The sequence below is a fragment of the Pseudomonas sp. GW821-FHT02C04 genome (genome assembly GCF_059421845.1).
Map to the genome: position 1 here is coordinate 113,671 of NZ_JBWKVT010000005.1, position 53,451 is coordinate 167,121.

Annotated in this window: 64 protein-coding genes and 2 pseudogenes (2 of these 66 cut by a window edge); 40 read left to right on the forward strand and 26 right to left on the reverse strand. The window is 58.6% G+C overall.

What is annotated here, in order from left to right; translation table 11 throughout:
• Together AC07VV_RS19140 and AC07VV_RS19145 are read left to right on the forward strand one after the other, a co-directional pair.
• Positions 1-126: the 3' end of a helix-turn-helix domain-containing protein gene (locus tag AC07VV_RS19140; RefSeq protein ID WP_178076205.1), read on the forward strand. Its footprint begins 222 nt before the window's first position; only the last 126 of its 348 coding nucleotides appear in the window; its start codon lies off the left edge, out of view; it ends in the stop codon at positions 124-126.
• A 101-nt stretch (positions 127-227) separates the two neighbouring features.
• Entirely contained in the window at positions 228-413 is a 186-nt protein-coding gene (locus AC07VV_RS19145; protein WP_495037119.1) for a hypothetical protein, read from the forward strand.
• 55 nt (positions 414-468) lie between these two features.
• On the opposite strand, the gene AC07VV_RS19150 is transcribed toward AC07VV_RS19145, so the two are convergent.
• The 3 genes from AC07VV_RS19150 to AC07VV_RS19160 form a co-directional block, all read right to left on the reverse strand.
• The gene (locus AC07VV_RS19150; protein ID WP_047293252.1) at positions 469-726 is read right to left on the reverse strand and encodes an ogr/Delta-like zinc finger family protein; all 258 of its coding nucleotides are present in this window, start codon (positions 724-726) and stop codon (positions 469-471) included.
• A gap of 75 nt (positions 727-801) precedes the next feature.
• Positions 802-1,671, reverse strand: coding sequence for a phage portal protein (locus AC07VV_RS19155; protein WP_495037335.1), 870 nt, complete (start codon positions 1,669-1,671; stop codon positions 802-804).
• Entirely contained in the window at positions 1,583-3,625 is a 2,043-nt protein-coding gene (locus AC07VV_RS19160) for a terminase large subunit domain-containing protein (RefSeq protein ID WP_495037120.1), read from the reverse strand. Before AC07VV_RS19160 ends, AC07VV_RS19155 begins: the two co-directional genes overlap by 89 nt.
• Before the next feature lie 162 nt (positions 3,626-3,787).
• Here AC07VV_RS19160 and AC07VV_RS19165 point away from each other — a divergent pair, with 162 nt between their 5' ends.
• The 24 genes from AC07VV_RS19165 to AC07VV_RS19280 all read left to right on the forward strand — a co-directional run bounded on the left by AC07VV_RS19165 (position 3,788) and on the right by AC07VV_RS19280 (position 21,201).
• The gene (locus AC07VV_RS19165; protein WP_495037121.1) at positions 3,788-4,711 is read left to right on the forward strand and encodes a GPO family capsid scaffolding protein; all 924 of its coding nucleotides are present in this window, start codon (positions 3,788-3,790) and stop codon (positions 4,709-4,711) included.
• 2 nt (positions 4,712-4,713) lie between these two features.
• Positions 4,714-5,733 carry a phage major capsid protein, P2 family gene (locus AC07VV_RS19170; protein WP_495037122.1) on the forward strand — a complete coding sequence of 340 codons (1,020 nt, stop codon included), beginning with the start codon at positions 4,714-4,716 and terminating at the stop codon, positions 5,731-5,733.
• Complete coding sequence (gene gpM / locus AC07VV_RS19175; protein WP_047293126.1) at positions 5,730-6,449, forward strand: phage terminase small subunit; 720 nt, start codon at positions 5,730-5,732, stop codon at positions 6,447-6,449. The genes AC07VV_RS19170 and gpM overlap by 4 nt, the downstream gene beginning before the upstream one ends.
• 98 nt (positions 6,450-6,547) lie before the next feature.
• Positions 6,548-7,009 carry a head completion/stabilization protein gene (locus AC07VV_RS19180; protein ID WP_495037123.1) on the forward strand — a complete coding sequence of 154 codons (462 nt, stop codon included), beginning with the start codon at positions 6,548-6,550 and terminating at the stop codon, positions 7,007-7,009.
• Positions 7,006-7,458: a phage tail protein gene (locus tag AC07VV_RS19185; RefSeq protein WP_495037124.1), complete on the forward strand. Its 453-nt coding sequence runs from the start codon at positions 7,006-7,008 to the stop codon at positions 7,456-7,458. The genes AC07VV_RS19180 and AC07VV_RS19185 overlap by 4 nt, the downstream gene beginning before the upstream one ends.
• The gene (locus AC07VV_RS19190; protein ID WP_495037125.1) at positions 7,445-8,128 is read left to right on the forward strand and encodes a virion morphogenesis protein; all 684 of its coding nucleotides are present in this window, start codon (positions 7,445-7,447) and stop codon (positions 8,126-8,128) included. Before AC07VV_RS19185 ends, AC07VV_RS19190 begins: the two co-directional genes overlap by 14 nt.
• Positions 8,129-8,139: 11 nt before the next feature.
• The gene (locus tag AC07VV_RS19195; RefSeq protein WP_495037126.1) at positions 8,140-9,255 is read left to right on the forward strand and encodes a DUF2586 domain-containing protein; all 1,116 of its coding nucleotides are present in this window, start codon (positions 8,140-8,142) and stop codon (positions 9,253-9,255) included.
• 6 nt (positions 9,256-9,261) lie between these two features.
• Positions 9,262-9,714, forward strand: coding sequence for a phage protein (locus AC07VV_RS19200; RefSeq protein ID WP_025111123.1), 453 nt, complete (start codon positions 9,262-9,264; stop codon positions 9,712-9,714).
• A complete protein-coding gene (locus AC07VV_RS19205; RefSeq protein WP_102685930.1) occupies positions 9,714-9,926 on the forward strand; it encodes a TraR/DksA C4-type zinc finger protein in 213 nt (70 codons plus the stop codon). The genes AC07VV_RS19200 and AC07VV_RS19205 overlap by 1 nt, the downstream gene beginning before the upstream one ends.
• Complete coding sequence (locus AC07VV_RS19210; protein ID WP_025111125.1) at positions 9,923-10,219, forward strand: hypothetical protein; 297 nt, start codon at positions 9,923-9,925, stop codon at positions 10,217-10,219. Before AC07VV_RS19205 ends, AC07VV_RS19210 begins: the two co-directional genes overlap by 4 nt.
• A complete protein-coding gene (locus AC07VV_RS19215) occupies positions 10,216-10,749 on the forward strand; it encodes a lysozyme (protein WP_495037127.1) in 534 nt (177 codons plus the stop codon). Before AC07VV_RS19210 ends, AC07VV_RS19215 begins: the two co-directional genes overlap by 4 nt.
• A complete protein-coding gene (locus tag AC07VV_RS19220) occupies positions 10,749-11,252 on the forward strand; it encodes a lysis system i-spanin subunit Rz (RefSeq protein ID WP_495037128.1) in 504 nt (167 codons plus the stop codon). The genes AC07VV_RS19215 and AC07VV_RS19220 overlap by 1 nt, the downstream gene beginning before the upstream one ends.
• Before the next feature lie 8 nt (positions 11,253-11,260).
• Positions 11,261-11,551: a putative phage tail assembly chaperone gene (locus AC07VV_RS19225; protein ID WP_495037129.1), complete on the forward strand. Its 291-nt coding sequence runs from the start codon at positions 11,261-11,263 to the stop codon at positions 11,549-11,551.
• A gap of 23 nt (positions 11,552-11,574) precedes the next feature.
• Positions 11,575-11,715 (forward strand): DUF6890 family protein, encoded by a 141-nt coding sequence (locus tag AC07VV_RS19230; RefSeq protein ID WP_039013052.1) that lies wholly within the window; start codon positions 11,575-11,577, stop codon positions 11,713-11,715.
• A 5-nt stretch (positions 11,716-11,720) separates the two neighbouring features.
• Positions 11,721-13,706 carry a phage tail tape measure protein gene (locus tag AC07VV_RS19235; protein WP_495037130.1) on the forward strand — a complete coding sequence of 662 codons (1,986 nt, stop codon included), beginning with the start codon at positions 11,721-11,723 and terminating at the stop codon, positions 13,704-13,706.
• Positions 13,703-14,020 carry a DUF2590 family protein gene (locus AC07VV_RS19240; protein ID WP_443522578.1) on the forward strand — a complete coding sequence of 106 codons (318 nt, stop codon included), beginning with the start codon at positions 13,703-13,705 and terminating at the stop codon, positions 14,018-14,020. The genes AC07VV_RS19235 and AC07VV_RS19240 overlap by 4 nt, the downstream gene beginning before the upstream one ends.
• Positions 14,017-15,189 (forward strand): baseplate J/gp47 family protein, encoded by a 1,173-nt coding sequence (locus tag AC07VV_RS19245; RefSeq protein WP_495037131.1) that lies wholly within the window; start codon positions 14,017-14,019, stop codon positions 15,187-15,189. Before AC07VV_RS19240 ends, AC07VV_RS19245 begins: the two co-directional genes overlap by 4 nt.
• Positions 15,186-15,710 carry a phage tail protein gene (locus AC07VV_RS19250; protein ID WP_495037132.1) on the forward strand — a complete coding sequence of 175 codons (525 nt, stop codon included), beginning with the start codon at positions 15,186-15,188 and terminating at the stop codon, positions 15,708-15,710. Before AC07VV_RS19245 ends, AC07VV_RS19250 begins: the two co-directional genes overlap by 4 nt.
• Positions 15,711-15,719: 9 nt before the next feature.
• On the forward strand, positions 15,720-17,378 hold the full coding sequence (locus tag AC07VV_RS19255) for a phage tail-collar fiber domain-containing protein (protein WP_495037133.1): 1,659 nt from the start codon (positions 15,720-15,722) through the stop codon (positions 17,376-17,378).
• Between the two features lie 8 nt (positions 17,379-17,386).
• Entirely contained in the window at positions 17,387-18,094 is a 708-nt protein-coding gene (locus tag AC07VV_RS19260) for a hypothetical protein (RefSeq protein ID WP_495037134.1), read from the forward strand.
• On the forward strand, positions 18,091-19,014 hold the full coding sequence (locus AC07VV_RS19265; RefSeq protein WP_495037135.1) for a hypothetical protein: 924 nt from the start codon (positions 18,091-18,093) through the stop codon (positions 19,012-19,014). The genes AC07VV_RS19260 and AC07VV_RS19265 overlap by 4 nt, the downstream gene beginning before the upstream one ends.
• Positions 19,011-19,556 carry a baseplate complex protein gene (locus tag AC07VV_RS19270; protein WP_236181515.1) on the forward strand — a complete coding sequence of 182 codons (546 nt, stop codon included), beginning with the start codon at positions 19,011-19,013 and terminating at the stop codon, positions 19,554-19,556. The genes AC07VV_RS19265 and AC07VV_RS19270 overlap by 4 nt, the downstream gene beginning before the upstream one ends.
• Positions 19,553-20,257, forward strand: a complete 705-nt coding sequence (locus AC07VV_RS19275) for a hypothetical protein (protein WP_273898034.1) — start codon at positions 19,553-19,555, stop codon at positions 20,255-20,257. Before AC07VV_RS19270 ends, AC07VV_RS19275 begins: the two co-directional genes overlap by 4 nt.
• Positions 20,230-21,201, forward strand: coding sequence for a hypothetical protein (locus tag AC07VV_RS19280; RefSeq protein ID WP_495037136.1), 972 nt, complete (start codon positions 20,230-20,232; stop codon positions 21,199-21,201). Before AC07VV_RS19275 ends, AC07VV_RS19280 begins: the two co-directional genes overlap by 28 nt.
• On the opposite strand, the gene AC07VV_RS19285 is transcribed toward AC07VV_RS19280, so the two are convergent.
• Complete coding sequence (locus AC07VV_RS19285; protein WP_495037137.1) at positions 21,191-21,856, reverse strand: hypothetical protein; 666 nt, start codon at positions 21,854-21,856, stop codon at positions 21,191-21,193. The two genes, AC07VV_RS19280 and AC07VV_RS19285, sit on opposite strands and share 11 nt — an antisense overlap.
• 796 nt (positions 21,857-22,652) lie before the next feature.
• Between AC07VV_RS19285 and AC07VV_RS19290 the strand changes: the two genes are divergently transcribed.
• Complete coding sequence (locus AC07VV_RS19290) at positions 22,653-22,952, forward strand: hypothetical protein (RefSeq protein ID WP_495037138.1); 300 nt, start codon at positions 22,653-22,655, stop codon at positions 22,950-22,952.
• Between the two features lie 5 nt (positions 22,953-22,957).
• Here the strand turns inward: AC07VV_RS19290 and AC07VV_RS19295 are convergent, their stop codons facing one another.
• From AC07VV_RS19295 to AC07VV_RS19310, 4 genes are all read right to left on the reverse strand, one after another.
• On the reverse strand, positions 22,958-23,890 hold the full coding sequence (locus AC07VV_RS19295; RefSeq protein ID WP_495037139.1) for a DUF4435 domain-containing protein: 933 nt from the start codon (positions 23,888-23,890) through the stop codon (positions 22,958-22,960).
• On the reverse strand, positions 23,887-25,311 hold the full coding sequence (locus AC07VV_RS19300) for an AAA family ATPase (protein ID WP_495037140.1): 1,425 nt from the start codon (positions 25,309-25,311) through the stop codon (positions 23,887-23,889). The genes AC07VV_RS19295 and AC07VV_RS19300 overlap by 4 nt, the downstream gene beginning before the upstream one ends.
• A 202-nt stretch (positions 25,312-25,513) precedes the next feature.
• Positions 25,514-25,864 (reverse strand): hypothetical protein, encoded by a 351-nt coding sequence (locus tag AC07VV_RS19305; RefSeq protein WP_495037141.1) that lies wholly within the window; start codon positions 25,862-25,864, stop codon positions 25,514-25,516.
• A gap of 80 nt (positions 25,865-25,944) precedes the next feature.
• Complete coding sequence (locus AC07VV_RS19310) at positions 25,945-26,160, reverse strand: hypothetical protein (RefSeq protein ID WP_495037142.1); 216 nt, start codon at positions 26,158-26,160, stop codon at positions 25,945-25,947.
• Between the two features lie 929 nt (positions 26,161-27,089).
• Here AC07VV_RS19310 and AC07VV_RS19315 point away from each other — a divergent pair.
• From AC07VV_RS19315 to AC07VV_RS19335, 5 genes and pseudogenes are all read left to right on the forward strand, one after another.
• A complete protein-coding gene (locus AC07VV_RS19315) occupies positions 27,090-27,935 on the forward strand; it encodes a hypothetical protein (protein WP_495037143.1) in 846 nt (281 codons plus the stop codon).
• Between the two features lie 186 nt (positions 27,936-28,121).
• A complete protein-coding gene (locus AC07VV_RS19320) occupies positions 28,122-29,021 on the forward strand; it encodes a DUF4238 domain-containing protein (RefSeq protein WP_495037144.1) in 900 nt (299 codons plus the stop codon).
• A gap of 89 nt (positions 29,022-29,110) precedes the next feature.
• Positions 29,111-29,789, forward strand: a pseudogene (locus tag AC07VV_RS19325) (tyrosine-type recombinase/integrase).
• Positions 29,790-29,848: 59 nt separating this feature from the next.
• Positions 29,849-30,073 carry a hypothetical protein gene (locus AC07VV_RS19330; protein WP_495037145.1) on the forward strand — a complete coding sequence of 75 codons (225 nt, stop codon included), beginning with the start codon at positions 29,849-29,851 and terminating at the stop codon, positions 30,071-30,073.
• A gap of 107 nt (positions 30,074-30,180) precedes the next feature.
• Entirely contained in the window at positions 30,181-30,390 is a 210-nt protein-coding gene (locus tag AC07VV_RS19335) for a hypothetical protein (protein ID WP_305834727.1), read from the forward strand.
• Positions 30,391-30,429: 39 nt separating this feature from the next.
• Here the strand turns inward: AC07VV_RS19335 and AC07VV_RS19340 are convergent, their stop codons facing one another.
• Positions 30,430-30,672 (reverse strand): hypothetical protein, encoded by a 243-nt coding sequence (locus AC07VV_RS19340; protein ID WP_495037146.1) that lies wholly within the window; start codon positions 30,670-30,672, stop codon positions 30,430-30,432.
• A 159-nt stretch (positions 30,673-30,831) separates the two neighbouring features.
• Between AC07VV_RS19340 and AC07VV_RS19345 the strand changes: the two genes are divergently transcribed.
• Both AC07VV_RS19345 and AC07VV_RS19350 read left to right on the forward strand, forming a co-directional pair.
• Positions 30,832-31,191 carry a Rap1a/Tai family immunity protein gene (locus AC07VV_RS19345; protein ID WP_495037147.1) on the forward strand — a complete coding sequence of 120 codons (360 nt, stop codon included), beginning with the start codon at positions 30,832-30,834 and terminating at the stop codon, positions 31,189-31,191.
• Positions 31,192-31,726: 535 nt separating this feature from the next.
• Complete coding sequence (locus AC07VV_RS19350; protein ID WP_495037148.1) at positions 31,727-32,329, forward strand: hypothetical protein; 603 nt, start codon at positions 31,727-31,729, stop codon at positions 32,327-32,329.
• 105 nt (positions 32,330-32,434) lie between these two features.
• Here AC07VV_RS19350 and AC07VV_RS19355 read toward each other — a convergent pair whose 3' ends face one another.
• On the reverse strand, positions 32,435-33,100 hold the full coding sequence (locus AC07VV_RS19355; RefSeq protein ID WP_495037149.1) for a TIGR02466 family protein: 666 nt from the start codon (positions 33,098-33,100) through the stop codon (positions 32,435-32,437).
• A 268-nt stretch (positions 33,101-33,368) separates the two neighbouring features.
• Between AC07VV_RS19355 and AC07VV_RS19360 the strand changes: the two genes are divergently transcribed.
• Positions 33,369-33,584 carry a hypothetical protein gene (locus AC07VV_RS19360; protein WP_096822039.1) on the forward strand — a complete coding sequence of 72 codons (216 nt, stop codon included), beginning with the start codon at positions 33,369-33,371 and terminating at the stop codon, positions 33,582-33,584.
• 42 nt (positions 33,585-33,626) lie between these two features.
• On the opposite strand, the gene pseH is transcribed toward AC07VV_RS19360, so the two are convergent.
• From pseH to AC07VV_RS19395, 7 genes are all read right to left on the reverse strand, one after another.
• Complete coding sequence (gene pseH / locus AC07VV_RS19365; RefSeq protein WP_495037150.1) at positions 33,627-34,178, reverse strand: UDP-4-amino-4,6-dideoxy-N-acetyl-beta-L-altrosamine N-acetyltransferase; 552 nt, start codon at positions 34,176-34,178, stop codon at positions 33,627-33,629.
• 244 nt (positions 34,179-34,422) lie between these two features.
• A complete protein-coding gene (locus AC07VV_RS19370; protein WP_495037151.1) occupies positions 34,423-35,208 on the reverse strand; it encodes a transporter substrate-binding domain-containing protein in 786 nt (261 codons plus the stop codon).
• A gap of 59 nt (positions 35,209-35,267) precedes the next feature.
• Positions 35,268-36,131, reverse strand: a complete 864-nt coding sequence (copD, locus tag AC07VV_RS19375; protein WP_495037152.1) for a copper homeostasis membrane protein CopD — start codon at positions 36,129-36,131, stop codon at positions 35,268-35,270.
• 3 nt (positions 36,132-36,134) lie between these two features.
• Positions 36,135-36,509: a copper homeostasis periplasmic binding protein CopC gene (gene copC / locus AC07VV_RS19380; protein ID WP_495037153.1), complete on the reverse strand. Its 375-nt coding sequence runs from the start codon at positions 36,507-36,509 to the stop codon at positions 36,135-36,137.
• Positions 36,510-36,564: 55 nt separating this feature from the next.
• Positions 36,565-37,422, reverse strand: coding sequence for a copper resistance protein B (locus AC07VV_RS19385; protein ID WP_495037154.1), 858 nt, complete (start codon positions 37,420-37,422; stop codon positions 36,565-36,567).
• An 11-nt stretch (positions 37,423-37,433) separates the two neighbouring features.
• Positions 37,434-39,137: a copper resistance system multicopper oxidase gene (locus AC07VV_RS19390; protein ID WP_495037155.1), complete on the reverse strand. Its 1,704-nt coding sequence runs from the start codon at positions 39,135-39,137 to the stop codon at positions 37,434-37,436.
• Between the two features lie 84 nt (positions 39,138-39,221).
• Positions 39,222-39,869, reverse strand: coding sequence for an FMN-dependent NADH-azoreductase (locus AC07VV_RS19395; RefSeq protein ID WP_495037156.1), 648 nt, complete (start codon positions 39,867-39,869; stop codon positions 39,222-39,224).
• 101 nt (positions 39,870-39,970) lie between these two features.
• On the opposite strand from AC07VV_RS19395, the gene AC07VV_RS19400 reads away from it, so the two are divergent.
• Entirely contained in the window at positions 39,971-40,825 is an 855-nt protein-coding gene (locus AC07VV_RS19400; protein WP_495037157.1) for a LysR family transcriptional regulator, read from the forward strand.
• 6 nt (positions 40,826-40,831) lie between these two features.
• Here AC07VV_RS19400 and AC07VV_RS19405 read toward each other — a convergent pair whose 3' ends face one another.
• On the reverse strand, positions 40,832-41,314 hold the full coding sequence (locus tag AC07VV_RS19405) for a hypothetical protein (protein WP_495037158.1): 483 nt from the start codon (positions 41,312-41,314) through the stop codon (positions 40,832-40,834).
• Between the two features lie 169 nt (positions 41,315-41,483).
• On the opposite strand from AC07VV_RS19405, the gene AC07VV_RS19410 reads away from it, so the two are divergent.
• Positions 41,484-42,149 carry a ribonuclease T2 gene (locus tag AC07VV_RS19410; RefSeq protein WP_096822029.1) on the forward strand — a complete coding sequence of 222 codons (666 nt, stop codon included), beginning with the start codon at positions 41,484-41,486 and terminating at the stop codon, positions 42,147-42,149.
• Between the two features lie 152 nt (positions 42,150-42,301).
• Positions 42,302-42,751, forward strand: coding sequence for a hypothetical protein (locus tag AC07VV_RS19415; RefSeq protein WP_495037159.1), 450 nt, complete (start codon positions 42,302-42,304; stop codon positions 42,749-42,751).
• 123 nt (positions 42,752-42,874) lie between these two features.
• On the opposite strand, the gene AC07VV_RS19420 is transcribed toward AC07VV_RS19415, so the two are convergent.
• Both AC07VV_RS19420 and AC07VV_RS19425 read right to left on the reverse strand, forming a co-directional pair.
• Entirely contained in the window at positions 42,875-43,165 is a 291-nt protein-coding gene (locus AC07VV_RS19420; protein ID WP_495037160.1) for a hypothetical protein, read from the reverse strand.
• Between the two features lie 20 nt (positions 43,166-43,185).
• Positions 43,186-43,335, reverse strand: a pseudogene (locus tag AC07VV_RS19425) (PAAR domain-containing protein); the annotation flags it as partial.
• Between the two features lie 213 nt (positions 43,336-43,548).
• Between AC07VV_RS19425 and AC07VV_RS19430 the strand changes: the two are divergent.
• Positions 43,549-45,120, forward strand: coding sequence for a sensor domain-containing diguanylate cyclase (locus AC07VV_RS19430; protein WP_495037161.1), 1,572 nt, complete (start codon positions 43,549-43,551; stop codon positions 45,118-45,120).
• A 70-nt stretch (positions 45,121-45,190) separates the two neighbouring features.
• Here the strand turns inward: AC07VV_RS19430 and AC07VV_RS19435 are convergent, their stop codons facing one another.
• From AC07VV_RS19435 to AC07VV_RS19445, 3 genes are all read right to left on the reverse strand, one after another.
• The gene (locus AC07VV_RS19435; protein ID WP_495037162.1) at positions 45,191-47,620 is read right to left on the reverse strand and encodes a TonB-dependent siderophore receptor; all 2,430 of its coding nucleotides are present in this window, start codon (positions 47,618-47,620) and stop codon (positions 45,191-45,193) included.
• Between the two features lie 99 nt (positions 47,621-47,719).
• A complete protein-coding gene (locus AC07VV_RS19440) occupies positions 47,720-48,679 on the reverse strand; it encodes a FecR domain-containing protein (RefSeq protein WP_495037163.1) in 960 nt (319 codons plus the stop codon).
• Positions 48,679-49,185 carry a sigma-70 family RNA polymerase sigma factor gene (locus AC07VV_RS19445; protein ID WP_495037164.1) on the reverse strand — a complete coding sequence of 169 codons (507 nt, stop codon included), beginning with the start codon at positions 49,183-49,185 and terminating at the stop codon, positions 48,679-48,681. The genes AC07VV_RS19440 and AC07VV_RS19445 overlap by 1 nt, the downstream gene beginning before the upstream one ends.
• 252 nt (positions 49,186-49,437) lie before the next feature.
• Here AC07VV_RS19445 and AC07VV_RS19450 point away from each other — a divergent pair, with 252 nt between their 5' ends.
• A complete protein-coding gene (locus AC07VV_RS19450; RefSeq protein WP_096822023.1) occupies positions 49,438-49,878 on the forward strand; it encodes a carboxymuconolactone decarboxylase family protein in 441 nt (146 codons plus the stop codon).
• Between the two features lie 4 nt (positions 49,879-49,882).
• On the opposite strand, the gene AC07VV_RS19455 is transcribed toward AC07VV_RS19450, so the two are convergent.
• The 3 genes from AC07VV_RS19455 to AC07VV_RS19465 all read right to left on the reverse strand — a co-directional run.
• Positions 49,883-51,475, reverse strand: coding sequence for a DHA2 family efflux MFS transporter permease subunit (locus AC07VV_RS19455; protein WP_096822022.1), 1,593 nt, complete (start codon positions 51,473-51,475; stop codon positions 49,883-49,885).
• Positions 51,472-52,593 carry an HlyD family secretion protein gene (locus AC07VV_RS19460; protein ID WP_495037165.1) on the reverse strand — a complete coding sequence of 374 codons (1,122 nt, stop codon included), beginning with the start codon at positions 52,591-52,593 and terminating at the stop codon, positions 51,472-51,474. The genes AC07VV_RS19455 and AC07VV_RS19460 overlap by 4 nt, the downstream gene beginning before the upstream one ends.
• Positions 52,594-52,702: 109 nt before the next feature.
• Positions 52,703-53,451, reverse strand: the 3' portion of a protein-coding gene (locus tag AC07VV_RS19465; RefSeq protein ID WP_495037166.1) for an AraC family transcriptional regulator. The gene runs 16 nt beyond the window's last position; the window shows 749 of its 765 coding nt (coding positions 17-765); the start codon falls outside the window, past its right edge; the stop codon is at positions 52,703-52,705.

The window sequence follows — 53,451 nt, forward strand, 5'->3', positions numbered from 1 at the left end:
CAACTTTTTAGCGCTGCGGAAGAAGAATTGATTCACCAATTCAGGAGCATCTCTGACGAGGATCAAAAAGCAATTCGTCGCTTTCTCGAAGCCATGGCAGACGACGCTGCTCGGCAGCGGAAGTAACTCGCAACAATGCACCTGACTCATTAGTCACGCCTTTGTTTCAATGCGGTTTGCCGCCCCGATAACGTCGATTCAGCAATGCACTTTATGGAGTAGTTAGCATGTTGGATCGCAAGAAGAACGGTCAAATCAACCTCGAACACGTCGGGTCGGAAACTACCGTCCTCACGGACATCGAGCGTCGACTGATCGATCTGTATCGTCGGCTGAGTCGCGTTGAACAGCAGCAGGTCCGTCGCGTGGCCGAGATACTGGCAATCAACCCAAAGGAGAAGGTAGGGGGCTGAACGTCATTCTTTGAATGATCCCGATCGCCAACGCTGTAGCGTTGGCGGTTTGTACCTACGCTACCGCCTGCGATCCCAACTGCTCGAAAAGCTCCCGCTGCTTCGCCCTGGGCAACTCGCGAAACCGATCGATCAACATGCGTTCGAAGGTCTGCGAAGATGGACTGAGCGTGTGTGAGAACGTCAGGTTCGACACCCACGTATGCCCGCACCTTGCGTCCAGGCATTGGCAATACAGCTTCACGAACTCCGTTGTTACCTCTTCCCGTGAAGCAATTCGGCCCTTGTGGCCGCACTTGCATACAACTCTCATTGTGTCCCTCCCCAGGGGCAACTGATCGCCACCATATTGCCACATTTTGTAATGGCATTCGCTTCGAAAGGTGTTTCATGCAGTGGTATCCACTGCATTTTGCGCAGGTTTCCAGCTAAAGCGCCTGTCTTCGCGTAACCGGTCATTGAGCTGATCGAACAGCTGGCAAATCGGTCGAATCTCGTTACTGGTGTACACGCGATCGATCTTTTCAATGTCGCCAAACCCGCCGGTGTTCTCCGGGATGATGCCGGCTAGCGCGGGGTTCATCCGCCAGGCCGCGATGACATCGTTTCGGGTTATGTTCTTCACTTTCTCCAGCTCGTCTTTCGCCTGGAAGTCTCCCACGGGGATGATCTGAATCGCGTTCTCTTTGCCATTGGGGATGTTGACGAACATTGAGCGGAAGTTGCCCACACCTTTGCTGGCGCTGATTTGGGCGCGCAACTCGTCTTCGTCCTCTTCGGTCAAGTCGGGATCGTTGGTGTAGAAGATGTAGCCGGCGTGCGCGCCGTTGCTGTAGTAGCGCCGGCGGAAGAGGGTCGCAGCCTCATTCAGCAGCAACGCCTGCAGGCCGCCCAGGTAATCCGGAATCCCGTAAATGTTCTGTTCCACGTCGTAGTCCAGGACGTGGGAAATTTCGTGCTGTTCGAACTCCATTTCCTTGTTGTCCGGCAGCAGCATCACGTAGCCGCCGCCCACCTTCACGCGCATGTTGATCGCCGGCAGGTGCTGCAGCTCCAGCACCTGACCGAATGCGTTGGTGTCGTTGTAGAAGTACGCCTCACCAAACACCATGTAGTCCAGTCCGGCGCGTCCCATCGTCTCCGTGCTGCAGCCCGCCGAGGCGATGAACTCACGCAGCAACAGGTTGCGCTTGAATTTGGGAATGGCGCCGTGGTGCGCGTTGGCGCGCAAAAGCTTGGCCAGGCCAGCCCGTGACACCGGCGGTTTGTAGATCTTGCCGTCGTCGCTGGGAAACACACCCACGTACTCGCCGATGTTGCCGGACAGAACCTGCTCCGGCTCTCCGAACGTAAACGAGCGCATTGGCTGTTGCTGTGGTTGGGCTACGTGGTGCTTTCTGCGTTTGCGGTTGGCCATGGCTGCTCTGGTTACTCGTGACGTAGCGGCTACGGCGCCGCTTGTTGGTGTTCAAAGGTTCGTTGGACAGGGCGTGCATCACCGCCCAGGCAATGTCGGCGTGACCGGTGGCTTCGGTACGGGATGCGCTGTAGGTGATCTGGCCGCTGTTGGTGGCGCCGCGCTTGATGGTCAGGAACGCCTGGGCTATGTCCGTCCAACCGGCGTCCCACTCGATGCGGCTACCTTGGATCGTGTCCTGAGCCTTGAGGACGAGCGCGTTTTTCGCCTCCAGGCTGTAGTGAATCGGCGTTGCCTTGGCATAGAAGTCGCGCACCAGGTCGAATACGCCGTAACCCACGCCGGTGACATCGATTCCGATGTGCTGCACGTTGAAGCGCTCGGTCAGCTTCTTGACCTGCGCGGCCTGGTAGGTGAACGAGTGGCCCCGCCAGCTGTGCTTTTCCAGAATCCGGAACTTCGCCCCGGGTTCGAGCGGCGGCGCGATGACCACGCAGGTGGCATCGTCGCGTGTCCGGCTCGGGTCGTAGCCCAGCCAGACCGGGCTGTTGCCAAACGGACGATCCAGATCCGGGTTGTAGTCCTCCCACAACGACAGATCCGAATAGCAGCGCTCCAGATCCTTGAGGCTGAATGCGCTTTGGGTGCTGTCGATGAACTTGCAGTAGAACAGCTGCTGGAATTTGTCCTCGTCGTACTCCAGCTGCAGCTGCTCAAGGTCGAACAAGTCGCAGCCGCCGGCGATCGCATCGTCCAGGGTGATCGTCTTGCGCCACTGACCGTCCGGACACAGCGCGCCCTGCGTGTAAGCCGCCTCGCTCGGCCATTCGCCGCCGGCCTTTTTGCCGCGCTTGCTGTTGCGGAATTCGTCGCCCGACCAGAACGGATACGCCTGGTGCGACACGGCGCTGGGCGTCGAGAAATAGGTTTTGCGCCATTTCTTGTGAGTGCCCATGGCGCTGGCGACGGTGCTGAGCTTTTCGAAGTCGCGAATCCAGAAGTATTCGTCGACGTAGACGTGCCCGTGGTAGCCCTGGGCGGTGCTGCTGTTGGTGCTGAGGAAACGCAGCTCGGCGCCGTTGCTCAAGGTGATCGGGTTGCCGGTCAGCTCGATGCCGAACCACTGCTGGGCAAACTGGATGATGTAGCTGCGGAAAATCTCGGATTGTGATCGGCTGGCCGACAGGAACACCTGGTTGTCACCGCTCAACACGGCATCCATGAACGCTTCGCCGGCGAAGTAGTAGGTCAGACCGACCTGACGGCTCTTTAGGATGTTCCGGACACGGCGGGTAAGCGGGTTCTGTTTCGCCTCGAACAGCTCTTTCTGGTAGCCGTACATTTTCGAGATGAACTTTTCCAGGAAGTCCACTTCGGTAAGGCCGCTGATATCGTTCTTCGCTTTTTTCTCGCGCTTCTTGCCGCCGCCCTCGCCACGTTCACGGCGTTGACCTTGTGGACGCTCGCGAGGCCCGTCCGGACGATCTGACGGCCCAGTCGGCGCGGGTTTCGCTGCCAGTTTTTTTAAACGCTCCAGCAGGCTTGTCAGCCGCTCCAGCTCTTTCAGCTCGGCATCAGTCAGCGGATCGATCTTTTCCAGAATCAGGGTGATTCGTCGGTTGACGGCGCTCAACGGTTCTTCGTCCGTCAGCATCTCGTCCCAGCCGCCTTGGCGAATCCAGTAGTAGACGATGCGGATGTTAGGCAGCTTCAAATGCGCTTGGATTTCCTTCACCGAACAGCGGCGCAGGTATAGGCGTTTTGCGGCTTCTTTGACTTCGGTCGGGTAGTTCATGGGCCGCAGTCTATGCGGCGAAAACGCTGGAAACGCGGGGTTAAATCCCGGCATTCGCCTATATCCAGAAAATAGGAGAACGCCGAAAACCAACCGTTTGTTTGGGGCAAATCGGCTCCCTATCGTGGCGGCTCATTCAACGATTGAGCGCAGTTACCGACCATGCCCCGTTCCCTTGTCTCCTACTGGAAACGTGTTGCCACCAGCGGCCCGACCGTCGATGGCCGCGAGATCCTGCCCCAGGAACTGCGCGACATCGCCGAGACCTACACGCCTGCCAAATACACGGCGGTGATCTGGTGCGACCACGAACGCTGGCCGGGTTCCCACGGCACCGTTTTTGCCGTGCGCTTGGTTGAAGAGGGCGAGGATCTGGAGCCTGGCCAGATCGCGCTGGAAGCTCAGTTGAAACCGAACGATCGCCTTCTGTACCTCAACGACCAAGGCCAGAAACTGTTCAGCAGCATCGAAATCACCCCGAATTTCGCCGGCAGCGGCAAGGCCTATCTGACTGGCCTGGCGGTTACTGACTCGCCGGCAAGTCTCGGCACGCAAGAGTTGTATTTCTCCAATCGCACCAGTCGCGCCGCGTACTACGCCGCCTCGCAAGAACTCGGCCCGTTACGCGAAACCGAGCCGCAGGGCGAGATCGGGCGCCTTGCCGCCATGTTTACCCGCCTGTTCAAGCGTTTCGGAATTGAAGACACGCCCACCGAAAACACTCCGCAAACCCCAACCGAGAGCAAACCCCCAATGGATGAAGCTACCGCAACGGCCTTGAAAGCCCTGCTGGCCCAGCTGCTAGTCGTCGCTGCCGGCATTCAGGCCGTGATCGAGCCTGCGGCCGAAGATGCGCCGGAACCCGATCAAGCCCCGATCGATGACGTCAGCGCGGCCGTTGACGAGATCGTCACCACTGCTGAAGAGGACCGCGAATTCAAGCGCAATGGCGCCGGCAACAAAGCTGTGCTGGCCGCGCTGACCAGTCTGCAGAAGCAATTCACTGCGCTGCAGAACACATCGACCGGGCGCCAACTTCCGCGTGTAAACGGCGCGGCCGACAAATCCAAAGCGCGGGTGCTCTGAACATGGCCCGTTCCCTGAGCGCCTACGGCGCCAAGATGTACGCCGAAATGCAGCTGGCGATCGCCGAGACTTACGGTGTCGAGCTGTCCAGCAAGATGTTCTCCGTTGAACCGTCGATCGCCCAGGAGCTGAACGACGCCATTACCGCCAAATCGGACTTCTTGCAGCGCATCAACGTCATTCCGGTGACCGAGATCAAGGGTGAGAAGGTGTTTATTGGCGTGTCCGGTCCGGTGACTGGCCGCACCAACACCAAGACCACCGATCGCGTGGCGAAAGATGCTTCGGCGCTGGATAACAGCACCTATGAGCTGTCGTCGACCGAGTCGGACGTCGGGCTGCCCTACGCGAAGATTGATGCCTGGGCCAAGTTCCCGGACTTCCATCAACGCTACTCGGCTGCCGTGCAGAAACAGATCGCCCTGGATCGCATCATGGTCGGCTTCCATGGTGAGAAAGCGGCTGCGCAGACCGACATTGAAGCCTATCCAATGCTGCAGGACGTGAACAAAGGCTGGCTGCAGCAGCTGCGCGAGCAGGCGCCGCAGCAGGTACTCAAGGAAGGCAAGACACCCGGCAAGGTCACCATGGGGCCGGGCGGTGACTACGAGAACCTGGACGCCCTGGTGCATGACACCAAGCAAATGGTGGACGAGCGTTTGCGCGACGGCGGCGACCTGGTGGCAATCATCGGCACCGACCTGCTGGCCGCTGACAAGGCCAAGCTGTATGCCAAGCAGGGCGACACCCCGACCGAGAAAGAGCGCATCGAGGACGCCCAGGTGATCGCCACCTACGGCGGTCTGCCGAGCTTTAGCGTTCCGTTCTTCCCGGTCAACGGTGTGCTGGTCACCAGTTGGGACAACCTGTCGATTTACTTCCAGGACTCCAGCTGGCGCAAGCAAACCGTGGACAACCCGAAACGTTCGCGCGTTGAGGATTACAACAGCCGCAACGAGGGCTACGTGATCGAGCAGCTGGAAAAGATCGCGCTGACCGAAAACGTGGAGCTGGTGAAGTGAGCCTGGCCCTTGCCCACAAGCGCCGCATTTTGGCTCAGGGAACTGCTGCAGTGATCGCTGCTGCAGCGGCACCGCTGGCGTATTCGCCGGCGGAAGCCCTGAGCAGCCCAGCCAACGCGAAAAAACACCTGCTGCTGATGCAAGCCTCGCTGGATGAAGACCTGAAGCGCTTGAGCGATTTAAAGAACTTGGCGAGCAAACAAACGCTCAAGCGAACTGAGTTGCTGCCCAAGTATCAGGACTTCATCCAGCGCTACATGGATTCGGGCCTGGTGATGCAGAACCCCGTCCTGGTGCAGGTGATGGTCTGGCTATTCGACACCGAGCAGTTCGAAGACGGTCTGGAACTGGCGGACTTCGCGATCGAGCAGGGTCAGGAAATGCCGGAGCGCTTCAAGCGCAACGTGCAGACGTTCGTAGCGGACGCGGTGATCGAATGGGCTTTCCGTGAATACAACGCCCAGCGCAGCCCGGAACCGTACCTGTCCGACCTGCTGCCGCGTGTCGACGGCGAATGGGATCTGCCCGAACAGATCCCGAGCAAGTACCACAAGTTGATCGGCATGCGCGCCATGGAGGCCGAGCAGTGGGAAACAGCGCTCAAGCACCTGGAGCGATCGACCGAGTTGCACGCCAAGGCCGGCAACGAGACACGCATTGCGAAGTGCCGTAAGGCGATCGCCAAACAAACACCCGCCGTCACCGGCGCCCAATAACCGACTACCCCCCCAGCGGGGAACTGTGGACGTGTGTCTGCCATTTATGGACAGCCCCACGAAAAACAGTCTCCCCGCCCTAATTCGAGCGGTCAGCAATGAGCTTTTCCGGGAAACCCACCACCATTGTGGAACAGGCGATCGAGAACGACGGCTTCTGGCCGAACCTCTCCGTTGCCGAGTTTCAGAAGGGCTACCGCCTGCCGGCGGAGTTTCTGGGCGACCTGCTGACCGACGCTTTGTTTATTGCGATGGCCGAGGTCAATACCGACCTGGCCAAGCTCAAAACCGGCTGGCTGGCAGCGGGCATCGTGACCGTGGAAACAGCCGATCCGATGCTGCTGCCTGAGCGTGCATTCAAAGCCAAGTTGTACAAGCGCGCTGTTTACTGCCGCGCCAAGGCCAGCGCCCTGCAGCAGTTCGCCACCGTGACACGTCGCGAGAGCGCCGAGAACACCGGCAAGGAAGCGCCGGAGCGTGAAGACACGTTTCTGGCATTCAGTCAGCAGGCTGTGCGCGCCCTGCAGGGCCGTGGCCGCATCACGGCGAAGTTGCTATGACCAAGCTGCAGGCGTTGACCGCCTACCTGCTGGAACGCCGCCTGGTCGAGCCTGAACAGCTCGACAGCTGGACGGAGCAGGTAAAGCTGTCGCTGATCTGGAAACCCGACGTCGACGGCATGCACTTTGCCGACATGCACTATCGCGCCGTCATTGTCCTGGAGCGTTTCGCCGCCAATCCGGCCCGCATGATCGCATTGGTGGGCAGTTGGCTGGAGACCCACGACGCCGACCGCGACCGCCACGAACTGCCGGCGCCGGAATTCGCCGTGGAGCCCCTGGACAGCGATCTGTTCGACGTGGAAGTCACGCTGGAATTCGTTGAACCGCAGTACCTCTCCGAAGATCCGGACGGCGAAGTCGAGGCCTTCGGCAAGACCTGGGCGTTCATCCCATTTGACCTGTGGGTCGCTGAGCGCGGCGAGGTGGCCACCAGTGGCGGGGCGTAGCACGTTCGAACTCGATGTGCGCGGACGTCTGGGAGTGCGTGAGCAACTGGCCTTGCTGGCTTTGCCGCCACAGTTGCGCCGGCGTTTGCTGAACCAGGTGACCAAGCGCGTGCGGACGATGAGCCGCAAGCGTCAGCGCGCCCAGCAGAACGTGGACGGTTCGGCATTCGCCCCGCGCCAGGGCGAGAGCAAGGGCAAAAAGAAGATGGAAGCCGGCCTGGCCAAGCTGATGGTGGTCACCCGCGTGACCGCTGATGAAGCGGAACTGGGCTGGAAAAACGCCCTGACCCGATGGGTCGCCGCCCAGCAGCACTACGGCGTCAGCGAGCGTCGCACCGCCGCGCAGATGCGCCGCTGGAACAAAACCCCGCCTGGCCTGGCTGCCACCGAGAAACAGGCAAAGCGCCTGCGCCGGTTGGGCTTTCGCGTGCGTCAGGCCGGCAAAAAGACACTGACCAGGCCGTCAGTGGCGTGGATTCAAGAGCATGTGAACTACGCCAAGGCCGGCCTGCTGATTCGCATCCTGGACGTCCAGCGCAGCGAGTCATCGGGCGCGCAGAGCTGGGAAATCACGCTGCCCAAACGCCAGTTCATCGGCGCCGAAACCGAACGCGACACCAACCTGCTGATTAACCAGGTGTTGCAACAAATCCTAACTTCACCCCGCTAACGAGGCACTGCATGGCACTCGGTCAAGTCACCGTCGACAATCTCAACCTGGGCCAGGGGCCTGTGAGCGAGATTGAGCGTTACTTTCTTTTCATCGGCCCTGCCGGCAAGAACGTCGGGCAGATCCTGCCGCTGAACATGGACAGCGACCTGGACGTCCAACTGGGCGTCCCGGCAAGCGACCTGAAAACCCAAATCACCGCCGCCCAGCTCAATGGTGGCCAACGCTGGGCGTGCGTGGCGGCTCCGATCGGCGCCGAGGGCGATTGGGCCAGCGCATTGGAAAAGGCCCAGCAACAGGGCTACTCCGTCGAAGCCGTGGTGATTACCAACCCGGTCACCACTGCCGCTGAATTGTCGGCCATGCATGACGCGGCGATCGCCCTGAACAACACCTACGGGCGCCGCGTGTTCGTTATGGTGTCCGTGCCTGGCATCACCGCCGAACAGACCTGGGCGCAGTACGTCAGCGAGCGCAAAGGGCTGCTGGTCAATCTGGCGGCGCCGCGTGTGCTGGTCGTGCCGCAACTGCATGGCAATGACCTGGGCGTGCTGGCCGGGCGCTTGGCCAACGCTTCTGTGAGCATCGCTGACAGCCCCATGCGTGTGGCCACCGGTGCCGTGCTGGGCCTCGGTCCTGTCCCGATCGATGGCGACAAAGTCCCGCTGACCTCGGCTGTGCGCAGTGAACTGGATCGAGCGCGCTACTCGGTTTCGCAGACTTATCCCGATTACCCGGGCGTGTACTGGGGCGACGGCAACATGCTGGACACCGCCGGTAGTGACTTTCAGGTCGTGGAATACCTGCGCATCACCGACAAGGCCGCTCGCCAGATCCGCCCGCTGCTGATTCGCCGCGTGGCCGATCGCCGCCTGAACAACACCCCCAACAGCATGGCCGTCAACACCAACCAGTTGATGGCGCCGCTGCGTGCCATGGCCAAGTCCACCACGTTCGCGGGTCAGGTGTTCCCCGGTGACATCGAGCCGCCGAAAGATGGCGACCTGGTGCTGACCTGGGAGACGAAAACCAAGGTCGCGGCCTACATCAAGCTCAAGCCCCACAACTGCCCGAAAGACCTGACCGCAAACATCGCGTTGGATCTTTCCACCGACAAACAGGAGTAACGCCCCATGGCGAAGATTGGCGGCAAGAACTTTGACGTGAGCCTGGGCGATATCGCGCTGCACGTCGAAAGCTGCACTTTGGATATCACCGACAACTCTGCAGTGGCCCAAACCCGGGGCGTGCCAGATGGCACCGTGGACGGTGACGTGGCCGCTGCCGGCGAATTCGAGCTGGACACCACCAACTTCAATCTGCTGATCGACGCGGCGCGCTCGGCGGGCAGCTTCCGAGGCCTCAAACCGTTCGATGCGGTGTTCTTCGCCAAGGCCGGCGAAGACGAGGAACTGCGGGTGGAAGCCTTCGGCTGCAAGGTGAAGCTGTCCAGCTTGCTGGCGATCGATCCGAAGGGCGGCGAGAAGTCCAAACACAAGGTGCCGTTCGACGTGACCAGCCCGGATTTCATCCACATCAACGGCGTGCCGTACCTGGCTGCGACCGAGATCGAGGGGCTGCGCTGATGGTGGACTGGTTCGACCGTGCCCAGGAGCTGGAGCAACGCCAACGTGACCAGGCGATCAAGGCCCAGCTGAGCAAGCCCGTGCCGGTCGGGCCGAGCCTGACCCATTGCCAGGACTGCGACAAACCAATCCCGCCTGCGCGCCAAGCGCACGGTGGCATAACCCGGTGCGTCCCGTGCCAGACGGACGTCGAGAAGAGTAAACGCCGATGACCACTGAAACTTCGCGTCTGGGGACGCTGGAGCGGCAACTTGCCGTGATCGAGCACCGCATGAACGAGTTTGAAGGTCGTCACGACACTGTGCCGACTCGCGTCACCAAGCTTGAACAGCAATTCGAGAACATGACTGGCCAGCTCAAGGAACTGAACAAGGGACAGCAGGCGTTGACCCTGGCGGTCAACGTGATCGGCTCCAAGGTCGGGCGCTTGCTGACCATCCTGACGCTGGTTGGCGCCGTGCTGCAGATGGTCGTGCCGGCACTGTTGCGCGTGTGGTTCCCATGAGCCTGCGCGGCAGGATCATGGCCGGCGTGATCGCGCTGGCCAGCACGCCGCTGGTGATCTTCCTCGGCACCTGGGAAGGCAACGGCCAGAACACCGTTTACGCGGACAAGCTCGCCGGCGGACTGCCCACGGTTTGCAAAGGCATCACCCGGTTTACCAGCCCTTACCCGGTCGTGGTCGGCGACTACTGGTCGCCCGCCAAGTGCGCCGAGGTGGAGCAACTGGTGATCCGCAAAACGCAGCTGCAGCTGGCCGAGTGCATCACGAACCCGAACGTGGGCCAGAACACGTTCGACGCACTCACCAGTCATGGCCACAACTTCGGCGTCACCAGCACCTGCGCCAGTCGAGCGGTCGCGCTTATCAACGCCGGTCGCATCGCCGAGGGCTGCAAAGCCCTGGCCTGGGCGCCGGACGGCAAAACGCCGGTGTGGGCCTTTGTGACGGACGCCAAGGGCCAGAAACGCTTCATTCCCGGCCTGCACAACCGCCGGCTGGCCGAATCCCGGCTGTGCGCGGAGGGCTTGTGATGCTGCGCGAAGCCTTGTTCCTGGTCGTGCTGTGTCTGGTTGCCTGGATCGGTTTCGACGCGCTCGAAGGCCAGCGCGACGAAGCCAGGCGCGAGCGCGACAGCGCGAAGTGGGAGGCCAGCGGCCTGCGGGAAGCTGCACGCATCAGCGGCGAAATGCTCGCTGAGCGGGACGCGATCGACCAACGAAACACCAAGGAATTGACCGATGCACGCACTGAAAACGAACGTCTGCGCCGCGCTGTTGGCGATGGCACTGGCCGGCTGTACGTCCGCGCCAGCTGTCCCTCCGCCGGATCTGTGTCCGCCACCGCCGGCACCGCCCGCGTGGCTGATGCAGGACGCGCCGAACTCGCTGCAGACGCTCGACCGGATTATTTCACCCTTCGAGATCAACTCGCCAAAAGCCGGCAAATGATCGTCGGACTGCAGCAATACGCCCTGGGCGTTTGCCGGCGATCGCCGGCGCCCTCAGCCAATCCTTTATCCAACCTCAACAAGTGAGTCATCCAATGAACGAACAGAACAAAGAAATCACCCTGGAAGTCGGCGAAAACGAATTCACCTTCAGCCTGACCCCGGCTGACGTGACCAAATACTTCAACGCGCTGACCCAAACCAACAAGGTCGCCCCGGGCCACAACCTGCTGATGAACACCGTTAAGCAAGAGGAAAAGGCCACGCTGAAACCGCTGCTGGCCAACCCGGTGATGGTGATGCAACTCGCCGGCGCGCTGCTGGAGGAATACGCACCCAACGTTGAGGTGATCGTAAAAAAGCGCTCGAGCACGCTGAGCGCCTAAGCGAAAACGGCCTGGGCCAGCTGATGGCCCTGACGAACCGCTGGCTACCTGGTGCCGAACCCACGCCCGAGGCGATGGGTACGGCCAAGTGGCTGGAGGACGAACACTGGAGACGCATGGAGTTTGCCGTGGCTAACGGCATCGCCCTTGCGCTGAACGGGTAACGACATTGGCAGACCGTAGCGCCAGCCTGGCTTTCATCCTGAGCCTGACCGATAAGGTCACCGCGCCCCTGGGCAAGGTGAAAATGGGCTTTTCCGAGCTTGCCGATCAAAGCGAAAAGCACATCAAGACGATCGGCCTGGGCTTGGGTGGTCTGACGGCGGGCGTGGTCGCCATTCGCGAATCCATGGAACCGGCTCTGGAGGTCAACCGTGCCTTGGGCGACGTGCGATCGCTGGGCGTGGCCGAGGATGCGCTGTCGGCGCTCAATGCCAAGTCGCTGGAGTTCGCCGTGAACTACGGGGAAAACGCCAAGGATTTCGTGGCGTCCGCGTATCTGATCGAAGGCGCTATCAAGGGGCTTGCCGGCAACCAGCTGGCTACGTTTACCAACACCAGCAACCTGTTGGCCAAGGCCACCAAATCCGACGCCGAAACGATGGGCGAGTACGTCGGCACGCTCTACAACCTGCAGAAGTCCCAAGCCGATGCGATGGGGAAGGGCGCGTGGGTGGAAAAACTCGGCGGCCAGACGGCGCTGGCGGTGCAACTGTTCCGCACCAGCGGCGCGGCCATGAAAGACGCCTTCAAGGAAGCCGGGGCGATCGCCACGACGTCCGGCGTCGACCTGGCTGAACAGATGGCAGTGATAGGCACCCTCAGCAGCACCATGGAAGGTGGCGACGCCGGCGGACGCTACAAGGCGTTTTTCGAGAACATCGGCGCCGCCTCGGAAAAGCTGGGCATGAAGTTCACCGACCAGCAGGGAAAGATGCTGCCGATGATGACTATCCTGGACAAGCTCCAGGGCAAGTTCGGCGATCTGACCAGTGCGTCGGCGGGAGCCAAGCTGATGGAGGCTTTCGGCGGCGAAGGCGCCCAGGTAATCGGCGCGCTGGCCAAGGATACCGATCGACTGCGCAACGGCATCGAGCAGTTGGGCAAGGTGCGAGGACTGGAGAACGCCGAGCAGATGGCCCGGGCCATGGTCGATCCTTGGCAGCAGTGGGCGTCCCTGGTCGAAGTCATGCGCGTGGTGTTCGGTCAGGTACTGATCCCGGTGCTGTCGCCGTTCATGGCCAAGATGGTCGACATTGGCAAAACCCTGGTGCGCTGGTCGCAGCTGTTCCCGAACATCACCCGCGTAATCGGCATCACTGCGCTGTCGATCATGGGCATCGTCGCCGCCATGTCAGCCTTGACCATGGTGGTGGGCATCGCGCGGATGACGTGGCTGGGCATGCTCACCGTCTGGAAACTGTTCCAGGCCATGGGCCTGCGTACGGTCGCGATGTTCATCCTGCAGAAACTGGCGATCCTCGCTTACGTCGTGGTGATTCACACGCTGAGCGCTGTTCTGGCGGTCATTCGTGGCGCCATGCTGCTGTGGCAAGGAGCGATTTGGCTCGTCAACGCGGCGCTTTTGGCCAACCCGGTGGTGTGGATCGTGGTCGGCATCGTTGCCTTGGTCGCGATGATCGCTGCAGCCGTCTACTACTGGGACGAATGGACGACGGCCCTGATGAACACCGCCGCGTTCCGGATCGTCGCCGAGACGTTCCAGAAACTGTCCGACTGGTTTGATTCGATGGGCGGCTGGTCAGGCATGGCCAAGGCCGCGTGGGACAGCATCGTCGGCATTTTCACCAAGGCCGTAAACGGCGTGATCGAGCTGCTGAACAGCATCCCGGGCGTGAACATCGAGGCGCGCTTCGGCGGTATGCCCGAGGTGCCAGGCGTCGACGCGGCCACCAGCGCTTCCGACACCGCCAACGCCGCGCAGAAAGCCCAACAGACAATCAATGCGGCCATTCCAAGCCTGTCGCCGGCGCGCCCGTCGGCGGTGCCGCCTGGTGGCCTGCTGACCAGCATCCAGAACAACAGCAGCAGCCAGAACAAGGGCACGCATGTGGAAAACGTGAACATCCACACCGGCAAGCAGATGACGCCGCTGGAGATGGAAAACATGGTCGCGATGGCGGTGGGCGGATGAGCGAATACGTGGATTTGCTGATCGCCGACAACGACCTGGCGCTTGATCCATCGAACCAGCCCAAGCTGGTCGATGACCGCGCCTGCATCGCCCAGGACATTGCCCACATGATCCGCGACAGCGGCCTGCTAGTGACTCTGGTGGCCGAGCGTGACCGCCTGCGTCAGCGTGATTGCATCCAGCAGATGGAACTGCTGGTGGAGGACGACGTGCGTCTGGTGCCGGGTACAGCACGCATCACCGAGCAGGCGCCAGGCGTGTACCTGGTGACCGCCAAAACCATTAAATTCGGATCGATCGAGGTAAGTCTGTGAGCGTCGATTTCAAAAAGGTGATTGCCGATACTGGCATCCCGACCACCGAAGCAGGCTTGAAGGCTGCGTGGGAAAAAGAGGTGGAAGCCCAGGGCGCGAAAGTCGCCAACACCAGCAGTTATTCCCCGTTCTGGCGGGTGATGACCGCACTGGTGACCAAGCCGGTGCTGTGGTTACTGGACTTCCTGTGCCTGACCGTGTTGCCCAACTTCTTTGTGAAAACGGCGGTCGACGCCTGGCTGGATACCTTGGCATGGGCGGTCAACGTCGAGCGCAAAGGTGCGACCAAGGCGAAAGGCAAATTGCTGTTCACCCGGGCCATTCCGGAAGGCGTGCTGGAGTTGGAAAAGGGCATCGTGGTGCAGTCGGCCGCAATCAATGGCAACGTCTACAAACTGGTTACGACGGCGCCGGCGACGTTCCAGCAGGGCCAGCTGCAGCTGGACGTTCCCGTGGAGGCAGTCGAGGCCGGCAGCGGCTTCAATCTGGCGCCGGGGTACTACGCGATCCTGCCGGTTCCGATTCCCGGCATTGTCCAGGTGGTGAATAAAGACGGCTGGCTGGAATCCCCAGGGGCCGATCCCGAACCGAACGACCAGTTGCGCCTGCGCGTGCGTAACCAGTTCTCGGCGGTCAATCAGTGGCACACCGACGCGGTGTATCGCGCCATGATTTCCGCCTTCCCTGGCGTGCGGCCGGATGGCGTGTATTTCGAACACGGCGCGCCCCGTGGCCCGGGCAGTGCGAACGCCTACATCCTGTTCGATGCGGGTGTGCCGGCAGACGCCTACCTGCAGCAAATCAATGCGCACATTCGCGACCAGGGCAACCACGGCCACGGCGACGATCTGCTGGCCATGGTCATGCCCGAAGTCCCGGCGACCGTGACGCTGTGGTTGTGGCCCAAGCCCAACTTAGGGGCCGAGCGGATCGCCGCCATGGTGAAAGAGGTGGAACTGTTCGTGCGGGCTGCGTTTCGCGAAAGCACCGCGACGGACTACCAGCCGACGCTGACCTATCCGCAATCGCGTTTCAGCTACAGCCGGCTCAGTGAAGAGATTCACCAGCAGTTCGAGGACATCGCGTCCCTGCGGTTCCTGCCCGGTCAGGACATCATCAGCGGGCTGAACATTCCGCGCCTGGGCCAGTTGAAGGTGACGGCGCAATGACCAAGCTCAAGTTGCCTTTCTGGCTCGGCGGCACCGAGCTGTCGAAGTTACTGGCCGCTGCACAGTCCTGGTGGGAAACCGTCACCGGCTGGCTGCGCTGGCCTTACCTGCAGATCGATCCCGACACCTGCCACCTGGCCATTCTGGAACTGTGGGCCTGGCAGCGTGACGTGACGCGCTTCACCGGTGAGCCAGAAGCTCTGTTCCGCCTGCGCGTGAAATTCGCCTTCATCAACTCAGTGGACGCCGGCAGCACTGCCGGCATGAAGCGCATTTTCGAGCGCCTGGGCGTCGGCTACGTCGAGATCGAGGAACGCCAGCCCGGGCGTGACTGGGACGTGGTGCTGCTCAAGTTCAGCAATGCGCAACTGTCCCTCAATCCGGAGCTGTTGCGTGTGCTGATCCAGCAGTACGGCCGCACCTGCCGGCGCTATGACTTCGTGACCATTACCCCCGTGGGCCTGCAAATGGGCCTGATCGACTTCAACGACGACCAGCAGACGCTGGTCGCCAGCCTGTAGGAGCGCACCGTGAGCGCCAGTATCACTTTGGCCGGCGAAAGCCAGATCGCCCTGAAACAAAGCCAGAAAAAGCCCCTGGTCGTGGCGAAATTCATCTTCGCCAACGTGCCCGGGCTTGATCCCGAAACGCCGGTGGATCGCGCCGCTGGCAAGCCGCCAGCGGGCCAGATTGTCCAGGTCTACGACATCCCCGAGGAAAACCGGGGATTTGTAAATCCGAACCAGGTTGTCTACAGCGCCCAGCTCGGTTCCGACATCGGCGACTGGGACTTCAACTGGATCGGCCTCGAGGACGCGGACGGCCTGCTGTTTGCCGTCTCCTACGTTCCGCTGCAGCAGAAGCGCAAGAACATCCCGCCGCTGCAGATCGGCAACAACGTCACGCGCAACTTTTTGGTGGCCTACGACGGTGCCCAGGCGCTGACCGGCATCACCATTGATGCCAGCACCTGGCAGCATGACTTTACCGTGCGCCTTGCCGGGATCGATGAGCGCGAGCGCCTGAGCAATCGTGAAATGTATGGTCGCGCCTGTTTTTTCGGCAACGCACTGGCGTTCGGAAAGAGCGAAAACGGCTTCCAATTGGGAACCGGTACGGCGTACATCGAAGGCATTCGGGTGTCGATGACAACCCCATGGCCGTTCACCGGTGTCATTCCCGCCGGGACAATCACACTCGACGTCTGCCTGGAGCGGCAACTGAACGATCGGGTGGCAACGTGGAAAGTCGTCTACGGAGAAAAGTCCGATTACACCGACTCGGCCGGCGTTCGCCATTACTGCGTGCCGATCGCCTTTTACACATCGCCAACGGCGTTCTGGGACGCGCGCAAGCCTGAGTCAGTCGCTGGGCCGTTGATTCAGCACTTCGCGGCGCGTGATGGCGATTACGCGAACCTGCGCGCCCGTGGTACGACCAAAGAAGACGTGGATCTGGGCAACCTGCCCAACGCCAAGAGCGATGACCCAACCACCAACAGCAGCGAGATCCTTGCCACCACGGCCGCGTTGAACAAGCTGCAGAAGCAGGTCGGCGACGCGATGACTGGCATGGTCGCTGGTTTCGCCATGTACACGCCGCCGGCCGGCTGGCTGCCATGCAACGGTGCCGCCATCTCACGGACTGCATTTGCGGTTCTTTTTGCACGAATCGGCACGTTCTACGGTGTCGGGGACGGATCGACGACTTTCAATCTCCCCGACCTGCGTGGCCTGTTTCCACGAGCGTTCGACGACGGTCGGGGCCTCGATGCGGGGCGGGCGTTCGGTAGTTTTCAAGACATGATGATCCATTCTCACGCGCACACCGCCTCGGCTGCAGCGGTCGGCGACCATGCCCACACCGCCTGGACGGACGCCCAGGGCAACCACGCTCACCGAGCCTGGACTGATGCCCAGGGCGCGCACAACCACTCCGCTCCGAGTTCGCCAGGTATCGGCCAAGGCGCCGGCGGTATGAACTCGGTTCAACAATCTGGGGGGGCGCATGAAACGTCGTGGGCAGGGGCTCACCAGCACGTTGTCGGCATGGATGGCGCAGGCAATCACGCGCACAACGTCGGGATCGGCGCCGGCGGCGCGCACACCCACGGCGTGACCGTGGCCGCCGCCGGCGGCACCGAAACCCGGCCCAAGAACTTCGCCCTTTACTACTGCATCAAGTATTGAGATCGAGCATGACTGAAAAACTCGTTTATCAGACCAACCACTTTGGCATCCTGGTCGGCACCGTGAGGGCTGACGAATCGCCACTGGAACCAGGCGTTTTTCTGATTCCCGGTGGCTGCGTGGAGATTGCACCGCCGGTGATCCCGGAACACAAAGCCGCGTGGTGGAACGGCAGCGCCTGGCAGCTTGTGGACTACTTCGGCGGCGTCGTGGTGTACAGCACCGCGACCGGCGAGCCGCGCACGCTCGAAGGTTTCGAACCGGTGCCGGCGGGGTACACCATGAGCAAACCCGGGCCGAACCAGATCTGGAAGGGCGGCGGATGGGTCGATGACATTGATGCCGTGCTGGCTGCACTTCGGGACAAAAAGCTGCAGATGATCGGGGCTGACTGCGCCGAGTACGTCGCCGGCGGCTTCAACTCCAGCGCGCTGGGTGACGTGCATCGTTATAGCAGCGCCATCGATGACCAGGTGAACCTGAACGCCCAGGTGTTGCTGGGACAGGATGACGTTTACCCGTGTACCGATGCTGACCAGGTGCTGGCCTTCCGGCCCCACACCATCGCCCAACTGCAGAAGGTCAGCCACGACCTGGTGCGCTTCCGTCAAGGCGCCCAGCAGTGCGCCGAGTTGTTGCGCCAGTCCGTTGAAAAGGCCCTGAAAGACAAAAACCTCAAGGCGATGAACGCCATCACCTGGACGCCGCCGGCATGAGCTGGGCGCCGGTGACGATGCGCTGGCCAGAACAGGCCACGCAATGGATGGGCGGGCTGTCCGCTGCCAAGGATCTGGCCGCCGGCGAGCTGGCCAGCACCGCGCAACGGTTGGCCGGTTTGAGCGGGTTGGCCAACACCAACCCGGGGCCGGTCGGCGACGCCGCGAAAGGCGCCATTGAAGCCGGACGGGCGGCGCTGGCCGAGCAGTTGGGTGAGGTGCCCGCGTGCCTGGTGGTGACGCCTTTTCAAAGCGGCGTCGGCCAAGGCAAGGGCTATCAGCGCTTCCTGTCGGCGCCGAACGTGCTGGAACACCTGGCCAAAAAACTGGAGGACGCCACCGACTCGGGTCGCCCGGTCGGGCCGCAATATGCCCTGTCGGTTCTGTTCCTGGGGACACGTCTGGAACAGTTGGCCAGCGGCCTGTCGCGTTTCAACGCGTTGTTGCCGATCGGCGACCTGGTGCGAACCGAGCGGCGCGCTCAGCACCTGATGAAACTTGAGGCTGAAAAATGGGAGATCCCTGGCGCCGGTGCGTTGCCGCGTTGGCAAGGACTGCCCCTGGAGCGATGCACGGTGGTAAGGGCCGCGAAACAGTCCATGGCCGGCCAGTTGGCCATGCTGGAGGGCTACGCCGCCGACAGCTCGCCGCTGGGCGATCTGGCTGCGCTGGCCGCTCGCAAGGCAGCACAGCAACAAGGACGGGATCAACAATTGGCTGATCTGAAAAACCTGCTGGCTGGGGGTAACCCCGACGTCAGCATACGGGCGCGCCTGATTGGCCCGGGTAATCCCAGCGAGCTGCGCCAGGAGCTGCTGAGCGGCGATGCCCCCAGGCATGAGTGGGTGCAATGCGCCGGCCTGCTGCTGGTGGGCACGCAAGAGGGGTTGAGTTTTGTACGGGAGCTGGTGGGCCTATGACGCTGTTGCTCGATGGGCAAAAAGTCCAGGGGAAGAACCTCAAGGTCACCGGCAATCTACGCATCGAAAGCGGCGACATGTCGGGGCAGACCAGCAACACCGACAAGGCGCACAAGGGCTTCAAGCCTAAAACGTTGGCCGTTTCGCTGATGATCCCCTTCGTTGATCGGGTGCAGCTGACTGACTTGATGCGTCTGGCCGAAGCCACGGCGAGCGGCGGTGAGCTGCATCTGTATCGCGTCGTGAACGACACCGCCGAGGCGTTCGGCGTGCGCCAGGTGGAGTTTTCCGAAGGCGTCAGCGCCCGCGAAGCCGACAACCTGAAAGCCTGGCTGGTGCAGTTCACGCTGAGCGAGCGCGAGTCGAACCCGGAAAAGGTTGAGGGTCGGCGCGCCGGCAACAAGGTCGACGCCCAGGGCGCCCCGGGCAGCGCGGTCGGTGAGGGCGGTAGTAACTCAGGTTCGAGCGACAACCCGGAGTTGAGCGGGTTTGAAAAGGTGCTGGGCCGTGTGGACAAGTGGCTGGGGAGTGAGCAGACGTGAAACTGCACAAGGTTCTGTCGATCAATGGCGCGCCTGTTCGCCTGGTCAAGGAGGACGTTCGGCTGGACGCCACCAGTCCAGGGCGGGCGAACTTCACCGTTCAGTCTGCTGAGCCGCTGAAAGGCTTGGTGATGCTGGATATCGGCTACAACGACCGCACGCTGCAGCGCCACTTCATCGGCTATGTCGAGCGTTGCACCGCCGCCAATGCCAAAGAGCAGGTGCTGTTCTGCCGTGAGCTGGCTGCTGTGCTGGCCAACCCGTTGCCGTTGAACCTGCGCCATGTCGATCTGCGCGCAGTGCTGGCTGCCATCAGCGAGCAGACGGGCGTGCGATTTCGCGTTCCCGATCGGCCTTACGCCGGCGTGAAGACGCCGTACTTCTACAGCCTTGCTGCCGGATACCAGGCCATGGACAGCCTGGCCCGCGTGTTCAGTATTCCCGACTTCACCTGGCACCAGCTGGGCAACGGCGAAGTGTTCGCCGGCAGCTGGGCCGACAGTTTTTTTGGCGCCCGGGCGGCGCTGCAGATCCCCACGGAGCTGTTCGACGGCTACCAGGGCAACCAGAGCGCGATGATCGCGGCCCTTCCCGGGTTGCGACCAGGTGCAACGATCAACAACGGCGAGCGCATCACCAGCGTGGCGCTCGCCAATGACCAGATGGCCATCCGATGGAAGACGCAATCCGCCGCGCTGTAGAGCGCCAGTTCCCCGAACTCACTGGTGGTTACCACCTACCACGCTTCGCCCGCGTCATCGCCGTGGCTGATGCTCCGGCTGATGCTGGGATTTGCGACGACTTCCGTCCGCGCTACGCGGTCGACATTGAAGTCCTGGGCGCCGATGACGAGCCAGATCCGGCCATCCCGACGCTTACCGGTGTCCCGCTGCCGCTGCCTACGGGGGGCGAGGACATGGGCATTTATGCCTTTCCGGAGGAAGGCACGCGCGTTGTGGTGTGCTTCGCCTACGGCCTGCCGAACAAGCCCTACATTCAATCGATCTTGCCCCACGGTCTGAGCATGCCCAAGGTGCCGAAAGGCGACCAGGTGTGGCAGCTCAGCGGCTCCGCACAGCAGCGCGTCGACGCGGACGGCAACTGGCTACGCCAAACCGACGGCAAAATCCGGGATCAAGCGATCGAGCGCGAGGTTGAAGCCCTGGACAACCGCGAGCAGTTCCAGAGCCACACGCGGGCGGTCGATGACCACTCGACCGAGACGGTGGGTGGTGTGAAAAAGATCGAGGCGCTGGGCGCGCTCAAGTTGCTTTCAGGCGGATCCGCGAGCCTGGCGGCTGTGGACGACCTGCACCAGGCCACTGGCCGCGACTTTAATTTGGTGGTGGGGCAGAAGCACAACGCGACGATCGGCGGCGACCTGCAGGAGCGGATCGAGGGTATGCGCAGGAGCGTTGTGGGGCAGAGTCAGCGCCTGCAGGCTCCGAAGACCTGGCTGGGGTCGGAAGGGGTGAACGCGCTGCAAGTGCTCTGCGATTTGCTCGACTTGGTGCAGGAAATGAACGTTCAGCTCGCGGGACATACCCATGGGCCAACGCCGGTACCGAGCAATGCGGCGGCGTTTGATAATTGCGCGCTAACAACTTTAGAGTTGGGGTCAAAGCTCGAAGGCATCACGTTGTAGTGGTTAAATCGAGAGGGAGATTTTTTTGCTCGATGTTCTCCCTTATAGCTGTATAGGATGCTAGCTGTTCAGGGGTAAGGTCGAGTTTTTTAATGATGTCTGGTATTTCAGTAGTTGTTGTTACAGAGTTTTTGAAGTTTTCACAGCTTTGCCAAACCGCTCCTGCGGTGTGGATCAGGTTGGCGAGCCTCTTGGAGTAAACGTAGGGTGAGGTTGGCTCATTGAGATTGACGCTTGGCAGTGAGCTATTCAGCTTCTCTAGGATGCCAAGTATCTCTTTAGCACTTTCGCGCTGCGCGCTGCAATATTTATGTGCTACTTCGCTAAACAGACTGTTCAAATATAGTGAGCCAATATGGTGAGGAACTTTTGAACGGTACAGTCTTTCGTAGGCGACAAGAATGCTGCAGAGATTACATAATTCCTGAACAACTATGGTGGCGCTTCGCTGAATCTGATCAACGTCCTCTTCACAACATGTCATCTTTCCTTTCACAGTTTTGGCGTCTTTCCTGCTGGTTGTCCAGTAGTTCAGGCCAAAGCCCAAAAGCGTTCCGATTAGTCCTGTGGCTGCAGGCAAGAATTTGTCCGCTGTCAGTCCTGGCTTCGCGCTTTGAATGTACTGTATGCACTGTGAAAAGTTTTCAAAATCCATGATTTTTCCGGGTTCTTTGAATAATTGACCGTGGCGATTCGCCGCTGAATTTGGGTTTGCTTAACCGGTGGGATATTGAGTGTGTTGCGATGTCATCCGGGCCTCACAGGAGTCGAGCGCGGCCATGTTAACGTATCCACAATCTGCAAGCCCACCTGTTCACTCTTGATCCGCTTCGTTTGCAGGCAGCAGCTATCGGGCGTGAACCCAGAAAATGTTGAAGCGCCCTGTGAGGAAAGCAAGCCAGCTACTAACTGAGCTTGCGGAAAACCGCCCCCTAATAAGGCGGTTTTTTTTGCCCGCCAAACAGTGATGGGTTGACCAGATACGCCGGTTTCCGTCGTGGGTCCCGACCACACCAGTGCCGAACAGAAAAAATCCGTCGCGAAAAAAATCTGACCGAAAAAGCACTTATCCCCCTCCCGCCGACGGGCTTTACATCTCTTTTTTTTGCAAGCATGGGTGCTGATGTAAGCGGTGCTCCGGCGAAGGCCCACAGTGGGTTCTCTGCCATGTTTTGCAATTGCACAATGTGCAAAGCTTGGCAACGAAATGATAGGGCTTTGAAGAGCGCCCGGACGGAGAGGATCGGTAGCAGTTTCCTGGGGGCGATGGTTTACAAGGAGAGGGCCCTTAAAAACAGACATTTTGCTGTGTTTTCATTTTTTGGACAGCTCGCACCAGGTGAGCTGTCGGCGTCATCCAGGAACAACATCGATATGCCTGAAACCCCCTGCCAGATGGGCTTTTCAGACACAGAGTCAATTGCACGGATTGTCCATCACTGAGCCGTATTTTGAGTGGCGATTTGGGAGGCTTAGAGAGTTTCTATAGAGGAGAGTCACTGGCCATTTTTAAGGGGCAGCGCAGGGAAAAAATAATTTTGGTAAGCGAGGCCAAGGAATGGCTTGGAATCCTTACAGGACGCGGTTTCCGCCCACTCGCTTCACTATACCTCGATACCGTTGGAAGTAGAGAAGCGGGTAATGGGAATAAAATCCTCATTACTGACTCGGAAAACTATTTAAATCAGGATGATTTAAGTAATAAGCCAAAAGCCCGACCAGAAAAAATGTCGGGCTTTGTCATTGAGTGAAGTATTTAAACCGCTGGAGCAGTATTTTGTGTGTGTGTGTGCAAATTCAAGGAGAATTCGCGAAGGCAGGGTGGTATTGGAGATAAAAGAGCAAGAGTTCTAATGACGTCTCCTTTTGGGTTGAATTTCATTCCGGCCTTGATTTTGAAGTGTTGTGGCGCAGCGGAGCAACGATCGTCTTTTAGTTTGTGAAGCAACTCTGTGTAAACTCCAAAGACAAATTTTCCCCTCCAGTCTTGCATAGGTGATAGTGCTTCGAACTCAGGAATAGTTGCGGGAATCGTGTTGGGGTCGACGTCGTTTGGCCATCCAATTAAATCTAAGTGATTAGCTCCCGAATGGGTGATCTGATTAATATCTATATTGATGTATTTGGTTATTTGGTTGTTTATGCCTTGCAGCTTTATTTGGTTTTTTCGCGCAAAAAAAATAGCCCTATTTGCGTCTCTCATTGTGTTTGAAAATTCGGTTAGTCGACCTTCGATTGTTTTTATGATTTGATCTACGCTGGTTTCTTCATCTGTTTTATGGCAGAAGTATTCTTGAGTCAATAGTGGGCGAAGAATAGACATGGTGCATAAATTGTTTTCAATCGAGTAGCCATTGGTGCAGTAAGTATCTGCCGAAGGACTATGCTGCTTAAATCCATCAAAGTCTTTGTCGATGAAGTAGGCGACATTTTTGTCGGCTGGGTTTTGACGCTTGCACAATAAGTCTCTAAGTCCTAGAACTTGGTCTTTTCCATTAACTACGAGGGCGCGGTAATCTATCTCATCGTATATTCTACGAAAAATCGTATCATAGTAAGGATAGTCTTCATGACCCTCGAAGACGCATACGAGATGATCAACTGCTTTGCTCCTTAGCAGATTGTAGTCAAGGAGAGCGACGTGTGGCTTGTGCCTTGCGAGTCTGAGTCTGTCAACGAGGCTAGTCATAGCTGTTGCTCGTACTTAACTGTTAGGGATTCCGCGTACGGATCCAAATCATTGTCAAATATGAATGGGGAGTGTGTAATTGCAATGAGTTGATGGCATGAAGGAGACTCTAAAATGTCAATAAGAAATCTTCTTTGCCAAGACATGGCGAGTGATAACTCAGGCTCATCTATAAGTATCAAATAATTTTTACTTTGCTGAAGGTAAAGTTTGGCAAAAATTGCGACAATTTGTTTTTCGCCTGATGATAGGTTATTCAATAAAAGTGTATCGTTGTTGTAGTTGTTTTGGATGGAAACGTCGAGGGCGAACTTGTCGAATATAAATTCTTTTTCGGGGATGCCATTTGATTCTGTCGCTGACAAAAGCCAGTAGCTATTAACTACGTTCGCAAAGCCTTCAATTAATTGCTCTTGCGCCTGCGTAGTTGCGTAGATTGATATAATTTGATGGATGTGCGCACGCAGCCCATCATAAACAGAGTCGTTAATTAGGCCGGAATATATTAGGTCATATATTTTTGCTTCTGTTTCGCTACCCGCATGGCCAAGTCTTGCTAGAACCAGGTTTAGTTTTGAGCTAAAGTCATCATTTATGTCTCGGATATAATCAGGGCTTCGAGATGCTGGCGAAAGTAGCTTTTCTAAAGATTGAGCACTGATTCTTGAGTATGAATTTAAAGTGACAGTTTTTATTTTTTCTTTAAACGCTTCCAACCTTGTTTCGACGTCGCCCATGCCAAACCAAATGAGCTGGTCGTTATCTTCCTCCTCGTCAACCTCAAATCCAAATTCAGATCTTCTATTTTTTTTGCCTTGGGAAAATTCCGACATTTCAGTTTCGATTCTTCGGAATGTCGGCAAGTATAAAATTTTTAAACCTCCAAGCGCCTTTGTTACTTTTTGCATCAAGTTGCGACAGACGCTGTTAGGATAATATTGTTCGGACGCCTCAGTGTATAAGTTGAGAAGTTCAGTTCTTCCCAGTGGGCAGCTATAGTACGTTGTTCGATACTCATTGGTATAGCTGAATGACTCAATTCCATTCATTTGAATGAATGAAATGTCCCTTCTTAATTTTCTGTCCGTTACGCCGTTCTTTTTAAGTGCGATTGCAGCTTCGCTTGGTTTGGCACTATAGTTTTTAGGAAAAAGATCTTTCTTGTTGAAGATCAGCTCTTTGTGTTCCTTTAGCTTTAGCTTTAAGTATACAAAATCAATAGTGAAGAGCTTTGAGGTGTCTGACGTCAAAACTGCGTGAAGGGCACTTAAGAGAGTTGTTTTTCCAGTGCCATTCTCCGCCGCAACGATTTTGACGCAGTATCTGTTTTCAAGTCTAAGTGTTTTATAACCATTTACGCCACCTAGCTCGAACCATTCTATGAAGGGGGCGGTTTTTGATAGTTCTGATATTTTTGGCAAGATGCGCTCCTTTGCTCTATTTACTATGTAAGTGTTGCTTGTGGCGAAGTTTCGAAATACTCAAGCCACTGACAATGCCTTTTGTTCTAGTTTAAAACGTTATATATTAGCAGCTTTGTCCCGGGTTCCTCGCGCTCAGCATATCAGTATGCTAGGGAGTCGTGCATCTACATGGTTCCTCCTATTAGAAGGCTTGCCATAGCTAATAGCAGAAAAAGCCCACTATAGAAAGCCGGCAGACCATCCTGCCGATTCCCATGTGATGAAAAGCATGAGCGAAAGTGAACCTAGGAGCCCGCACAGCGCATACAGCTTCGGAGGCAGCTTCGCTGCAAGAGTAGTCCAAAAACCAAAGAGTCCTGCGTAGCCGGCGACTAAAATCAAATTTGTGTAGTTGGCTGCACCAGCCATCAGCTTTCTCGTTTAATTGCATCAACAATTCAGCGTCTTTATCTCTTTCGAGATGAAGCTGGAATTGCTTCAATTCTTGAATTTCCCTCGCATGTGCATTCACGACTTCGCTTGCCTGCTGGTTCCATTGATGCTGATTCATTCTGCTCCGCCCTAGGTGAGATTTGGTAGAACCGGATCTAATGACAGTCCATCGAAGCCCTTGAAAATACGCGCCACAAGCTAGTCCTTTTCTAAATTTCTCAATATTGCCATGCCCTGATTGATAAACCCCGCATTCTCCCCAATTCGCTCAAGCGCCACGCGGGCATTCTCCCCCACGGCCTCGTATCCCTGTTGCTCGACCAACAGGACCAACTCCATCAACGCTGCTTCAAGCCCAAGCTGGTTTTCGTACATTTTTTCGAGGACGACGGTGAGGGAATATTCGCTGGCCATGTATTCGACTCCATTCGGAAAGCAGCAAGCATAGCAGGGCACCTGTGCTGGCCAATTTCAGTTCGAGGCTGGGGAAAAGGTAATTTTGGTAAGAGGGTGAGAAAAACTGGCTGCAGCCCTTATAGGCCGTGGCTTTGAGGTATTACCTTTGGAGGTAATATTTGGTAAGACCGGAGGTAATATTCCACCAAGTGCCTGATTTTAAAGGGTTTCGTAGGTGGCTGGAATTACTACGACTGAGGGTAATTTTCTAACCTTTCTATTACCCTATTATTACTTTTACTAAACTAACCTAAGTTACTGATTATATTGGGTTTTTATGACTATAAAATAGAAAATTACCAAAATTACCTTTTTCCCAGGGGTCAACCTGAAAACGTCGTAAGGCACAGACGGGGCGATTCGCTGGCCTTTCATGCGCGCGGTTTTAACTCTCACGAAACACGCCTGAGCCAACGATAGACAGTGCCAGGATTGGAGCCGAGAACCGTTGCTTAAAATTTGCTAACGCAGTCGACCGAGGGGATGGGAAAAGGAGGAAGAAGAACTGAGTTGGTACGCAACTGGTACGCGGGTTGGAGGCGAGGCGTTTAGGCCTTTATTTACGGGAGGTAAAAGAAGGGTCAGTTCGATCCATCATCGGCGCGACGGAGAAACGGCGGGAGAGTGGGGCGGGTGTGGCGGTGATTGGGGGCATTGGGGGTACGGAATCGGTGTGGCTGGGAGGTGGGGGAGTTTATCAGGAATGGGGGGGTGGGGTTTGGGAGGCATCTGAGAGGTTTTCTGACAGGTGCTGCAGCTTGAAAAAGGGGGGCTGATAGATGAGTCCCCATTTATGTTTTATGGAAAAACACCTTCTCTGCTTGCGACAAGCCCAGTGATCGATTCGAATAACCCGCTCGAAATACTCCCCTGTCAGGACGACCTCAATGCCCGACAACACGCTTGAAAAGAGGCTCCATAACGAACTCCGGCTGTTCGTCACACCGCTATGCGGAGGCCTCGTCTATGCCACCGTGAAAGTGATGGTCTACGGCTTCAGCGATGCAGTGCTGTTCTCCGGCTTTCTTTTTGGCTGCATCCTCTCTGCCGTGTTGGGCATTCCCCTTCTGCTCCTGGGCGATCGCCGTTGCCCTGAGTCTCGGTTGCGGCATGTGTTGAGCGGGTTGATTCAAAGCCTGCTGGTCAGCCTTTCCTACCGGGGACCTCTCTGGCAACTGTTGTTGATATCGATTGTCGGCGGTGTCGCATTGGGCGGGCTGTATACCCTGGCCCTCGGCGCCATAGAAAAAATCCCTGCCTCAAACCAGCACCGTGCAGCGGGTGGCTGGGGGGCGATTGTTGCCATCCCGTTGTCGGGAGGACTGACATTGGGCACTGTCGCCGTCATTGCGACTATCAGTCAGTCGAGTGGTCTGCTGAGTATCGTCTCGATGTTCTTCATGCTGTTCCTCATCGGCGGGCTTATCAGCATGCTGGTCAGTTGGCCAATGCTCTGGCTGGTGGAGCGTTTTCTCACCACGCGCCTGCGCTACCTGATCGGCGGCGTGATGAGTGGTTTCTTTGTCTGGCTGCTGTCTGTCGCACCGGTTCTTTTGGCAAAGCCGCAAGCCCTTTTGAAAGGCGCGGAACTGTCACCTCGCGGATTCTGGCCGGGGCTGATCGTCTATCTCGTCATCGGTCTGGTTGCCGGTGCGGTGTATACGGCGATCACCGGTTTCCTGGATCGCCGCCGCAGGAGGAATGATTCACGCGGCAAGCCGGCATCCTCTTGATTGCTGTTAATGTAGGACTGAAAGGGGACAATAAATAAATCTGTCCCCATTGTTTGCCGTCCCCATTGTTTGCCATAACATTAACACTTCTCGGGTTAACTCTTGGCAATGTTAAAGTGATATGGCTCTATTGAAGCTTTGCTGCGGCTTAGTGTGATGCCCCTCCGCCAGGACTTGGATCGATTCATGAAGAAACAGATTACCATCAACCAACACTACGTTCCGCAGCACTACATGAAGCTGTGGGCCGATGCGAGCGGGAAAATCTGGTTGCATGACCTAGCCAACAATGTAAAAGGCAAGACGGGAACAAAGAGTATTCTTTCAGATGAGTACTTTTACGAAGACGACAAAAACAAGCCAACCAACGAAATTGAAGATATTCTAGGAGAAGTTGAAAATAAGGCAGCTCCTGTTCTTAAGGAAATAGCAGAGCTGAAGCCGAATGAACTGCTAAAAAATGAAATGGATATTCATAAAGATATTTGCCAGCGAGCAGCACTCGTTTTAGCAAAAGCAGGGGCGTTCGAAAAATTATTGAGCTTTATCTCTGCACAGTTAATACGCACTCCCAATATCGTTCAGCAGATGGCGCAGACTATTAGAGAGGCCCCGTTGTCGGATGAAGAGAGAGAAAACTTCACCAAGCAGAATGAGCCAAATCAACTAGTCAGGCTTGGGCTAGAGCGAATACCTAGACACCTACAGTCGAGTTATGAAATTGTTCTTGGGTTTTCCAGTGGCACGCCTTTCGTAACTAGTGATCATCCTGTTTCCGAATTTTTTACTAGTACAGCCGATATTCTTCCGCAGCCTGTATATAACCTTTTGCATGGGATCCAAGTTATTGCATTGTTTCCCATATCGCCGACGTTTCATTGCACCCTGATCCATAGAGATAATAAGCAAAGGCTCAAAAGTCCTTACCATTCTAGGCGGTTGAGTACAAGTGGTCTGAATGGCTTACCAATTTCATGGATGTGGATTGACGAGACACTCATTGGTTATTTCAGAGGCATGCATTCACGCTTTGGCAGGAAACATCTGATCAGCAATCGCGATGAATCGGCCCTATTAAATAAATAACTGGTAGACAAAGGGGACGGATTTATTTGTTTTGGATTTCTAGGTGGTAAATAAATCTGTCCCCATTGTTTCCTGGACAATTCAAGCACCTGATCCGCGTCGCATCTGTGACTGGTCGTCTACCAGAGCGCGACGTGAGGCTTTTGTGGCTCACACACACCACTGGCATTCGCGTCACCGAGCTGGCCTTGCTGGAGGTCGCAGACGTGCTGTACCCCAGCGGAGCTATCAAGCCCGAGGTGTATCTACGAGCAGGCATCACCAAGGGCTGCCGACCCCGCAATGTATATATACCTGACACATACTCGATGCCTTGCCGTCTTGGACAGCTGGATCGCGGTCCGCTTGCAACGCCGCTGGGGCCTTTCCGGCACTGAGGAATACCGAGGCCTGCACCCAAGTTCAAAGCTGGTTTCCACACACAAGTGCCAAGCCTTTGAATTGGCGTTCAAGTACCGCGAGCTGGATAGTGGGCCAGTGGTGTATCGGGCTTGTGATTCGCTCCAGCAGACCATCAGCAGGCTCTACTGGCAGGCCGGTATCAAGCAGGGATCTTCGCATAGTGGCAGACGATCCCTGGCGGCCAAGGTGTTGGCTGCAACAGGCGATGTTGAGACGGTGCAGATCATGCTTGGGCACGCGAAGCTAGATCACAGCAAGCCTTATCTGACGGTCGATCAAGAAACCTTGCGCTGGGCTTTTGAGATTGCTTTAGGTTTAACAAATTTAAAATATATCTTAAAAATTTTAAACTTTATATTGACTTAAGCGTAATGGCCATTTGATACTTAACGCAGTCGATTTGACTCATAATGAAGATGCACGAAATGACCAAACCTAAGGTAAAAAGCCCAATACAGAAGCAGGTCGAGGCCCTTGAAGAGAAGGGAGCCATTCTTGACCGCATTCTCAGCGTAGCAAAAACAGAGAGCGGTAGGATTACAGAAGATGGCAAAAATCTTTATCACATTTTGAGAGAGGCAGGACTCAACAAGAGCGAGATTGCACGTGTTTTGGATGTCACACCTTCTGCCCTCACAAAGTACGAGTGACCGGGAAACGTCGCCCGCTGTACCACAAGCCCTGGCCGTAAAATAGCCGGGGCCGATGACGTAGGAGAGGCGCAGTTTTCGCGTTCCATGATAGAGCAGAAAAAGACATGATCGATTTGAGCGAAAAGGAACGCCGCTTGGCTGAGTGGGAATCAACTCTTACAGATATGCTTTTTGAAGGTAGTCGAACAGCCTGGCGGTTCTTTCTACTGGACGATTTGAACAAGATGTTGGCTGAGAAGTTAATTGATGTTTTCGAGGCCAGAGCTATGCGCGACCGGGTCGAGTCGGCCTTCATCGCGATGACTCAAGCCTGATTACTGTTAGGTAGGAAAAGCCGCCCGAAGGCGGCAATGTCAGTTCGACTGTTTAGGCTTTGGCGAAGGGGTAGGTGATTCTTTTGGTGGTGGATTGTGATCACCTTCTTTGTGGTTCTTACTTCCGTCCTTACCTACGTAAAAATCCTTAGTGGCAGTTGCCTCCGTCTCATGTTTAGGGTGATCTGTCCCCTGTTTCAAATTTGGGTCTTCCGATGCAACCGAGACACCAGCCAGACTTGCCAAAGCGACGATCGAAAAGGTAAATCTGCGAATGTGCATATGCTTCTCCTGAAGTTGTATGCCCCCAGAAATTCAGGTTAGCCCACGATAGTTCATTGGCCACTGAAACGTCGCGGAACCGCCCAAACCCAGCCATGCGCTGGGCCGAGGCCATAGGAGAGGGGTGCTTATCGCTTCCCCAGGGTCGAGTAGGGAAGCATGAAACGAATTTTGGTTGCCGCATTGCTATCGCTAACGAGCCTAACGACGTTGGCTGATGGGGAATTTTTAATGAAAAAGTGCTCACTCGTAAGTGAGCCGAGACCTGTTGCCAAGACTACTAATGCTGAGTTTCTTCTGATGGGCCAATGCCTCGGGTTGGTAGAAGGTGTTGCCAATACAATCGCGGTACTGGGTGAAGCTTTGCCAGAGTCGCGGCTATGTTTCCCAAAAGGCTACACCACCAAAGAAGGTGTTCGCGCAGTCGTTGCCTTCCTCAAAAGCCATCCCGGGGATTGGTCTGATTCAGACACTGGGATGGTAATGATCGCACTCGCCACCGAATATGGATGCGGATGAAGCCATGCAGCTATGACCAGCAAATCCAAGGAAAAGAAGGAGGATTTATGAAGGGAGCCTTTTATTAAGTCGCCGTGCTTGCTGGCCTGATGGCTGTTGTAGCAAGTGCAAACGGGGCAACAGGCGGGCAGATGCTTTCGAAGTGTGAGACGGCTGTAAGGCTTGCGGGGATTCCCCAAAAAGAGGTCACTCTGGCCATGGCTGGTGATGCCAACTACTGCATGGGAGCTGTTGAGGGTACGGCATCCTTGCTGGCTCTTCACTGCGACTTAGCGCTTAGTGAACGAGCGGGTTGTATGCCTCAAATGTCTCTGAACCAAATGGCGAGGGTGGCAGTTAAGTTCATGCAAGCTCGGCCTGAAGTCCTTCACCTAGGGTCTGGAGCCGTTCTATATGCTGCCTTTAGGGCAAAGGGGACAGATTTATTTTTCTCGAATGCTACTAATAAGCTAGTGAGCAGAGAGAAGGGTATTTGCTGATTTTTAACGATAAATAAATCTGTCCCCATTGTTAATACCGCACGCAGATCCACACGGTGAAGATTCTCCCGGTGACGTGGAGCAACAAGGAAATGACCTACATGGGCCGTGAACAGGCCTGGGGTGCGGCGTTGGGTGCCGGTGTCGGCGCGGGTGTTGGCATGGCGTCCCATGCCGGGAAACTGGGTACGGCGGCGCTCAGTGGGGCCGGGTTTGCGGTGGGGTTGAAGGCTGGGGATCTGGCGTCGATGTCAACGGTCGAGGCGATTCAGTACAACATGGCGAGTGCCGATATTGACCTGGGCAAGTTGGTCAAGAAGGGTTTCGAGGATCAACTGGCGGCGACCGGTCGTTTCAAGGTGGTTGCCGAGAATGAACCGGCCGATGCAGAGATCAAGTTGACTGTGGTCAATTGGGGCTTTGCGTTGACGCAGGGTTTCAGCAGTGTGGTGTATCCGACGATTGTGGTGAACGGTTCGTTGAAGCGTGGCGAGGAGTTGATCTGGCAGCGCAATGAGCCGATTACCGCGTTCAACGGTGCCAACACTTACGGTTACGAGCCGCTGCGTTATCGCACCGAGCCGGAGCTGGTCCGTGAGGCGTTGACCGGTGTTTCGCAGATTGTCGGCAGTTATCTGGTCAAGGATCTGAACGAGTAATGATCAGGTGTTGATGATCTGTTAGTGGCCGCTTTAGCCCAAAATCAAAGCGGCCATTTCAATAAATCGACGAAACCAGTAGTGATTAAAGTTCGCCGTGATTCACTAAGCACCAAAGTTAAAGGCTATGGAAATTCGCGGTCTCGTTCCTTCAAAACGTTGTACGGAATGCATCAACCAGGATGGGAACATGATGAAGGTTCCACTTTTGGCGGCACACGTACAACTGAAGCCGGCAGTCAGGCAATCTTCGACTCTCATTCGCAGGGCAGGATTGTAGGTCGATGCGACCATGCCGCGAGGGTCTACGAATTCCAGGTCACCGCCCACCGCTGAATCGTCCTCGCGGCCGCCGGCGTCGACCCAGTAAACCCCTGACCAAAAAGCACCGGGGTGCCCATGGAGGGAGTTGCTGTGGCCAGCCTCGTTAACGTTTGCCCACGCGTTGAGTTTCCACTCGAAGCTGGGTTCGGTTAATCCATATTGGTCGCTATGAACCGCTGTCAGTTGAATGGCGAAGTCGGTGGCGAATTTCACCAATGCATCGCAGGCTTCGCCACCCCATTCAGGGAAGTCGTTTGCAGACTGCCAGCCACCTTCATTACTCCGATGTGCGCCGCGGCGATCTTCCGCCATACGGCGGGTAACTATAACTTTCAGTTCAGCATTGAGTCTTTCTGCATCAGGGAATTGGATACTCGCCAGGGGTGTTGCGAATAGCCGTCGAATCTTTATCAGATCAGGATCTATTAGTGTGTTATTCGACTGCATTGAGTCTTATCCAAATCTCGCTAGTTGCAAAAAACTATACCGAGCGAAATGAATAGCCGATGTAAACCTTTGTTAAAAATTGGTTGGTAAGTACAACAGACCATTATTGAGACGGCGGGTGATTGACTGAGAAATCCTCGCCTGCGGTTACCCAAACCTGAACCCGCGCTGTCGATCAAGAAAGTTTCATCTTCCCACCCCACGCAAGCGCCTACGATGCAGGCATAAGGTCGTGCTATTTCGCGTTTGATCCCAGGGGAGCCCCACCATGCGTGCCAATGTCGTCAAAGTGCTGTTGATCGCTGCAGCTGTCTCGGTATTGAGTGCCTGTTCGGGCTCCGGTGGGTTGACCACCACCAGTTGTTTTTCTTCGGATTGCCAGTCGCCGGAAGGTCGCGCCAGCGCCAATACGCTGAAGTTCGGCGGCACCGGAATTGGTGCCAGTCTCAACCAGTACAGCTCCGGCATGTTGCATGACGACTGATTAGAAAAGGGCGCCCATCGCGGGCGCCCTTTTTCGTATGGCCTAGATCGCGCCGATGCGCTCGACAACTCTCTGCAATGCCGGTCGCTTGGACAGCCACTCATCCTTGGTAATCCCCAGCAACACCACGTCAATACGCTCGCCATCCTTGAGGATGTTCTGCCGTCTGACGCCCTCCAGCTCAAACCCGAACTTCTGATGCATTTTCACCACGGCCGGATTGCTCGCCAGCACTTCGCAATTGAGCTTTTCCAATCCCGCTTCAGCAAATGCGTAATCCAGCATCCAGAACTCGACCACGCTGCCCAGGCCTTTGCCTTGTAGTTGAACGTCGAGGTAAAACGCCCAATCAGCCGTCTTCTGTACGGTGTTGATTGCATTGAGTGAAACAACGCCTACCGCGCGCTCTTCCTTGAGCACGACAAACACTTGCTGGCGCGAATTGCCTTTGAGGGACGTCAGCCAGTTCGCATGTTCCTGGTCGCTGATTTCATGGGAGGTGTACATGTATTTGCGCACGTCTTCCTGGTTTCGAAGGGTGCGGACGTGGGCCTGGATGGCGGGGTTGGCCTCGGTGAGGGGGACAAACTGCATGGTGCTTTCCTTGTCTCGCGGGCGCCTGAGCTGAACCCGCGGGGTCGATCGTTGATGTTTCGGGTTGTGTTCCCGGGCAGGCGCCTGGGAGGGTGGGATTTGGGCGTTTTGTTTTTTCGAGAGCAACCGCGAAATAAACACCAAATGTTTCAAGGTGTTATTGAGCGGCGTCAGTGTTTTGCTCATAAAAAAGGGCGCCTATGGAGGCGCCCTTTTTCGTTTTACGTATTTCGTCCTGAAAGACTCACTGCGGCCCTGCCAGCCACTCGCCAATGACCTTCTGATATTTCCCGGTCACCTTGCTCAGGTGCAGCCACTGATCGACGTACAGCTTCCAGCTCATGTCATCACGCGGCAGCAAGTAGGCCTTTTCCCCGTACTGCATGAACTGCTCCGGGTTGACCGCGCACAAACCTGGTTTCTGTTTCTGCTGATACCGCGCTTCGGATGCGTCGGTGATCATCACGTCAGCCTTGTTGTCGAGCAGTTGTTCGAAGATCGTCACGTTGTCGTGCAACGCCAGTTGCGCCTTGGGCAGGAAGGCGTGGACGAAGGCTTCGTTGGTGCCGCCGGCCGGTTCGACCAGGCGCACGTTCGGCTGGTTGATCTGGTCGATGGTCTGGTACTTGGACTGGTCGGCGCAACGCACCAGCGGGATCTTGCCGTCGACGTCGAGGGTGTTGCTGAAGTAGGCCTTTTTCTGCCGCTCCAGCGTCACCGATATCCCGCCCATGCCGATGTCGCACTTGCCGGCCTGCATGTCCGGCATCAGGGTTTTCCAGGTGGTCTGCACCCACTCGATTTTCACCCCGAGGCTGTCGGCCAGGGACTGCGCCATGGCGATGTCGATGCCTTCGAATCCGCCGTCCGCGCGTTTGAAGGTGTAGGGCTTGTAGTCGCCGGTGGTGCAGACACGCAACTTGCCTTGTTGCTGGATGGTGTCCAGGTGCGAAACCGGCTCTTGTGCCTGAGCGGCGCCAGCCAGAGCCAGCAGGCTGCCAAAGATCATGCTGCTTGTTCGAATTGTCATGGAGATCGGGCTTGTGCAGTGAGAGTGCGGGCCAGTGTAGTGAAAGGGTTTGCCGGGTGTCATCCCGCGTCCGGCCCCAGCGTCCCCAGCCACGCCACCAGCGCCACGATCAACAGCGCAATAAACAGCTCCAATAACACGCTGCGGCGCAAGGTATTGGCCGCCACCTGATGCTGCCCCGCGCGCAGCGATTGCTCCAGCAACGGCCCGAGGTGAAAGCGGTTCAACGCCGCCAGAACCAGCATGCCGGCAAACAGCACAACCTTGATCGCCAGCAGCATCCCGTAGGTGCGGAGCAAGACGTCGTCCAGTGTCGGGCCGACGATGAACAGGTAGTTCAGCACGCCGGTCATCGAGAGGATGAACACAATCGCCGCGCCCACGCCTTCGAAACGTTTGACGGCCTCGGCCAGCGAACGAATACGCGCTTCGCTGAACAGAGCGTCGAGCCGCGACATCAAGATCAACGCCAACATGGCGCCCATCCACGCACCCGCCGCGAGCAGGTGCAGGATGTCGCTGAGCAGATGCCAGGCGTCATCCATCGCGCCGTGCCCGCTCCAGGCCAGAGAGGCGAGGGCGAGTGCACCGGCTATCGACGCCAGCCACACACCCGGCCAGATCATCACGACGATCAGCGCAATCATCCGCACCGCCCACGCCAGCCCGACATCGGTTTCAAACAGCATCATTTGCAGATGCGGCCACAGCGCCGCGAATTCCGTTTCACCGCTCATGGCGCGGGTCATCAGCACCAGTCCGGCCACTGACAGCAATGCCCCGATCAACGCCATCCCGCGCAACATCGGCCGACACCGCAGCGTCGCGTCAACGTTGTACAACCCAAACAACGCCACCCCGAACAACAGCAGCAAATCCACGTACAACGCCATCCGCAGGAGGATGTTGATCAGGTCGGCCATCGGTCACTTCACTTTGAACGTGACGTTGCCGGTGATCGGGTGAGTGTCCGACGACACCGCGCGCCATTCGACCTTGTAGGTGCCGGCCGGCAAAGGCGAGAGCGGGGTGACGAGCATGGTTTTCGGGTCGCTGCCGGCGCTGACTTTGGCCTTCATCGGCATGGGCGAGTGGGCCATGCCCGGCATTTCGGTCATCACCAGTTTGGCGCCGGAGAACTGGGTCATCAGGTTCTCGGAAAAACGCAGTTCGATTTTCTCCGGTGGCGCGCCGTCCGCGCCTTCGGCGGGGGTCGACGACAGCAGTTTCGGGTGGGCCTGAGCCAGGGAGCTCAAGAGCAATCCGGTGGCGAGGATGAAGCTGGTTTTCAACATGCGCATGCGAGGCCTCTTACCGCTCTTCGGCGGTGGATTTTCAGGGGTGGATGAAACGGATTCAGAACCACAGCCGTACGCCGAGGACGAGCCGCGCTTCGCTGCGATCCTCGCCTTCTTCCCGTGCGTAATCGGCGGTGTTGCCGTAGGTGCGGTTCCAGGTCACGCCGATGTATGGCGCGAATTCGCGGCGGATTTCATAGCGCAAGCGCAATCCGGCTTCGGTGTTCGAGAGACCGGAGCCGAGGCCGCGTTGCGGGTCGTTTTTGCCATAGACGTTGAGTTCGGCGGTCGGCTGCAGGATCAGGCGATTAGTCAGCAGGATGTCGTAGTCACCCTCCAGCCGCACCGCGCTCTGACCGTTTTCGCCGATGAATGCCGTGGCTTCGGCTTCGAAGTTGTACAACGCCATGCCTTGCAGACCGAACGCGGCCCAGGTTTGCGGGGCGCCGGGTTTGAAGTCCTGGCGCACGCCGCTGACCACGTCCCACCACGGCGAAATCGCGTGGCCCCACAGCGCCTGGATCTCTGCGTCTTCGGTCTTGCCGTTGCTGCGTTCGCCCTCGGAGCGCAGCCACAGGCGATCGATGTCGCCGCCGATCCAGCCAGACAAATCCCAGGCCAGGGTGCTGGCGTCGTCGCCGTTCTGCCATTCGAGTTTGTCGGCGAGGAAGTAAGTGTTGATCGCGCTGTCGTGCACCTGGTGGCCACCGTGACTGGTGAACACGGCGGCGCGGTCGGTGTCGGTCAGCTTCGGGATCGGCGTGCGGCTTTCAGTTGGCGCGGCGGGCTGCATCATGCCGTCGTCCATGCTTTGCATATCGCCCATCTGGCTGTGGTCCATGCCCTGCATGTCGCTGGCGGCGAGCGCCGAGGACAGCGTCAGGAGCGACAACGAAAACACGGCAAATCGAGTCATGGTCAGCGTCCTCATTCTTCCACCCGCACTTCACGGAACATGCCCATTTCCATGTGATAAAGCAGATGACAGTGAAAGGCCCAGCGGCCCAGCGCATCGGCGGTCACACGATAGCTGCGGCGCGTGCCGGGGGGCATGTCGATGGTGTGTTTGCGCACCTGGAAGTCGCCGTTTTCGTCTTCCAGATCGCTCCACATGCCGTGCAGGTGGATGGGGTGAGTCATCATCGTGTCGTTGACCAGCACCAGGCGGATGCGCTCGCCGTATTTCAAACGCAGGGGCTCGGCGTCGGAGAACTTGATGCCGTTGAACGACCAGGCGAATTTCTCCATGTGGCCGGTGAGGTGCAGTTCGATCGTGCGGCCAGGGTCGCGGCCGTCGGGGTCTTCGAAGGTGCTGTGCAGGTCGGCGTAGGTCAGTACGCGGCGCCCGTTGTTGCGCAGGCCGAGGCCGGGGTCGTCGAGTTTCGGGGCGGTGGTCATGGCTTGCATGTCCACCAATGGATTGTCCTTTTCGCTGTCGGGGTGCGACTGCATCGGGCCCATGTTCATGCTGGAGTGGTCCATGCCGCTCATGTCCATCGAGCCGTGATCCATGCCGCCCATGCCCATGTCGTCCATGGTCACCAGCGGGCGCGGGTCCAGCGCCGGCACTGGGGCCGACAACCCGGCGCGGGCGGCGAGGGTGCCACGGGCGTAGCCGGTGCGGTCCATGGCCTGGGCGAACAGGGTGTAGGCTTCGGCGGCGGGCTCGACGATCACGTCATAGGTTTCGGCCACGGCGATGCGCAACTCGTCGACGGTCACCGGTTTGACGTGCAGGCCGTCGGCGGCGACCACGGTCATTTTCAAGCCGGGGATGCGCACGTCGAAGTAAGTCATGGCCGAGCCGTTGATCAGCCGCAGACGCAGCTTTTCACCTGGTCGGAACAGCCCCGTCCAGTTGGAATCCGGTGCGTGGCCGTTCATCAGGAAGGTGTACGTGGCGCCGCTGACATCGGCGATGTCGGTGGGATTCATCTTCATCTGCGCCCACATCGTGCGGTCGGCGACGGTGGCGCCCCAGCCTTTTTCGCCGACGTCATGGATGAAGTCGCCGACGGTGCGCTTGTGGAAGTTGTAGTAGTCGGACTGCTTTTTCAGGGTTTTCATCAGGCTGGCCGGGTCTTCGTCGGTCCAGTCGCTGAGCATCACCACGTGTTCGCGGTCGTACTGGAAAGGCTCCGGCTCCCGGGCGTCGATCACCAGCGGCCCGTAGACGCCGGCCTGCTCCTGCACCCCGGAATGGCTGTGATACCAGTAGGTGCCGTGCTGGCGAACCTTGAATTGGTAGACGTACACGCCACCCGGTTCGATGCCGTGAAAACTCAAACCCGGCACGCCGTCCATGTTGGCCGGCAGCAGAATGCCGTGCCAATGGATCGAGGTATCGGCCTTGAGCCGGTTGCGCACCCGCAGGGTCACGGTGTCGCCTTCGCGCCAGCGCAGCAGCGGGCCGGGCACGCCGCCGTTGATGGTCATCGCGGTGCGCGGCTGGCCAGTGAAGTTGACCGGGGTTTCGCCGATGAACAGTTCGAAGTCAGTACCGCTGAGCTCATTTACCTGACCGGGGCTGTTCAACGCCCAGACCGGCGTGCGCCACAGACCGAGGCCGCCGAGCAGACCGCCGGCGGCCAGGCCTTTGACGAAGGTGCGTCTTGAGGTGGTGGAAGGCATGCGCTGGAAGTCCCCGTTTGACGAATGACGGGGAGGCTAACCAGCGCCGGCTTTCAGTTGGCTGAGGCGCGGATTACAGTTGTGTCAGGTTCGGCGGGCGAGGTTGTCCGCCAGATCTCGTGCCTGTTGCGATGCGGCAAACCGTGAATCGCGATCGACCTCTTCACCGAAGATCGTTTTCTCGACGATCAGCGCATGCACATCGCTGACGCCGATGAACTCCAGCCACGCTTCCATGTACGGTTTCTGAAAGTCGAAACGCTCGGCCGGCGTGATCGACTGCGCGGAAAAATCCATCCCCCGCGCATAGGCCACGACGGCTTTCTTGCCTTGCAGCAAACCTCGCAGCCCGCGCTCCGGATCGAAGCTGAAGAGGATGTCTTTCTGCGATACCAGGTCGATGAAGTGCTTGAGCTTGTAGGGAATGCTGAAATTCCACAGCGGCACCGAGAACACCAGCACATCGGCCCCGCGCAGGTGGGCGGCGAGGTCTTCGAGGGTCTGCCAGGCCGATTGTTGCGACGGCGTCAGCGGCGTACCGCTCAGGCCCGCGTATTTGGCGTTCATCGCGTCCTTGTCGAACTCCGGCAGGTGCAGGCTCCATAAATCGAGCGTGCGAACCTGGGTCTGCGGATCATTTTGCCGATAGCGCTCAATGAAACGGTGCGCCACTTCAATGGACGCGGAGCGCTGTTTGCGGGGTGAGCATTCGATGTGTAGAAGGGTGGTCACGGTGAGCCTCGACATTCGGGTAGGGAATACGAGGCATTGCAACATAGCTTGATTCTCACTATAAATCGTAAATAAATCGGCCATTGATCACGTATTCAACTATGTTCGACGCCCTGTTGTTGAAGACCTTTGTCACCGTGGTCGACGAGGACGGCTTCAGCCGTGCCGCCGAAAAACTGCACCTGACCCAATCGGCGGTCAGCGGTCATCTGAGACGGCTGGAAGAGCAGATCGGCAAACCGTTGCTCAAGCGCACGACCCGCTCCCAGCAATTGACGGCGGATGGCGAGCGCTTGATCGCCTATGCGCGCACGATTCTGGCGCTGAATCGCGACGCCTGGGCACAGCTCACGCGCACGCCGTTTCAGGGACGGGTGCGGATTGGCGTGTCGGAGGATTTTGTCGAGCCAAGGTTGCTGCGGGCACTGCAGGACTGCGCGGCGCAGCATCCGGGCATGGAGATCGATGTGCAGGTCAACATTCCCGGTACGTTGTTGAACCAGATGAAGCAGGGCAATCTGGAGTTGGTCATCGGGTCGCTGTGCGAGACCCGAGAGCCGGGGTTGTTGCTGTGGCAGGAACCGCTGGTGTGGGCGTGGTCGGCGCAACCGGTCACCCAATTGCCGACGCCGTTGCCGCTGGCGCTGTTCCCCGAACCTTGCCCGTATCGCGAAGCCGCGTTGACCCGCCTGGCCCAGGCCGGCATTACCCAGCGCACCGCGATGCTCTGCACCAGCACCGCTGGCTTGCGTGCCGCGGCGTTGGCCGGGTTCGCGGTGGCGCCGATGGCCGCCAGCCAGTTGGGGCAGGGCCTGGCGGCGCTCGGTGTGGAGCTGGGTTTGCCGACGCTGCCGGACGCGGAGTTTCGCCTGTTCACGGCGAGTCATGCCGATCCACAAATGATCGAAGCGGTTTCCCGGGTGATCGTCGACTATTGCTCGGCGCGACGGGAGTGAAGCGTCCTACAACCCGAGACCTTCCTGAACCACCAGCAGCAGGTTGTTTTCCGTCAGGGCAATCGCATCCAGTTGTTGCCCGGTCTCGATCGTCTGCAACCACCAATGACTCTCGCCGTGTTCGTCGACGGTACGCAGCAGCGACGCTTCCCGGCCCGGCAGGACGATTTGCACACGACCAGCGCCGTCCTCGGTGAAGCGGGCGATAGGATCGAACGTCAGGCTGTGATGGTTGGCCTCGATGATCAATTGGTCGATGGCGTAGTCGTGCGTCTCGCCTTCCGGTGAACTTTCGCAAACATGGGTAGGATTTCGCCGAATCTTCAGTCCAACTTCCGTGACCGGTTGCAACCAACCCTCGATGCGGTGATACAGGTCGTAGACCACCGCCGGCCAGCAATCGATTTCCAGTTCGGCGCAGGTGATGTCGTCCGCGTGGGTGTGCCGGGTTTGCTTGAGCTTCGCGGCGAGTTCGTCTGCTTTACTCATTTCGGGATCCCTGTTTTTGGTGTCTGCTTATTAATCGTAGACCTTTCAACGTAGTACAGCTTTGCCTTGCGTCATGCGCTTGCAACACTGGCATGACTCAATCAGCCCCTGACCACTTGACGGTCAGATCACAAAAACCATGGACGCCAGCGTCCCAAGGAACGGGAAGATGAAAAAGCTTTTTACAATTATGGCGCTGATTGCGCTGACGGTCGGTAGCATCGGCCTGAGTTCGGCGCGTCAGTCGCATGCCAACAAGGCACCCACGGAATCAGTGGCGGGGGTGTTCGATTACTACCTGCTGACGCTGTCCTGGTCGCCGACCTTCTGCCTGACTCACAAGGATGATCCTCAGTGCACCGGCAAGGGCTACGGTTTTGTCCTGCATGGCCTGTGGCCGCAATACGCCAAGGGCGGCTGGCCGGAATCCTGCCCGCCGCTGACCAATCTGTCGGCCGCCGAAACCGCCAAAGGCCTGACACTGTTCCCGACGAAGAAACTCCTCGATCACGAGTGGAGCAAGCACGGCACCTGCAGCGGTCTCGGTGCAATGGGTTACTTCGACGAAGCGGATAAAGCCGTGGCGGCGGTGACAATCCCGCAAGAGCTGCAACCGTTCAGCAACTCTTATTACTTCGAAGCGCAGGAAATCGCCGACCTGTTCCGCAAGAGCAATCCGGGTATCCCGGCAGACGGTATTGCCGTGATCTGCAGCGGCCCGGAACTCTCGGAAGTGCGGGTGTGCATGGGCAAGGACCTGCAATTCGGCGCCTGCGGCAAGGGCGTGAAAACCCAGTGCCGGGCAGGGGATATCCGGGTTCCGCCGTCGCGCTGACCTGAGCGGTAACCGACCTCAAAAACAGGCGCCTTTTCAGGCGCCTGTTTTTTTATGTTTACACGACAGGGCTTATGTCATCCGAGGATACGCCGATACCGTACAGCGGCACGGAAGCACCACTGACTCCATAGAAGGCAAGAACCTGAACAATGTTTGAATATATCTGGCGCAGCATCAATTCCCCAGGCTACTTCCCCAACGTACTGGATTGGATGATCCATATTCTCCTCAACCCGTTCATGGTGATGATGTGCCTGATGGCCGGAGCGCTGACCGGCAAATGGTGGAGAGCCATCCCCTACGGCAGCCTCACGTGTTATGTGGTGTTCCTGAGCCGGTCGTCTTTTTATCGGTGGGGAAGCATTTTCCCCTCAGCCGGCCTGCCTGCGCTGTTCATTGATGGCGCACTGCTGGCCATCCTCGGCTTTTATTTGAACGGCGTACTCAGAACTCGCTCGGAAGCTAAACCCGAAGGCCATTGGTTGCGCTGGCTTTATAAACGCATGAAGGTCGTCATTCAGATACTTGTGGTGATGTTCTGGGCACTCGTGGTGCTGTTTGTCGTCTCGGTCGCTACCCAACCGTCGTTGGTGCACTGACTCACCTCCCGTAAGCCTGGGGCTGTACGAAAAGTCGCCGAGTGTCGATCAGGCAGTTTTCGTACATAGCCCAGGCCGGTCGTCGACGAGCCTCTGCATTAACACAGGCAGGCCTTTCCTGTTTCAACGACGTTTACATTCTTCAAGTTCTTGCTGGCTGGCTAACTGAGTAGAGATACCAAGTCGATACCGGCAGTAATCCATGACTTGCGTTCTCTCTTCATCATTGAGTTCGGACAGTTTTTTATCGTCTGACTCGTACGCGAAGATGTTCACGAAACTCAACTTGAGCGTCGGGTGCTTTTTGATGAAAAAAACTTTCTCTGGATACGCATCTTCCATTTTTTCGTAGTAACCCACAAAAAAGAGTGCTGAGGTCAATGCTGCTAGTGCGAGGACGATCAGTAATTTCATGAGGCAGGTGGCCGTAGCCGTGCAATGCCACTGGAACAGGTATCACCCTGGCGTGCAGCCGCCAGGCCATCGAAAAATACGTCCGGAGAGCCAGTCGCTATCGCGTTGGTCCCGTGTCCGGGGAGTGGGCATGTGCTGGGATCGGTAAGACGTGCGGCAGGCTTTGCCATCATTTGACTCCTGTCATCACGTTTGTGGGGGAGAACTGTATCAAAGAAAAATAAATTACATCGCAGGTCATCCATTTCCACTGCGCGCCGATATCAACGGGGTCGGGATTGTCTCGGTGGCACTTGGTTGCCCCGCACTATCCGGTGGGCTACGCTCACAAAAAACAAGGGTTTCGGGCCTTTGCCCCTGTCGTACCTGCCCAGGACACGCTTTTGCCTATCCCCATTCACGATCCGCATCAGGCCCCCGGCGGCACACTCAAGCGTTTGCCGCTGCGCAAGGCGGCGGTGCTGTTCATCGTTGCGGTGTGTCTGTGCCTGTCCGGTCTGCTGTATTTGCAGATCGAGCAGTCACGTCGGCAGGATCTGGCGAATGCGCAGATGTCTTCGGCCAACCTGACTCGGGCGATGGCGCAGCAGGCCGAAGACACCTTTCTGGCCGCGGATCTGGTGATGACCAGCCTGGTCGACTGGATTCAGGAAGACGGCTATGGCGCGGCGCAGAGGCCACGCCTGCAGAGAACCTTTGCGCGGCGGGTGCAGCAACTGGAGCAGTTGCACGGCATGTTCCTGTTCGATCGCGAAGGGCAATGGGTGATCACCTCGTTCCCTGACCTGCCTCGTGGCAACGGCGTGGCGGATCGTGAGTACTTCAAGTTTCACCAGCAGAACGTGTCGGCCGTGGCGCACATCGGCCCGGCGATTCGCAGCCGTGAAAACGGTGAGTGGATTATCCCGATTTCCAAGCGGGTCAACGATCGCGCCGGCAATTTTCAGGGCGTGTTGCTGGCCGGCATCAAGATGTCGTACTTCGACAAGTTCTTCAAAAGCTTCAGCCTGGATGACAACGGCACCATGTTCCTCGGACTGACCGACGGAACTTTGCTTGCGCGCCGGCCGTTCGATGATGCGTTGATCGGCACCTCGCTGGCCAAGGGCGAGATCTATCAGACGTTGCTCCCCAACGCCTCGGCCGGCACGGCGATGATCGATTCGGTGGTCGACGGGGTCACGCGCCTTTATGGCTATCGGCAGCTCGAAAGTTATCCGCTGGTGGTGTCTGCTTCTTCCTCGCGGGACACGATTCTCAAGGGCTGGCATGACCGCGCCTTCCAGTCCAGCGTGATCGTGGCGCTGGTGATGCTCGGCGTGGGGCTGTTTGGCTGGGTGTTCATCCATCAGGTGCGTGACGGCGAGCGGATCGAGAAAAACCTGCTCAAGGCCCAGCGGGCGCTGGAGCTGATTGCTACCCACGACAGCCTGACCGGGCTGGCCAACCGGCGTCTGTTCGAGCAATCGCTGGAGATTGAGTTCGCCCGGGGCGCCCGGCAGTCTAGCCCGGTCAGCCTGATCATGCTCGATATCGATTTCTTCAAGCGCTACAACGATGCCTACGGCCATGTGGCCGGCGATCATTGCCTGACCCAGGTCGCTCTGGTGGTGAAGAACTGCTGCCAGCGCAAATCCGATCTGGCGGTGCGCTACGGCGGCGAAGAGTTTGCGGTGCTGTTACCGGACACCGACATCAACGGCGCGCTGGCGATTGCCGGGCAGATCCGCCGCAGCGTCATGGACAAACACATCACCCATAGCGGCTCGCCCACCGGTTATCTCACCGTGAGCCTGGGCTGCTATTCGTTCATTCCGCTGGGCAACGACAGCCCGGAATTGTTCATCCAGCGTGCCGACGCGGCGCTGTATCAAGCCAAGAATGCCGGCCGCAATCGTGCTGCGGTGTTGTCGATGGACGGCGGCATTGGTGAGTTGATGCGTTCGGACCGCTGATCGCCAACATAAAAAAGAGCAGGCCATGGCCTGCTCTTTTTCGTTGGGACGGCGGATGAAGTGCCGCGAATCAGAAGTCTACGGTCGCCGAGACTTTCAGCGTGCGCGGCGTGCCCTGGGTCAGGTAGCCGCCGTTGGCCGAGGCCCAGTAGGCTTCGTTGGCAACGTTTTCCAGATTGGCCCGCAGGGTGATCTGTTTTTCATCCAGTTTGAAGGCGTAGCGCGAGCCAAGATCGAAGCGGGTCCACGCCGGAATGCTCTGGGTGTTGGCCGCGTTCAGGTACTGTCCGCCGGTGCGCAACATTCGGGCGCTGAGGGCGGCGCCTTCGAGGCCCGGAATGTCCCAGTCAGCACCGAGGTTGAATTGAAAGCGCGGCACCCCGACGGCGCGGTTGCCGTCATTCACGCCGTTGGCGCTGCCTTCGAGTTCCGTCTTCATCAATGTCGCGCCGCTGAGCAGGCGCAGGCCGTCGAGCGGTTCGCCATAGACGTTGAGTTCCACGCCTTTGTTGGTCTGCTGGCCGTCGACCCGGAAGATCCCGTCCTGGGTGTAACTCGACGGCTGTTCGATGCGGTAGACACCGAGGCTGGCGCCGTAGCTGCCCATGTCCAGGCGCACGCCGGCCTCGACCTGTTTGCTGCGCACGGGGGCGAAGGTTTCGTCGCGGTTGATCGCGGTGGTCGGCGGCGTCGGGCCCTTGGCCAGGCCTTCGATGCGGTTGGCATAGAACGACACATGTTCCCACGGCTTGATCACCAGGCCGTAGACCGGGGTGGTGATCGACTCGTCGTAACTCGACGTGCGGGCGCCGGTGACGGTGCTCCAGCCGTCGACTTTCAATTCCTGGCGGCGCACGCCGAGGGTCAGCAGGATGCGGTCGTCGAGGAAGCCGAGGGTGTCGGAGAGCGCTTCGCTGCGCAGTGTGTTCTTGCCGGTGATGCGCGGGTCGTTGATGTCGCTGGCAAACGAGGTGGCGGCCGGGCGCGGCTTGTCGGTGACGTTGTACAAGTTGGTGCTGTAGCGTGCGGCGCTGCCGATGGTTTCGTAGGCCGAGCGCTGCTCACCCCAGATGCCGGCCCAGCCGAGGTTCAACTGGTGCGTGACGGGGCCGGTGTCGAAGCGACCGTTGAGGCCGGCCATCGCACTCTGGTTGTCCTCGTCGTGGGGCGAATAAAGCATGCCGCCACGGGCACTGCCGTTGAGGTCGGTGACGGTCAGCGACGAGTAAACACCGTTCTCGCGGGTGTGCTTGGCACCGCCGGACACGTAGGCGGTCCAGTTGTCGTTCAGGTCGTATTCGGCGCGGGCCATGCCGAAGGTGTCTTCGAGTTGCGAATAGCTCCAGCGCTGGGCGTAGCTGGCGTTGGCATCCGGCACCTTGGGGGCTTTTTTCAGGCTTGAATCGACATAGATCACCGAGCGACCCTGATTGATCACCTGTTTCTGATAACCGAAGTCGGTCGAGACCCGCAGGCGTTCACCGCGATAGTCCAGGCCGACGCTGAACAGCGACGAGCGCTGGTCTTCGTCATCGATGGCGGTGTCGCCTTCGCGCTGCATCAGGTTGACCCGCGCACCGAAGCGGTTGTCTTCGCCAAAACGCTGGCCCAGATCCAGATGCCCGCCGACCCGACCGTCAGCGCTGTAGTCGAGGGTGACGCTGCGCGTTGGCGTGTCCATGGCGCGTTTGGGTTGCAGGTTGATCCCGCCACCGATGCCGCTGCCGCTCGGGGTCACGCCGTTGACGAACGCGTTCGGGCCCTTGAACAGTTCCACCCGATCCAGCGCTTCGATGGCGATGATCTGCCGGGGCAGCACGCCGTAGAGGCCGTTATAGGAAATGTCATCGGAGGCCAGCGGCAGACCGCGGATCATGAACATCTGCGAGAAGTTGCCGAAGCCATTGGACTGGCGAACCGAGGCGTCGTTGAGCAACACATCGCCGACGGTTTGCGCCTGCTGATCGGCCATGGTCTTGGTGGTGTAACTGGTGACACTGAAGGGCAGGTCGTTGACCTCCTGGTTGCCAAGCATGCCGATCTGCGCGCGGCGGGCGACCTGTTCGCCGCCGTAGGTGTCGCCGCTGTCATCGCGCAGGGCGCTGACGTTGGTGGCGCCCAGTTCCAGTGCGCCGTCCGCCGCGACTTTCGGGGCTACGGTGTAACCGTTGTGGCCTGTGCTGATCAGCTCGAAACCGCTGCCTTCCAGCAACCGGGCAAAACCGCTTTGCGCGGTGTAATTGCCTTGCAGGCCCGGGCTCTGACGGTTGCCCAGTTGCGCCGGATCGAACGACAACGGCACGCCGACGCTGACCGCAAATTGCGCCAGCACATGACTGAGCAGGCCGGGGCCGATGTTGACACTTTGGCTGGCGCTTTCGCGGGTGCTGTCGGCGGCATGGCCGAGGGTCGGCAGCAGTGCGCCGAAGGCCAGGGCAAGACTCAGGTTCAGGGCCTTGAGCGGGAACGTGGCGGGGCGGGACGTGGGCAATGCGGTCATTCGGCGATCCTGTCGAGCGCGTGGAATTAAAAGGTCTATCCACTCACCGAACGAGGCGCGAAAAGGTATCAGTGAACATCGAAAATAATTTCACCGGGTTCAGACACGGGGTTCGACCGACAGCCAATAGCGGGTCAGGCTGTTGATGTTCAGCGGCAGGGTGTCGCTGAGCAGGCGCAGGCTGGCGTCGGTGTCGCGCAGGGAAAACGCTCCGGACACGCGCATCGCCGCGACGTCCGGATGACAGCGCAAGACGCCCCGACGATAGCGGCTCAGTTCGCCGAGCAATTCGTCCAGGCGCATGTTGCTGGCCAGCAGCATGCCTTTGTCCCAGGCCAGGCTCGCGGTGTCGAAGGTTTCGGCGCTGTCGAAGCCGTTCAGTTTGAAGCGCTGGCGCTCGCCGGCCTTGAGCATTGCATTTTGCTTGAGCAGTTCCGGGGTGATTTGTACTTGCCCCTCCAGCACCGACACCAGGCTGCGCGAACCCTCGGTGCGCACGCAGAACCGCGTGCCGAACGCACGGGCCACGCCTTGTGGGGTTTCGACCATGAACGGGCGGGCGGCGGCATCGCTGGCGGTGTTGATCAGTACTTCGCCGTTGAGCAGCAAGACCCGCCGCTCGACCGGGCTGAAAGCGATGTTCACGGCGCTGTCGGTGTTGAGCAGCAACTGAGTGCCGTCCGGCAGTTGCAGCGTTTTTTGCTCGCCGACGGCGGTGCGCTGATCGGCGGTCCATTGCTGCCAGGGCACATGTTGCGAGGCGATGCCCAACGGCCCGGCCATCAACAGCAGGCCGAGGCGGGTGAGGGTTTGGCGACGACTGAGGCCTTCTTTGCGCGAAGCCCGTTGCAAGGTCTGGATCGCCACATTGGCCGGCACACTGCGTAAATCCCCCAGCAGCGCTTCGGCCCGTTGCCAGGCGATGGCGTGCTCGGCGCTGCGGCTGCGCCACTGAGCGATGGCCTGATGATCGGACGGCGAGGCGCTGCCCGAATGCAACTGCACCAGCCAGTCGGCGGCTTCACCGAGAATCTGCGGATTGATCATCGACGAACTCATCAGGCGACACTCAGGCAGGCAATGAACGCGGCGCGCATGTGGCGTTTCACGGTGATCAGCGAAACCTTCAGGCGCGTGGCGATCTGCGCGTAGGTCAGGCCTTCGATCTGCGACAGCAGGAACGTGTCGCGGGTCTGCGCCGGCAACTCGCGCAGCAACGCCTCGATGCGCCACAGGGTTTCGAGAATCAGATAACGGGTCTCCGGCGACGGCACCTCGGCGGCGGGCAGGCTGGCGATGGTTTCCAGGTAGGCGCGCTCGATGTCCTGACGGCGCCAGCGGTCGATCACCAGACCTTTGGCAATGTGCGTCAACAGCGCCCGGGGTTCGCTGCCCAGCGGTTTGATCACCTGGCGGGTCAGCAGGCGCAGGAATGTATCGTGCGCCAGATCGGCCGCATCGCAGCGATTGCCCAGCTTGCGCTGCAACCAGCCCTGCAGCCACCCGTGGTGTTCGCTGTAGAGCGTCTGGACTTGCTGATTCAAGGGCTGATCGAGGGACGACATGAGGGGCAGATACTCGTTTCGGGCGTCCGTTGCCTGGTTGCAATGTAGATGAGCAATCGAGAGTGCGAAAAGTGTGCAATTAAGAATTGATCGCATTCTAGTGGCGCGGAACGAGCGCTGGCAATTGCCCCCCGACACTTTCTTTTCTGACGCCAACCAAGTGGCCTACTCGTCTTCCGGGAGATTGGCTATTTGCCTGGCCCGCCCCCGGGACTAACGTAGCCACACATTCACTCGCCCCGGAGAACCACCATGAAACCTCGTGCCGATTTCTACACCGCTTCCCCAGATGCCCTGAAAGCGATGATCGCCCTGGAAACCGCCGTCTCGAAGCTGCCGCTGGAAAAGACCCTGATCGAACTGGTCAAGCTGCGCGCCTCGCAAATCAATGGCTGTGCGTTCTGCATCGACATGCACACCACTGACGCGATCAAGGGCGGCGAAACCCCACGCCGGTTGTTCGCCGTGACGGCCTGGCGCGAAGCCCCGTTCTTCACCGACCGTGAGCGCGCCGCGCTGCTGTGGACCGAATCACTGACCCAACTGAGCCTGACCCACGCCCCGGACGAAGATTACGAAGCGGTCGCTGCCCAGTTTTCGCCGAAAGAAATGGTCGACCTGACCGTGGCGATCAGCACCATCAACAGCTGGAACCGTCTGGCCGTGGGCTTTCGCAAAACCCCACAAGCCTGATCGGTCAATGTGCATCGGCACTCGGCGCGGCCGGTGGTTGCACCTTGCGCATCAAGGGCACCATCGCCGTGGCGATCACGAAGCACACCATGATCATCAGGAACGTGTCGCCATAGGTTTGGGTCTGCGCCTCGCGGTAGGTCAGCAGCCATAACTGATGCAGGCCGGCGGTGATGCCGACGTCACCGCTCTGACCCAGTGCGGCGAAGTTGCCGCCGACCTGGGCCAGCCACTGATTCAACGCTTCGTTGCTGCTGTTCAGATGCTCCGCCAACCGCGTGAAGTGCAGGTTGGTGCGGTCGTTGAGAATGGTCGCGCACGCCGCAATTCCGATTGCACCGCCCAGGTTGCGCATCAGGTTGAACAGGCCCGAGGCGTGTTTCAAACGCGCCGGCGCCAGCCCGCCAAGCGTCAGCGTCACGGCCGGCGGCACCGCCAGTTGCTGGGCAATCCCGCGCAGGGCTTGCGGCAGCATCAATTGCCCGGCACCCCAATCGTGGGTGATCGGACTGAATTCCCACATCGACAACGCGAACAACGCCAGGCCCGCCATCATGATCCAGCGCAGATCGATGCGATTGGCCAGAAAGGCGTACAGCGGAATCGCCATGATCTGGAACACCCCGGTGGAAAAAACCGCCAGACCAATGTCCAGCGCACCGTAGCCACGCACCCGGCCGAGAAACAGCGGCGTCAGGTAAATCGTCGCGAACAGGCCGATCCCGGTGACAAACGAAAAGAAACAGCCGAGAGCAAAATTGCGATCCTTGAGGGCGCGCAGGTCGACGATCGGATTGGCCACGTGCAGCGTGCGACCGACGAACGCCACACCGGCCAGGGCGCTGATCCACGCGGTGGTCAGGATGGTCTGGTCGCTGAACCAGTTCCAGCGCGGGCCTTCTTCGAGGGTGTATTCCAGGCAACCGAGAAACAGCGCCAGAAACACCATGCTCAGATAGTCCGCGCCCTTGAGCAGCGACAGTTCCGGCTGGTCGATCTTGACCAGCATCGGCACCGCCACGGCGACGAAAATCCCCGGCACCAGGTTGATGTAGAACAGCCAGTGCCAGGACGAGATGTCGGTGATCCAGCCACCGATCACCGGGCCCAATGTCGGCGCCAGCGACGCCACGGCGCCGATGGTCGCGGCTGCGATCACCCGTTGTTTTCCGGTGAAGAAAAAGAACGCCGTGGTGAACACCAGCGGAATCATCGAGCCGCCGAGAAACCCTTGCAGCGCCCGAAAGGCAATCATGCTCTGGATGTTCCAGGCCGCGCCGCACAACAGGCTGGCGAGGGTAAAACCGACGGCCGAGGCGCAGAACAACCAGCGCGTGGAGAACACTCGCGACAGCCAGCCCGACAACGGGATCACGATGATCTCGGCGATCAGGTAACTGGTCTGTACCCATGCCGTTTCATCGGTGCCGGCAGACAACCCGCCGCCGATATCGCGCAGCGAGGCCGAGACAATCTGAATGTCCAGCAGCGCGATGAACATGCCGATGCACATGGTGGCGAAGGCGAACACTTTGGTTGCCGTCGCCATCTCGGCGGCATTGAACGGCTGCGCAGGGACGGCGAGGGCGCGGCTCATGGCGCGCTGGCCACGGCGGTGGTTTCAGGCTGGGCGCGGGTGTCGACTTCAGCCGTCACCGACAGGCCCGGACGCAGGTGGCCGAGCACGCCGTCGGCTGGGTCGAGCAGGATCCGCACCGGCACCCGCTGGACGATCTTGGTGAAGTTGCCCGTAGCGTTTTCCGGCGGCAGCACGCTGAACTGCGAACCGGTGGCCGGGGCGAGGCTGTCGAGGCGGCCGTGGAATTCCTGACCGGACAACACGTCGGCGCGGATGCTCACGCGCTGGCCGGGTTTCATCCGCGCCAACTGGTCTTCCTTGAAGTTGGCATCGACCCACAGACCGCTGGCCGGCACCACCGACAATTGTTGCGAACCGGCCTGAGCGTAAGCGCCGACCCGTGCGCGGCGGTTGCCGATCACGCCGTCGACCGGGGCGCGCAGCTCGGTGTAGCCGAGGTTGAGTTGCGCCAGATCACGTTCGGCCCGGGCTTGCTGAAGCGCGGCGCGGGCCTGTTGTTTCTGGGTTTCGATCACGGTGAGTTGGCGTTGCGCAGCCAGCAATTCGGCCTGGGCCTTGGCGCTCAAGGCTTGCGCGGTCTTGAAGGTGGCGTCGGCCCGTTGCGCGCTTTCCACCGAAACCGCATTGGTGGTCACCAAACGTTTGTAGCGTGCGTTGTCGTCTCGGGAGCGGGCGGTTTCGGCACCGGCGGCATCGATGCCGGCGCGGGCCTGACCGATCACCGCTTGTTGCAGTTGTTCGGTGGCGTCTAGGTTGGCCAGCAGCGCTTCTTCAGCGGCTACTGCGCCTTCGGCCTTGGCCAGATTGGCGCGATAGTCCCGGGCGTCGAGGCGGATCAGCACGTCGCCGGCCTTCACCGGCTGGTTGTCGCTGACCAACACTTCTTCGATGTAACCGGCGACTTTCGGCCCGATCACCGTGACGTCACCGCCAATGTAGGCATCGTCGGTCTCTTCGAGAAATCGACCGGCGCCCCACCAATGCACGGCATACAGCCCGGCGAACACCAACGCGGCCAGGCCCGCAGTGGGCAACAACAGGCGTTTGAGCAGGGGAGGTTTGGGAGCGCTGACCGGAACGGCGAGATCGGGTTCAACGGTGGGCATGCTGGTCATGGCGTAATACCTGCGGCTAATACCGGCAAAAACGGGTTGTTATTACGGCTGTAATATGACGCAGGTAATATTTCGTAGCAAATGATTTTTGCTGCCGGTCGTCGTTTGCTTATCGCAGCCAACTGCCGGGCGTCGTGCCGGTCATGGTCTTGAAGAACGCAATGAATGCGCTGTCGCTGGCGAAACCCAGTTCAAACGCGCAATAGCCGAGGTTGCGCCCGGTAGCGAGCAATTCCATGGCGCGCATCAGTCGCCATTGCTGGCGCCATTGCTGATAGCTCATGCCGGTTTCGCGCTGGAAGATCCGGCCGATGGTGCGGTTGCTGGCGCCGATCTGTTGCTCCAGCACTTGCAGCTCCGGTGGCAGTTGTTCGGGGCGTGCAAGCAGAGGCGAAAGACGTTTGTCTTGCGGCAATGGCAGCAGCATCGGTTGCTGTGCCGCGTCACGGATTTCACTCAGGCACAGCCCCAGCAGATGGACGAATTTGCCCTGCTGCCAATCGGTGGCGAACTCGGCCATCGCCATCGGTTCCAGCACGGCGCGCAGCAGCGGGCTGACCTCGATCACGCAGACCTGTTGCGGTAGCTCGCGACACAACTCGGGTGTCAGGTAGATGGAGCGATAGTCGACGCTTTGCTGCATCACCGCCCGATGCGTGACGCCACCGGGAATCCACGCCGCCCGCGACGGCGGCAGCAGACACAACTGCTGCGCCAGCGTGATGCGCGTGCAGCCCTGTCGGGTGTAGAGCAGTTGTCCGCGCTGATGCCGATGCAGGCCGGAGTCGTGATCGCCGAGGGTAGAGGCGATGCCGATTACCGGCGCAGGGAAGCGATCCGGGTCAAAACGGTCGTGGG

What these genes read in the sequence shown, in the direction of transcription:
- AC07VV_RS19440 (WP_495037163.1), bottom strand. Translation starts at nt 48,679, where the DNA reads ATGAGTTCGTCGATGATCAATCCGCAGATTCTCGGTGAAGCCGCCGAC.
- AC07VV_RS19450 (WP_096822023.1), top strand. Translation starts at nt 49,438, where the DNA reads ATGAAACCTCGTGCCGATTTCTACACCGCTTCCCCAGATGCCCTGAAA.
- AC07VV_RS19335 (WP_305834727.1), top strand. Translation starts at nt 30,181, where the DNA reads ATGATCGATTTGAGCGAAAAGGAACGCCGCTTGGCTGAGTGGGAATCA.
- AC07VV_RS19200 (WP_025111123.1), top strand. Translation starts at nt 9,262, where the DNA reads ATGGCGAAGATTGGCGGCAAGAACTTTGACGTGAGCCTGGGCGATATC.
- AC07VV_RS19250 (WP_495037132.1), top strand. Translation starts at nt 15,186, where the DNA reads ATGACCAAGCTCAAGTTGCCTTTCTGGCTCGGCGGCACCGAGCTGTCG.
- copC (WP_495037153.1), bottom strand. Translation starts at nt 36,509, where the DNA reads ATGCGCATGTTGAAAACCAGCTTCATCCTCGCCACCGGATTGCTCTTG.
- AC07VV_RS19220 (WP_495037128.1), top strand. Translation starts at nt 10,749, where the DNA reads ATGCTGCGCGAAGCCTTGTTCCTGGTCGTGCTGTGTCTGGTTGCCTGG.
- copD (WP_495037152.1), bottom strand. Translation starts at nt 36,131, where the DNA reads ATGGCCGACCTGATCAACATCCTCCTGCGGATGGCGTTGTACGTGGAT.
- AC07VV_RS19385 (WP_495037154.1), bottom strand. Translation starts at nt 37,422, where the DNA reads ATGACTCGATTTGCCGTGTTTTCGTTGTCGCTCCTGACGCTGTCCTCG.
- AC07VV_RS19260 (WP_495037134.1), top strand. Translation starts at nt 17,387, where the DNA reads ATGACTGAAAAACTCGTTTATCAGACCAACCACTTTGGCATCCTGGTC.
- AC07VV_RS19180 (WP_495037123.1), top strand. Translation starts at nt 6,548, where the DNA reads ATGAGCTTTTCCGGGAAACCCACCACCATTGTGGAACAGGCGATCGAG.
- AC07VV_RS19345 (WP_495037147.1), top strand. Translation starts at nt 30,832, where the DNA reads ATGAAACGAATTTTGGTTGCCGCATTGCTATCGCTAACGAGCCTAACG.
- AC07VV_RS19460 (WP_495037165.1), bottom strand. Translation starts at nt 52,593, where the DNA reads ATGACCAGCATGCCCACCGTTGAACCCGATCTCGCCGTTCCGGTCAGC.
- AC07VV_RS19285 (WP_495037137.1), bottom strand. Translation starts at nt 21,856, where the DNA reads ATGGATTTTGAAAACTTTTCACAGTGCATACAGTACATTCAAAGCGCG.
- AC07VV_RS19435 (WP_495037162.1), bottom strand. Translation starts at nt 47,620, where the DNA reads ATGACCGCATTGCCCACGTCCCGCCCCGCCACGTTCCCGCTCAAGGCC.
- AC07VV_RS19305 (WP_495037141.1), bottom strand. Translation starts at nt 25,864, where the DNA reads ATGAATCAGCATCAATGGAACCAGCAGGCAAGCGAAGTCGTGAATGCA.
- AC07VV_RS19315 (WP_495037143.1), top strand. Translation starts at nt 27,090, where the DNA reads ATGCCCGACAACACGCTTGAAAAGAGGCTCCATAACGAACTCCGGCTG.
- AC07VV_RS19400 (WP_495037157.1), top strand. Translation starts at nt 39,971, where the DNA reads ATGTTCGACGCCCTGTTGTTGAAGACCTTTGTCACCGTGGTCGACGAG.
- AC07VV_RS19240 (WP_443522578.1), top strand. Translation starts at nt 13,703, where the DNA reads ATGAGCGAATACGTGGATTTGCTGATCGCCGACAACGACCTGGCGCTT.
- AC07VV_RS19205 (WP_102685930.1), top strand. Translation starts at nt 9,714, where the DNA reads ATGGTGGACTGGTTCGACCGTGCCCAGGAGCTGGAGCAACGCCAACGT.
- AC07VV_RS19415 (WP_495037159.1), top strand. Translation starts at nt 42,302, where the DNA reads ATGTTTGAATATATCTGGCGCAGCATCAATTCCCCAGGCTACTTCCCC.
- AC07VV_RS19280 (WP_495037136.1), top strand. Translation starts at nt 20,230, where the DNA reads ATGGAAGACGCAATCCGCCGCGCTGTAGAGCGCCAGTTCCCCGAACTC.
- AC07VV_RS19320 (WP_495037144.1), top strand. Translation starts at nt 28,122, where the DNA reads ATGAAGAAACAGATTACCATCAACCAACACTACGTTCCGCAGCACTAC.
- AC07VV_RS19230 (WP_039013052.1), top strand. Translation starts at nt 11,575, where the DNA reads ATGGCCCTGACGAACCGCTGGCTACCTGGTGCCGAACCCACGCCCGAG.
- AC07VV_RS19210 (WP_025111125.1), top strand. Translation starts at nt 9,923, where the DNA reads ATGACCACTGAAACTTCGCGTCTGGGGACGCTGGAGCGGCAACTTGCC.
- pseH (WP_495037150.1), bottom strand. Translation starts at nt 34,178, where the DNA reads ATGCAGTTTGTCCCCCTCACCGAGGCCAACCCCGCCATCCAGGCCCAC.
- AC07VV_RS19340 (WP_495037146.1), bottom strand. Translation starts at nt 30,672, where the DNA reads ATGCACATTCGCAGATTTACCTTTTCGATCGTCGCTTTGGCAAGTCTG.
- AC07VV_RS19310 (WP_495037142.1), bottom strand. Translation starts at nt 26,160, where the DNA reads ATGGCCAGCGAATATTCCCTCACCGTCGTCCTCGAAAAAATGTACGAA.
- AC07VV_RS19295 (WP_495037139.1), bottom strand. Translation starts at nt 23,890, where the DNA reads ATGACTAGCCTCGTTGACAGACTCAGACTCGCAAGGCACAAGCCACAC.
- AC07VV_RS19355 (WP_495037149.1), bottom strand. Translation starts at nt 33,100, where the DNA reads ATGCAGTCGAATAACACACTAATAGATCCTGATCTGATAAAGATTCGA.
- AC07VV_RS19270 (WP_236181515.1), top strand. Translation starts at nt 19,011, where the DNA reads ATGACGCTGTTGCTCGATGGGCAAAAAGTCCAGGGGAAGAACCTCAAG.
- AC07VV_RS19370 (WP_495037151.1), bottom strand. Translation starts at nt 35,208, where the DNA reads ATGACAATTCGAACAAGCAGCATGATCTTTGGCAGCCTGCTGGCTCTG.
- AC07VV_RS19445 (WP_495037164.1), bottom strand. Translation starts at nt 49,185, where the DNA reads ATGTCGTCCCTCGATCAGCCCTTGAATCAGCAAGTCCAGACGCTCTAC.
- AC07VV_RS19360 (WP_096822039.1), top strand. Translation starts at nt 33,369, where the DNA reads ATGCGTGCCAATGTCGTCAAAGTGCTGTTGATCGCTGCAGCTGTCTCG.
- AC07VV_RS19215 (WP_495037127.1), top strand. Translation starts at nt 10,216, where the DNA reads ATGAGCCTGCGCGGCAGGATCATGGCCGGCGTGATCGCGCTGGCCAGC.
- AC07VV_RS19165 (WP_495037121.1), top strand. Translation starts at nt 3,788, where the DNA reads ATGCCCCGTTCCCTTGTCTCCTACTGGAAACGTGTTGCCACCAGCGGC.
- AC07VV_RS19170 (WP_495037122.1), top strand. Translation starts at nt 4,714, where the DNA reads ATGGCCCGTTCCCTGAGCGCCTACGGCGCCAAGATGTACGCCGAAATG.
- AC07VV_RS19455 (WP_096822022.1), bottom strand. Translation starts at nt 51,475, where the DNA reads ATGAGCCGCGCCCTCGCCGTCCCTGCGCAGCCGTTCAATGCCGCCGAG.
- AC07VV_RS19330 (WP_495037145.1), top strand. Translation starts at nt 29,849, where the DNA reads ATGACCAAACCTAAGGTAAAAAGCCCAATACAGAAGCAGGTCGAGGCC.
- AC07VV_RS19145 (WP_495037119.1), top strand. Translation starts at nt 228, where the DNA reads ATGTTGGATCGCAAGAAGAACGGTCAAATCAACCTCGAACACGTCGGG.
- AC07VV_RS19410 (WP_096822029.1), top strand. Translation starts at nt 41,484, where the DNA reads ATGAAAAAGCTTTTTACAATTATGGCGCTGATTGCGCTGACGGTCGGT.
- AC07VV_RS19390 (WP_495037155.1), bottom strand. Translation starts at nt 39,137, where the DNA reads ATGCCTTCCACCACCTCAAGACGCACCTTCGTCAAAGGCCTGGCCGCC.
- AC07VV_RS19195 (WP_495037126.1), top strand. Translation starts at nt 8,140, where the DNA reads ATGGCACTCGGTCAAGTCACCGTCGACAATCTCAACCTGGGCCAGGGG.
- AC07VV_RS19405 (WP_495037158.1), bottom strand. Translation starts at nt 41,314, where the DNA reads ATGAGTAAAGCAGACGAACTCGCCGCGAAGCTCAAGCAAACCCGGCAC.
- AC07VV_RS19225 (WP_495037129.1), top strand. Translation starts at nt 11,261, where the DNA reads ATGAACGAACAGAACAAAGAAATCACCCTGGAAGTCGGCGAAAACGAA.
- AC07VV_RS19160 (WP_495037120.1), bottom strand. Translation starts at nt 3,625, where the DNA reads ATGAACTACCCGACCGAAGTCAAAGAAGCCGCAAAACGCCTATACCTG.
- AC07VV_RS19265 (WP_495037135.1), top strand. Translation starts at nt 18,091, where the DNA reads ATGAGCTGGGCGCCGGTGACGATGCGCTGGCCAGAACAGGCCACGCAA.
- AC07VV_RS19185 (WP_495037124.1), top strand. Translation starts at nt 7,006, where the DNA reads ATGACCAAGCTGCAGGCGTTGACCGCCTACCTGCTGGAACGCCGCCTG.
- AC07VV_RS19150 (WP_047293252.1), bottom strand. Translation starts at nt 726, where the DNA reads ATGAGAGTTGTATGCAAGTGCGGCCACAAGGGCCGAATTGCTTCACGG.
- AC07VV_RS19420 (WP_495037160.1), bottom strand. Translation starts at nt 43,165, where the DNA reads ATGAAATTACTGATCGTCCTCGCACTAGCAGCATTGACCTCAGCACTC.